At 67.9% G+C, this 56,015-nt stretch carries 55 protein-coding genes and 1 tRNA gene (2 of these 56 only partly in view); 37 read left to right on the top strand and 19 right to left on the bottom strand.

The features are described 5' to 3' along the window. Nucleotides 1–736, top strand: the 3' portion of a protein-coding gene (locus tag ASC46_RS19005) for a M23 family metallopeptidase (RefSeq protein WP_096335397.1). Its footprint begins 1,355 nt before the window's first position; only the last 736 of its 2,091 coding nucleotides appear in the window; the start codon falls outside the window, past its left edge; the stop codon is at nucleotides 734–736. A 97-nt stretch (nucleotides 737–833) separates the two neighbouring features. Continuing rightward, complete coding sequence (locus tag ASC46_RS19010; protein WP_055460871.1) at nucleotides 834–1,751, top strand: AEC family transporter; 918 nt, start codon at nucleotides 834–836, stop codon at nucleotides 1,749–1,751. Nucleotides 1,752–1,767: 16 nt separating this feature from the next. On the opposite strand, the gene gluQRS is transcribed toward ASC46_RS19010, so the two are convergent. Beyond that, nucleotides 1,768–2,679 (bottom strand): tRNA glutamyl-Q(34) synthetase GluQRS, encoded by a 912-nt coding sequence (gene gluQRS / locus ASC46_RS19015; RefSeq protein ID WP_055460872.1) that lies wholly within the window; start codon nucleotides 2,677–2,679, stop codon nucleotides 1,768–1,770. Between the two features lie 40 nt (nucleotides 2,680–2,719). On the opposite strand from gluQRS, the gene ASC46_RS19020 reads away from it, so the two are divergent. Beyond that, nucleotides 2,720–3,388, top strand: coding sequence for a DNA-3-methyladenine glycosylase family protein (locus tag ASC46_RS19020; RefSeq protein ID WP_210166022.1), 669 nt, complete (start codon nucleotides 2,720–2,722; stop codon nucleotides 3,386–3,388). A gap of 81 nt (nucleotides 3,389–3,469) precedes the next feature. Next, nucleotides 3,470–4,153 carry an alpha/beta hydrolase gene (locus ASC46_RS19025; protein ID WP_055460874.1) on the top strand — a complete coding sequence of 228 codons (684 nt, stop codon included), beginning with the start codon at nucleotides 3,470–3,472 and terminating at the stop codon, nucleotides 4,151–4,153. Here ASC46_RS19025 and ASC46_RS19030 read toward each other — a convergent pair whose 3' ends face one another. Together ASC46_RS19030 and ASC46_RS19035 are read right to left on the bottom strand one after the other, a co-directional pair. Then, complete coding sequence (locus ASC46_RS19030; RefSeq protein ID WP_055460875.1) at nucleotides 4,154–4,924, bottom strand: HpcH/HpaI aldolase family protein; 771 nt, start codon at nucleotides 4,922–4,924, stop codon at nucleotides 4,154–4,156. A 31-nt stretch (nucleotides 4,925–4,955) separates the two neighbouring features. Next, nucleotides 4,956–5,276 (bottom strand): DUF1476 domain-containing protein, encoded by a 321-nt coding sequence (locus tag ASC46_RS19035; RefSeq protein ID WP_019402192.1) that lies wholly within the window; start codon nucleotides 5,274–5,276, stop codon nucleotides 4,956–4,958. 335 nt (nucleotides 5,277–5,611) lie between these two features. On the opposite strand from ASC46_RS19035, the gene purC reads away from it, so the two are divergent. The 3 genes from purC to purQ all read left to right on the top strand — a co-directional run bounded on the left by purC (nucleotide 5,612) and on the right by purQ (nucleotide 7,427). After that, a complete protein-coding gene (purC, locus tag ASC46_RS19040; RefSeq protein WP_019402193.1) occupies nucleotides 5,612–6,406 on the top strand; it encodes a phosphoribosylaminoimidazolesuccinocarboxamide synthase in 795 nt (264 codons plus the stop codon). A gap of 88 nt (nucleotides 6,407–6,494) precedes the next feature. After that, a complete protein-coding gene (gene purS, locus ASC46_RS19045; RefSeq protein WP_055460876.1) occupies nucleotides 6,495–6,737 on the top strand; it encodes a phosphoribosylformylglycinamidine synthase subunit PurS in 243 nt (80 codons plus the stop codon). Between the two features lie 6 nt (nucleotides 6,738–6,743). Continuing rightward, a complete protein-coding gene (gene purQ, locus ASC46_RS19050) occupies nucleotides 6,744–7,427 on the top strand; it encodes a phosphoribosylformylglycinamidine synthase subunit PurQ (RefSeq protein WP_055460877.1) in 684 nt (227 codons plus the stop codon). 33 nt (nucleotides 7,428–7,460) lie between these two features. On the opposite strand, the gene ASC46_RS19055 is transcribed toward purQ, so the two are convergent. Then, on the bottom strand, nucleotides 7,461–7,883 hold the full coding sequence (locus ASC46_RS19055; protein ID WP_055460878.1) for a hypothetical protein: 423 nt from the start codon (nucleotides 7,881–7,883) through the stop codon (nucleotides 7,461–7,463). A gap of 190 nt (nucleotides 7,884–8,073) precedes the next feature. On the opposite strand from ASC46_RS19055, the gene purL reads away from it, so the two are divergent. The 4 genes from purL to ASC46_RS19075 all read left to right on the top strand — a co-directional run bounded on the left by purL (nucleotide 8,074) and on the right by ASC46_RS19075 (nucleotide 11,459). Then, nucleotides 8,074–10,287: a phosphoribosylformylglycinamidine synthase subunit PurL gene (gene purL / locus ASC46_RS19060; RefSeq protein ID WP_055460923.1), complete on the top strand. Its 2,214-nt coding sequence runs from the start codon at nucleotides 8,074–8,076 to the stop codon at nucleotides 10,285–10,287. A gap of 35 nt (nucleotides 10,288–10,322) precedes the next feature. Continuing rightward, nucleotides 10,323–10,559, top strand: coding sequence for a BolA family protein (locus ASC46_RS19065; protein WP_055460879.1), 237 nt, complete (start codon nucleotides 10,323–10,325; stop codon nucleotides 10,557–10,559). 47 nt (nucleotides 10,560–10,606) lie between these two features. Further along, entirely contained in the window at nucleotides 10,607–10,948 is a 342-nt protein-coding gene (gene grxD, locus ASC46_RS19070; protein ID WP_055460924.1) for a Grx4 family monothiol glutaredoxin, read from the top strand. 97 nt (nucleotides 10,949–11,045) lie between these two features. Then, nucleotides 11,046–11,459: a hypothetical protein gene (locus ASC46_RS19075; protein ID WP_055460880.1), complete on the top strand. Its 414-nt coding sequence runs from the start codon at nucleotides 11,046–11,048 to the stop codon at nucleotides 11,457–11,459. On the opposite strand, the gene tlpA is transcribed toward ASC46_RS19075, so the two are convergent. Continuing rightward, nucleotides 11,456–12,106: a thiol:disulfide interchange protein TlpA gene (gene tlpA, locus ASC46_RS19080; protein ID WP_055460881.1), complete on the bottom strand. Its 651-nt coding sequence runs from the start codon at nucleotides 12,104–12,106 to the stop codon at nucleotides 11,456–11,458. The two genes, ASC46_RS19075 and tlpA, sit on opposite strands and share 4 nt — an antisense overlap. On the opposite strand from tlpA, the gene lptM reads away from it, so the two are divergent. From lptM to ASC46_RS19135, 11 genes are all read left to right on the top strand, one after another. Next, complete coding sequence (gene lptM, locus ASC46_RS21395) at nucleotides 12,105–12,560, top strand: LPS translocon maturation chaperone LptM (RefSeq protein WP_245280631.1); 456 nt, start codon at nucleotides 12,105–12,107, stop codon at nucleotides 12,558–12,560. The two genes, tlpA and lptM, sit on opposite strands and share 2 nt — an antisense overlap. Nucleotides 12,561–12,591: 31 nt before the next feature. After that, nucleotides 12,592–13,869 (top strand): diaminopimelate decarboxylase, encoded by a 1,278-nt coding sequence (gene lysA / locus ASC46_RS19090; protein WP_055460883.1) that lies wholly within the window; start codon nucleotides 12,592–12,594, stop codon nucleotides 13,867–13,869. Between the two features lie 83 nt (nucleotides 13,870–13,952). Continuing rightward, complete coding sequence (locus ASC46_RS19095) at nucleotides 13,953–16,478, top strand: TIGR02302 family protein (RefSeq protein WP_055460884.1); 2,526 nt, start codon at nucleotides 13,953–13,955, stop codon at nucleotides 16,476–16,478. Between the two features lie 102 nt (nucleotides 16,479–16,580). Continuing rightward, nucleotides 16,581–16,766, top strand: coding sequence for a twin transmembrane helix small protein (locus tag ASC46_RS19100; protein WP_055460885.1), 186 nt, complete (start codon nucleotides 16,581–16,583; stop codon nucleotides 16,764–16,766). Nucleotides 16,767–16,971: 205 nt separating this feature from the next. Beyond that, nucleotides 16,972–17,580: an acyloxyacyl hydrolase gene (locus ASC46_RS19105; RefSeq protein WP_055460886.1), complete on the top strand. Its 609-nt coding sequence runs from the start codon at nucleotides 16,972–16,974 to the stop codon at nucleotides 17,578–17,580. A 6-nt stretch (nucleotides 17,581–17,586) separates the two neighbouring features. Then, nucleotides 17,587–18,165: a cob(I)yrinic acid a,c-diamide adenosyltransferase gene (locus tag ASC46_RS19110; protein WP_019402208.1), complete on the top strand. Its 579-nt coding sequence runs from the start codon at nucleotides 17,587–17,589 to the stop codon at nucleotides 18,163–18,165. 52 nt (nucleotides 18,166–18,217) lie between these two features. After that, the gene (locus ASC46_RS19115; protein ID WP_055460887.1) at nucleotides 18,218–18,931 is read left to right on the top strand and encodes a rhomboid family intramembrane serine protease; all 714 of its coding nucleotides are present in this window, start codon (nucleotides 18,218–18,220) and stop codon (nucleotides 18,929–18,931) included. A 156-nt stretch (nucleotides 18,932–19,087) separates the two neighbouring features. After that, entirely contained in the window at nucleotides 19,088–19,837 is a 750-nt protein-coding gene (locus ASC46_RS19120) for an electron transfer flavoprotein subunit beta/FixA family protein (RefSeq protein WP_055460888.1), read from the top strand. A gap of 1 nt (nucleotide 19,838) precedes the next feature. Beyond that, on the top strand, nucleotides 19,839–20,783 hold the full coding sequence (locus ASC46_RS19125; protein ID WP_055460889.1) for an electron transfer flavoprotein subunit alpha/FixB family protein: 945 nt from the start codon (nucleotides 19,839–19,841) through the stop codon (nucleotides 20,781–20,783). A gap of 171 nt (nucleotides 20,784–20,954) precedes the next feature. Continuing rightward, on the top strand, nucleotides 20,955–21,836 hold the full coding sequence (locus tag ASC46_RS19130) for a 3-hydroxybutyryl-CoA dehydrogenase (protein WP_055460925.1): 882 nt from the start codon (nucleotides 20,955–20,957) through the stop codon (nucleotides 21,834–21,836). Nucleotides 21,837–21,981: 145 nt separating this feature from the next. Next, nucleotides 21,982–22,554, top strand: a complete 573-nt coding sequence (locus ASC46_RS19135) for an HNH endonuclease (RefSeq protein ID WP_082464910.1) — start codon at nucleotides 21,982–21,984, stop codon at nucleotides 22,552–22,554. Here the strand turns inward: ASC46_RS19135 and ASC46_RS19140 are convergent, their stop codons facing one another. Both ASC46_RS19140 and ASC46_RS19145 read right to left on the bottom strand, forming a co-directional pair. Beyond that, entirely contained in the window at nucleotides 22,555–23,076 is a 522-nt protein-coding gene (locus ASC46_RS19140) for a disulfide bond formation protein B (RefSeq protein ID WP_055460890.1), read from the bottom strand. Between the two features lie 110 nt (nucleotides 23,077–23,186). Next, entirely contained in the window at nucleotides 23,187–23,768 is a 582-nt protein-coding gene (locus ASC46_RS19145) for a YqaA family protein (protein ID WP_055460891.1), read from the bottom strand. Between the two features lie 160 nt (nucleotides 23,769–23,928). Between ASC46_RS19145 and ASC46_RS19150 the strand changes: the two genes are divergently transcribed. The 7 genes from ASC46_RS19150 (at nucleotide 23,929) to ASC46_RS19180 (ending at nucleotide 29,740) form a co-directional block, all read left to right on the top strand. Beyond that, nucleotides 23,929–24,015, top strand: a tRNA-Leu gene (locus ASC46_RS19150). Nucleotides 24,016–24,123: 108 nt separating this feature from the next. Beyond that, entirely contained in the window at nucleotides 24,124–25,284 is a 1,161-nt protein-coding gene (gene modA, locus ASC46_RS19155) for a molybdate ABC transporter substrate-binding protein (RefSeq protein ID WP_245280632.1), read from the top strand. A gap of 3 nt (nucleotides 25,285–25,287) precedes the next feature. Further along, on the top strand, nucleotides 25,288–25,956 hold the full coding sequence (gene modB / locus ASC46_RS19160; protein ID WP_055460893.1) for a molybdate ABC transporter permease subunit: 669 nt from the start codon (nucleotides 25,288–25,290) through the stop codon (nucleotides 25,954–25,956). Next, nucleotides 25,956–27,065 carry a molybdenum ABC transporter ATP-binding protein gene (modC, locus tag ASC46_RS19165; protein ID WP_055460894.1) on the top strand — a complete coding sequence of 370 codons (1,110 nt, stop codon included), beginning with the start codon at nucleotides 25,956–25,958 and terminating at the stop codon, nucleotides 27,063–27,065. The genes modB and modC overlap by 1 nt, the downstream gene beginning before the upstream one ends. Next, a complete protein-coding gene (locus ASC46_RS19170) occupies nucleotides 27,062–27,853 on the top strand; it encodes a sulfite exporter TauE/SafE family protein (RefSeq protein ID WP_055460895.1) in 792 nt (263 codons plus the stop codon). The genes modC and ASC46_RS19170 overlap by 4 nt, the downstream gene beginning before the upstream one ends. A gap of 82 nt (nucleotides 27,854–27,935) precedes the next feature. Next, nucleotides 27,936–28,478 (top strand): Chromate resistance protein ChrB, encoded by a 543-nt coding sequence (locus ASC46_RS19175; RefSeq protein WP_055460927.1) that lies wholly within the window; start codon nucleotides 27,936–27,938, stop codon nucleotides 28,476–28,478. Nucleotides 28,479–28,558: 80 nt separating this feature from the next. Next, nucleotides 28,559–29,740, top strand: coding sequence for an MFS transporter (locus ASC46_RS19180; RefSeq protein WP_210166023.1), 1,182 nt, complete (start codon nucleotides 28,559–28,561; stop codon nucleotides 29,738–29,740). A gap of 111 nt (nucleotides 29,741–29,851) precedes the next feature. Here ASC46_RS19180 and ASC46_RS19185 read toward each other — a convergent pair whose 3' ends face one another. Further along, entirely contained in the window at nucleotides 29,852–30,328 is a 477-nt protein-coding gene (locus tag ASC46_RS19185) for an Lrp/AsnC family transcriptional regulator (protein WP_019402220.1), read from the bottom strand. Between the two features lie 137 nt (nucleotides 30,329–30,465). Between ASC46_RS19185 and ASC46_RS19190 the strand changes: the two genes are divergently transcribed. Next, on the top strand, nucleotides 30,466–32,874 hold the full coding sequence (locus ASC46_RS19190; RefSeq protein ID WP_055460897.1) for a transketolase: 2,409 nt from the start codon (nucleotides 30,466–30,468) through the stop codon (nucleotides 32,872–32,874). Between the two features lie 80 nt (nucleotides 32,875–32,954). On the opposite strand, the gene ASC46_RS19195 is transcribed toward ASC46_RS19190, so the two are convergent. The 6 genes from ASC46_RS19195 to ASC46_RS19220 form a co-directional block, all read right to left on the bottom strand. Continuing rightward, complete coding sequence (locus ASC46_RS19195; protein WP_055460898.1) at nucleotides 32,955–33,152, bottom strand: hypothetical protein; 198 nt, start codon at nucleotides 33,150–33,152, stop codon at nucleotides 32,955–32,957. A 114-nt stretch (nucleotides 33,153–33,266) separates the two neighbouring features. Beyond that, on the bottom strand, nucleotides 33,267–34,190 hold the full coding sequence (kce, locus tag ASC46_RS19200; protein ID WP_055460899.1) for a 3,5-dioxohexanoate:acetyl-CoA acetone transferase: 924 nt from the start codon (nucleotides 34,188–34,190) through the stop codon (nucleotides 33,267–33,269). Nucleotides 34,191–34,222: 32 nt separating this feature from the next. Further along, complete coding sequence (locus tag ASC46_RS19205) at nucleotides 34,223–35,158, bottom strand: 3-hydroxyacyl-CoA dehydrogenase (RefSeq protein ID WP_055460900.1); 936 nt, start codon at nucleotides 35,156–35,158, stop codon at nucleotides 34,223–34,225. Between the two features lie 22 nt (nucleotides 35,159–35,180). Continuing rightward, nucleotides 35,181–37,694, bottom strand: coding sequence for a branched-chain amino acid ABC transporter ATP-binding protein/permease (locus tag ASC46_RS19210; protein ID WP_055460901.1), 2,514 nt, complete (start codon nucleotides 37,692–37,694; stop codon nucleotides 35,181–35,183). A gap of 11 nt (nucleotides 37,695–37,705) precedes the next feature. Then, entirely contained in the window at nucleotides 37,706–38,584 is an 879-nt protein-coding gene (locus ASC46_RS19215; RefSeq protein WP_055460902.1) for a branched-chain amino acid ABC transporter permease, read from the bottom strand. Nucleotides 38,585–38,864: 280 nt separating this feature from the next. Next, entirely contained in the window at nucleotides 38,865–40,118 is a 1,254-nt protein-coding gene (locus ASC46_RS19220) for an ABC transporter substrate-binding protein (protein WP_055460903.1), read from the bottom strand. 210 nt (nucleotides 40,119–40,328) lie between these two features. On the opposite strand from ASC46_RS19220, the gene ASC46_RS19225 reads away from it, so the two are divergent. The 3 genes from ASC46_RS19225 (at nucleotide 40,329) to ASC46_RS19235 (ending at nucleotide 43,356) form a co-directional block, all read left to right on the top strand. Continuing rightward, nucleotides 40,329–41,027 carry a GntR family transcriptional regulator gene (locus tag ASC46_RS19225; protein WP_210166024.1) on the top strand — a complete coding sequence of 233 codons (699 nt, stop codon included), beginning with the start codon at nucleotides 40,329–40,331 and terminating at the stop codon, nucleotides 41,025–41,027. A gap of 29 nt (nucleotides 41,028–41,056) precedes the next feature. Next, nucleotides 41,057–41,833, top strand: a complete 777-nt coding sequence (locus ASC46_RS19230; RefSeq protein WP_055460905.1) for an SDR family oxidoreductase — start codon at nucleotides 41,057–41,059, stop codon at nucleotides 41,831–41,833. Nucleotides 41,834–42,228: 395 nt separating this feature from the next. Then, entirely contained in the window at nucleotides 42,229–43,356 is a 1,128-nt protein-coding gene (locus ASC46_RS19235; RefSeq protein ID WP_055460906.1) for a PLP-dependent cysteine synthase family protein, read from the top strand. A gap of 111 nt (nucleotides 43,357–43,467) precedes the next feature. Here the strand turns inward: ASC46_RS19235 and ASC46_RS19240 are convergent, their stop codons facing one another. From ASC46_RS19240 to pabB, 5 genes are all read right to left on the bottom strand, one after another. Beyond that, nucleotides 43,468–45,705: a heavy metal translocating P-type ATPase gene (locus ASC46_RS19240; RefSeq protein ID WP_082464912.1), complete on the bottom strand. Its 2,238-nt coding sequence runs from the start codon at nucleotides 45,703–45,705 to the stop codon at nucleotides 43,468–43,470. Nucleotides 45,706–45,822: 117 nt separating this feature from the next. Further along, nucleotides 45,823–46,611 (bottom strand): DUF2189 domain-containing protein, encoded by a 789-nt coding sequence (locus ASC46_RS19245; RefSeq protein ID WP_055460908.1) that lies wholly within the window; start codon nucleotides 46,609–46,611, stop codon nucleotides 45,823–45,825. A 118-nt stretch (nucleotides 46,612–46,729) separates the two neighbouring features. Next, complete coding sequence (locus tag ASC46_RS19250) at nucleotides 46,730–47,596, bottom strand: aminotransferase class IV (protein ID WP_072249611.1); 867 nt, start codon at nucleotides 47,594–47,596, stop codon at nucleotides 46,730–46,732. Beyond that, complete coding sequence (locus ASC46_RS19255; protein ID WP_055460909.1) at nucleotides 47,584–48,189, bottom strand: anthranilate synthase component II; 606 nt, start codon at nucleotides 48,187–48,189, stop codon at nucleotides 47,584–47,586. The genes ASC46_RS19250 and ASC46_RS19255 overlap by 13 nt, the downstream gene beginning before the upstream one ends. 3 nt (nucleotides 48,190–48,192) lie before the next feature. Continuing rightward, on the bottom strand, nucleotides 48,193–49,590 hold the full coding sequence (pabB, locus tag ASC46_RS19260) for an aminodeoxychorismate synthase component I (RefSeq protein WP_055460910.1): 1,398 nt from the start codon (nucleotides 49,588–49,590) through the stop codon (nucleotides 48,193–48,195). A 552-nt stretch (nucleotides 49,591–50,142) separates the two neighbouring features. Between pabB and ASC46_RS19265 the strand changes: the two genes are divergently transcribed. The 4 genes from ASC46_RS19265 to ASC46_RS19280 form a co-directional block, all read left to right on the top strand. Continuing rightward, a complete protein-coding gene (locus tag ASC46_RS19265; RefSeq protein ID WP_082464913.1) occupies nucleotides 50,143–51,852 on the top strand; it encodes an NADH-ubiquinone oxidoreductase-F iron-sulfur binding region domain-containing protein in 1,710 nt (569 codons plus the stop codon). Further along, a complete protein-coding gene (gene fdhF / locus ASC46_RS19270) occupies nucleotides 51,849–54,659 on the top strand; it encodes a formate dehydrogenase subunit alpha (protein ID WP_055460911.1) in 2,811 nt (936 codons plus the stop codon). Before ASC46_RS19265 ends, fdhF begins: the two co-directional genes overlap by 4 nt. A 309-nt stretch (nucleotides 54,660–54,968) precedes the next feature. Further along, nucleotides 54,969–55,445: an iron response transcriptional regulator IrrA gene (irrA, locus tag ASC46_RS19275; protein ID WP_276200535.1), complete on the top strand. Its 477-nt coding sequence runs from the start codon at nucleotides 54,969–54,971 to the stop codon at nucleotides 55,443–55,445. A gap of 74 nt (nucleotides 55,446–55,519) precedes the next feature. Continuing rightward, nucleotides 55,520–56,015, top strand: the 5' portion of a protein-coding gene (locus ASC46_RS19280) for a LysR family transcriptional regulator (RefSeq protein ID WP_055460912.1). It continues 419 nt past the right edge of the window; the window shows 496 of its 915 coding nt (coding positions 1–496); its start codon is at nucleotides 55,520–55,522; the stop codon falls past the right edge of the window.

Below are 56,015 nucleotides of genomic sequence, written 5' to 3' on the forward strand. Positions count from 1 at the left end.
CGTCCAGGATCTCATCCGCATCTTTGCCTATGACGTCGATTTCCAGCGCCGCGTCGGGCCGAGCGACTCGATCGAGCTGTTCATGGCCGATGACGATGGCACGGCCGGCGGAGATGTCTTGTTTGCCGCGCTCACCGTCGGCGGCGAGCGACGGGCGGTCTACCGCTACCAGTCACCGCAGGACAACGCCGTGGACTATTTCGACGAGGACGGACGTTCGCTGAAGAAGTTCCTGCTGCGCAAGCCGATCACCGACGGCATCATGCGGTCGGGCTTCGGCACCCGCCGGCATCCGATCCTCGGCTATTCCAAGATGCACACGGGCGTCGACTGGTCGAACCGGTCAGGCACGCCCATTCTCGCCGCCGGCGACGGCGTCGTGATCAAGGCCGGCTGGAGCTCCGGCTACGGCCGGCGCATCGAGATCCAGCACGCCAATGGCTACGTCACGACCTATTCCCACCAGTCGGGGTTCGCCCGCGGCATCCAGGAGGGCAGCCGGGTACGCCAGGGCCAGGTCATCGGCTATGTCGGCAACACGGGCCTGTCGACCGGGGCGCACCTGCACTACGAGGTGCTGGTCAACGGCCACTTCGTCAATCCGATGAAAATCAAGGTGCCGCGCGGCCGCGAGCTGGAGGGCACGGCGCTCGCCGAGTTCCGCCGCCAGCGCGACCAGATCCGCGAGCTGCGCGGCCGGGCCGAGACGGGCGTGCAGATGGCCGAGGGCGGCTGAGCCGCTCCGGCGGCCGCATGGCAGCCCTGCGCCTCAACGCCTAGCCCGTCCGGCGCCCCCGCTCCAAGGTCGCGCAGCTTCTCCGACCGGTCAGGCCATGCTCTCCGTCTTCCTGCTCGTCTTGCCGATCTTCGGGCTCATCGCCGTCGGCTTCCTCGCCCGCTTCGTCGGCCTGCTCAACGACCGCACCGGCGAAGGCCTGTCGGATTTCGTCTATGCCCTCGCCATTCCCTGTCTCATCTTCCGCACCCTGGCGAAGGCCACGCTGCCGGAGGTGCAGCCCTGGGGCTACTGGCTAGCCTATTTCGGCGGCGTCGCCGTCGTGTGGGTGCTTGCCACGGTCATCGCGCGGCGCCTGTTCGGCGTCACGGAGACGGAGGGGGCCGTTGCCGGCTTCTCGGCGGCGCAGTCCAACACCGTACTCGTCGGCATCCCGCTCATCCTCAAGGCCTATGGCGACGAGGGCGCCGTTCCGCTCTTCCTGCTGATCGCTATCCACCTGCCGATCATGATGACGGTGGCCACCATCCTCGTCGAAGGGCGCGGGACCTCGCCGCTGACCATCGCACGGCGGCTGATCACCCATCCCATCGTCATCGCGGTCATCCTCGGCTCGCTGGCGAGGCTCCTGCCGGGCGGGCTGCCCGACGTCGCCTGGGCCCTCATCAATCCCATCGCCGAGGCGGCCGTGCCCTGCGCGCTCATCGCCATGGGCGTCGCGCTGCGACGCTACGGCTTCGGCGAAGGCCTCGGTCTCGCAAGCACGATCACGGTGCTCAAGCTGCTGGTGCACCCTTTCATTGTCTATGTGCTGGCGCTGCACGTGTTCCAGATTCCGCCGACCTGGGCGGGCGTCGCCGTGCTGTTCGCGGCCTCGCCCTCCGGCATCAATGCCTACCTCCTCGCCGAACGGTACCGCTGCGGCATCGCCATCGCCTCCGGCTCCATCGCCATGTCGACGGGCTTCGCGCTGGCGAGCACGATCCTCTGGCTTACGGTGCTCGGGGCCGGCTAAGGCCGGTTTCCCGAGCTCAGAGACGGAAGCCGAGGCGTCGCCTGATCTCCTCCGCGCCAATCCCTGCCGCCCTCAGATCACGCAGGGCCGGCGAGCCGCGACTCTTGGCGAGCTTGAGACCGGCTTCGTCGGCGACGAGGTCGTGGTGGTGATAGCGCGGCACCGGCAGCTCGAGCAGCGCCTGCAGGAGGCGGTGCACGTCGGTCGCCGCCGCGAGGTCGCGTCCGCGCACCACATGCGTGACGCCCTGCAGCGCGTCGTCGACGACCACCGACAGGTGATAGCTCGTCGGCACCTCCTTGCGCGCGAGCACCACGTCGCCCCAGCGCGCCGGATCGGCGGAGACGACTCGCTCGCCATCGTCGGGATCAAAGGCGATGAAGACCAGTTCGCGACCGGATTCCGCAAGGCGGCCGAGAGCGCCCGCCATGTCGAGCCGCAAGGCATGCGGTTCGCCGGCGGCCAGGCGGCGGGCGACCTCATCGACCTGCAGCCGCCGGGCGAGCCCGGGATAGAGCGGCGCGCCGTCGGGATCGCACGGCCACGGTCTACCTTCGGCACGCTCCCATTCGGCAATGGCTGTCCGGATCTCCTGGCGGCTGGCGAAACAGGGATAAACGAGGCCCATCGCACGCAGCTTCCCCAGCGCCGCCCCGTAGTCGGCCATGTGATCCGACTGGCGGCGCACCGGCTCCTCCCATGCGAAACCCAGCCAGGCGAGATCCTCATAGATGGCCCGTTCGAACTCCGGGCGGCAGCGCGTCGGGTCGATGTCCTCGATGCGCAGCAGCAGCCGCCCGCCGAGCCGGCGGGCGAGCGCCGCATTAAGCAGTGCCGAATAGGCGTGCCCGAGGTGGAGGAAACCATTGGGGCTCGGCGCGAAGCGCAAAACGGGTGTCGTCTTCGCCCCCACTGCCGCATGCGTCATGATGAAACGACCACGATTCGAATCATGCCGAGGATATCCGATGCCGCGCATCATCGACGGCGAGACGGCGCTCGACCATGCCCTCTCCGGCCTCATCGCCGCCGACCCGCTGATCGGCGAGCTTGTCGAGGCCGGCGCGCGGCCGCCGCTGCGCCTGCGAGATCCGGGCTTTTCCGGGCTCGCCGGCATCATCGTCGCCCAGCAGGTGTCCGTTGCCAGCGCCAATGCGATCTGGGCGCGGGTGACGGCGCGTTTCGACCCGCTCGAGCCCCTCGCCTTCCTCGCCGCGAGCGATGCGGACCTGCGCGCCTGCGGGCTCTCGCTGCCGAAAATGCGCGGGCTGCGCGCCGTCGCCCTCGCGATCGCCGAAGGGCATCTGCCGATCGAGGCGCTCGGCGCGATGGCGCCGGACGAGGCCATCGCCGCGCTCACCGCCGTGAAGGGCATCGGCCCGTGGACCGCGGAAATCTACCTTCTCTTCTGCCTCGGCCATCCCGACATCTTTCCGGCCGGGGATCTCGCCCTGCAGGAGGCCGCGCGCCTTGCGCTCGCACTCGACGAACGCCCGCGCGAGAAGGAGCTGCGCGCCATCGCCGAGGAACGCTGGCAGCCTTTCCGCGGCGTCGCGGCACGCGTGCTGTGGGCCTATTACCGCATCGCCCGCCACGGTCGCGAAGGTGCACCGGTACTCGGCGCCGACGCTACATGAGCCGACGCGAATCGCTCGACCGTGCCAGCACGATTCGCTAATCAGCGGGAATAGCCATCACGAGCCGCACGGGACGACGACATGGACCAGCGAACGATAGACGGGCCGCGCCTTGCCGCGCGATCGGGCACCGCTCGCCAGCTCGTCGTCTTCCTGCACGGCTACGGCGCGGACGGAAACGACCTCATCGACATTGGCCGCCAGTGGCAGCGCTGGTTGCCGGATGCGGCCTTCGTCTCGCCGCACGCGCCGGAGCCCTGCGGCATGTCGCCCATGGGTCGGCAGTGGTTCGCCCTCACCTTCCGCGATCCGGACGAGCGCTGGCGCGGCGTCAACCATGCCGGGCCCGGGCTCGATGCCTTCCTCGACGCCGAGTTGGCCCGCCATGGGCTGAGCGGGGACCGGCTCGCCCTCGTCGGCTTCAGCCAGGGCACCATGATGGCGCTGCACGTTGGCCTCAGGCGGCGCAGCGCACCAGCGGCGATCGTCGGTTATTCCGGCATGCTGGTGGGGCCGAGCGGTGCTGCACCTGATGCGATGCGGGAAGAGATCCGCGCCCGGCCACCGGTGCTGCTGGTCCATGGCGATGCCGACGAGGTCATCCCGGTCGAGGCGCTGTTCTTTTCGTCGCAGGCCCTGTCGAGCCTCGACGTGCCGACCGAATGGCACCTGTCGCCCGGCATCGGGCATGGCATCGACAGCGAGGGCCTGCGCCAGGGCGGATTGTTCCTCGCACGCGCCTTCGGCCTGCCCTACCCGGCCTGATCAGCGCCCGACAGCCGCGAGCGCCGCCTGCGCGCCCTGGCGCAGGAAGACCGTGTCGCTGCCAATGGCGGAGACGACGATGCCCTTGCGCGCGAAGGCCGCCGCGCGCTCCGGCGGGCCCGCATAGGCCCAGACCGCCTTGCCGGCCGCCTTGGCGCGGGCAAGCACGTGGTCGATCGCTTCGTCGACGGCCGCCGATTCCGGCTCGAGCTCACGTCCGCCGGACAAGGCGATGGACAGGTCGGAGGGGCCGATGAAGACCGCATCAATGCCTTCGACCGCGAGGATGTCGTCGAGCGCGTCAAGCGCCGCTCGCGTCTCGATCATCGCCACAGCGCCAGTGAGGCCGTTGGCGCGGGCGAGATAGTCCTTCGGTGCCAGACCCGACAGGGCGAGCGCCGCATGCGGCCCCCAGCTGCGCTCGCCGAGCGGCGGGAACTTGGCGAAGGCTGCGAAGGCCCGTGCATCGGCTGCTGAATTGACCATCGGCGCAATGACGGCGGCGGCCCCGGCGTCGAGCATGCGCGAGGTCGCCTGGAAATCGCCGACGGGAATGCGGACGACGGCTGGCTTGCCGGCGCCGGCCACCAACTGGATGCCGCGGATGGCGGCGTCGATGTCGACGGCCCCATGCTGCATGTCGAGCGTGACGACGTCGAAGGCCTCACGGGCGAGCACAGCGGCGACGGCCGGCTCGCGGCTGCCAACCCAGGCGGAAAACAGCGGCCCGCCTGATGCGAGCCGGCTGGCGAAATCCCCATGGATCGACATGGCGTCCCCCGACCAATCTGCGGCAGCGACCCTACTGGCCTTTGACTTCCTCGATGGCCTGGGCCATCAGCTCGGTCATGGTGCGGCGGATCTGGTGGTCGGACTGGCCGACACCAGCGGCATCGAAATCGGCCCGCACCTTGCGGAAGACGTCGTCGTCGCCCGCCTCCTCGAAATCGGCCAGAACGACACTCTTGGCATAGGCCTCGGCATCGGGCCCGGACTTGCCGAGTTGCTGCGCCGCCCAGAGCCCGAGCAGCTTGTTGCGCCGGGCCGTCGCCTTGAAGCGCAACTCCTCGTCGTGCGCAAACTTCTTCTCGAAGGCCTCTTCGCGCTTGTCGAAGGTCGTCATCGGGCTCAACTCTCCCTCATGCGGTCGCTCAGGCGGCGATATAGATGGCGGGAGGCTTAAGCGCCAGCCCAAATCGGGCTCGAATCACGCCTCCTCCCCTTTCCCTCATCAGACACCGGACGGTGCGCGCTTGCAACGCATGCCGCGACACCCCACATCCGGGTCGATGATGGCCAGCGAACGTCCGCCGCCCGGCGCGGTCGTTGTGCTTCAGCGCGCAATCGGCTAGGTTGCGCCTCGCGGGCGAGGGCTTTGTCCGCAAGCACAAAGAGCCTCGAACCGGTCCCCGCCCGCTTCGAGCCGCGGACCTTTTGTATGGAGCCACGGCACCCCCGATGGACTTTCTCAAAACACGGTATACGCCGATGAACCGTCGCCGTCGTATCTACGAGGGCAAGGCAAAGGTGCTCTACGAGGGCCCCGAGCCGGGCACGCTCATTCAACACTTCAAGGATGATGCGACCGCATTCAACGCCAAGAAGCACGAGATTATCGACGGCAAGGGCGTTCTGAACAACCGCATCTCGGAATACATCTTCCAGAATCTCAACGACATCGGCGTGCCGACGCACTTCATCCGTCGGCTGAACATGCGCGAGCAGCTGATCCGCGAGGTCGAGATCATCCCGCTCGAGGTCGTGGTGCGCAACGTCGCTGCCGGCTCCCTGTCGCAGCGCCTCGGCATCGAGGAAGGCACGCAGCTGCCGCGCTCGATCATCGAGTTCTACTACAAGAACGACGCGCTCAACGACCCGATGGTCTCGGAGGAGCACATCACCGCTTTCGGCTGGGCGACACCTCAGGAGATCGATGACATCATGGCGCTCGCCATCCGTGTCAACGACTTCCTCTCTGGTCTCTTCCTGGGCGTCGGCATCCGCCTCGTCGACTTCAAGATGGAAACGGGCCGCATGTGGGAAGGCGACATGATGCGCATCGTCGTCGCCGACGAGATCTCGCCCGACTCGTGCCGCCTGTGGGACATCAAGTCGAACGACAAGATGGACAAGGACCGCTTCCGCAAGGACATGGGCGGCCTGATCGAGGCCTATTCGGAGGTCGCCCGCCGCCTTGGCATCCTCACCGAGAACGAGCGGCCCGGCCACGGTGGCCCGCGCCTGGTGCAGTGACGCGCTGGACGTTGCCGCAAGGCGCAATTTTGATTAAGCGGGGGCCGTTGGCCCCCGTTTCCATTTTCTCGTGCCGGAGAGCTGAACCATGAAAGCCCGCGTGACCGTGACCCTCAAGCAAGGCGTGCTCGACCCGCAGGGCAAGGCCATCGAAGGGGGGCTCAAGTCCCTCGGCATCGAGGGCATCGGGGCTGTTCGCCAGGGCAAGGTCTTCGACATCGAGGTGGAGAGCGCGGACAAGGCAAAGGCCGAGAGCGTGCTGCGCGACGCCTGCGAGCGCCTGCTCGCCAACACCGTCATCGAGAACTACCGCATCGAGCTCGCGGAGTAAGCGGCAATGAAAGCGGCGGTCATCACCTTCCCCGGCTCCAACCGTGACGGCGACGTCGCACGCGCCTTGAGACAGGCCGGCGCCACGGTCGTTTCCGCATGGCATGCCGACCACGACTTGCCGGCGGGCACCGATCTTGCCGTGCTGCCGGGCGGCTTCTCCTACGGCGACTATCTGCGCTGCGGCGCCATCGCCAGCCGGGCGCCGATCATGGACGCGGTGCGAGCGCACGCGGCGCGCGGCGGGCTCGTGCTCGGCATCTGCAACGGCTTTCAGATCCTGTGCGAATCCGGCCTCCTGCCGGGCGTTCTGATGCGCAACGCGGACCTGCATTTCATCTGCCGACGCCAGCACCTCAAGGTGGCGCGGGCGGATACCGCCTTCACCAACCGCTACCACGTCGGCCAGGTCATCGACGTCTGCATCGCCCATGGAGAGGGCAACTACGTCTGCGACGAGGCGACGCTCCACGAACTGGAATCGGAGGGGCGCGTCGCCTTCCGCTATTGTGATGCGGCGGGCAACGTTTCGCGCGCGGCCAACCCCAACGGCTCGCTCAACGACATCGCGGGCGTATTTTCCGAAGATCTCAATGTCCTCGGCATGATGCCGCATCCCGAAAACCTCATCGACGAGCTTGTGGGTGGCACGGACGGACGCGGCCTCTTCGAAAGCCTCGCAGCGGCATGACCGGCGGCTTGGGGGCCACTCCGTTGTCCAGACCTACATGGCCCATGAGACGCGCGTCGCGGCCGCGACCGGCATGGTCTCGTAGCGGAATAGGCCGAGCACGCCCGTCTCGACCCGCCCCGAGGCCGCCACGGTGAGGGTACGTGTCGCCGGATCCTTCTCGACCGTGACCTGTTCCACCCAGGTCACGCCAAGACCGTAGAAATTCGCCCGGAACATCTGGCTGGCCCGACGCTCCAGCGTCAGCTGGTCCAGCTCCTCCGCCTCCCGGGCCAATTGCTGCGCCGTGGCATCGAGAACACTCTGCATGTCGAAGCGCACGTTGGCGGCGCGGGCGTATTCGGCGACGATCCCGCACGGCACGAGCAACAATACGGGCCACAGGATGCGCGCCGCGGCGACCACCGTATCGGCGCGCTTGCGCAGGCCGTCCGAAAAGCTCCGACTCCGTCCCATGGCCGTCCAATCCGCTCCCGACGCGATACTGTTGGTGAACGGATCGCGAATTCCGTGCCGCTGCCGCTGTGCCAAAATGGTGCGCCGGAGGCGACCGCGGACCTTTTCGCCGTCGCCGCGATTGCCTCGGCGAGGCTGAAAGGCTATGGCCGGGCGAGCGCTTTTCGACCGAGCCCAAGCGGAAACCGAGATGATCCCGAACGAGCCAAAGATCACGCCCGAACTCGTCGCCGAGCACGGCCTCAAGCCCGACGAATACGAGCGTTTCGTGGCCCTCATCGGCCGCGAGCCGACGATCACCGAGCTCGGCATCGTCTCGGCGATGTGGAACGAGCACTGCTCCTACAAGTCCTCGCGCCTGCACCTGAAGACGCTGCCGACGCAGGCGCCGTGGGTCATCCAGGGCCCGGGCGAGAACGCCGGCGTCATCGACATCGGCGACGGGCTCGCCTGCGTCTTCAAGATGGAGAGCCACAACCACCCGTCCTATATCGAACCCTATCAGGGCGCGACAACCGGCGTGGGTGGCATCCTGCGCGACGTCTTCACCATGGGCGCGCGGCCGGTCGCGGCGCTCAACGCCCTGCGCTTCGGCTCTCCCGACCACCCGAAGACCCGCCATCTCGTCGCCGGCGTCGTGGCCGGCATCGGCGGCTACGGCAATTCCTTCGGCGTGCCGACCGTCGGCGGCTCGGTGGGCTTCCACTCGCGCTACGACGGCAACATCCTCGTCAATGCCATGGCGGTCGGCATCGCCAAGGCGGACGAGATCTTCTACGCCAAGGCGACCGGCGTCGGTAACCCGATCGTCTATCTCGGCTCGAAGACGGGCCGCGACGGCATCCACGGCGCCACCATGGCCTCGGCCGAGTTCGACGAGAACTCCGAGGAGAAGCGCCCGACCGTGCAGGTCGGCGATCCCTTCGCCGAGAAGCTGCTGCTCGAGGCCTGTCTCGAGCTGATGGCCTCAGGCTCCGTCATCGCCATCCAGGACATGGGCGCGGCCGGCCTCACCTGCTCGGCCGTCGAGATGGGCGCCAAGGGCGACCTCGGCATTGAGCTCGACCTCGACGCCGTGCCCTGCCGCGAGGAAGGCATGAGCGCCTACGAGATGATGCTGTCGGAGAGCCAGGAGCGCATGCTCATGGTGCTCGACCCCGACAAGCACGACATCGCCGAGGCCATCTTCCGCAAATGGGGACTCGATTTCGCCGTCATCGGCAAGACGACCGACACCTTGCGCTTCGTCGTCAGGCACAAGGGCGAGGTGATGGCCGACCTGCCGATCAAGGAGCTCGGCGACGAGGCTCCCGTTTACGACCGACCGCATATCCAGAATGCCATCGAGCCCGTATTGCCGCCGGAGACGGTGGCGGCGCCGATGGCAAACGGCGAGGCGCTGGTCAGGCTCGTCGGCACGCCGGACCTCTCATCCAAGCGCTGGGTGTGGGAGCAGTACGACCATCTCATCCTCGGCAATACGGTGCAGACGCCGGGCGGCGACGCCGCCATCGTGCGCGTCGGCGACGGGCCGAAGGGCCTTGCCATGACGACGGACGTCACGCCGCGCTATTGCGAGGCGGACCCGGTCGAGGGCGGCAAGCAGGCGGTCGCGGAAGCCTGGCGCAACATCACGGCCGTCGGCGGCCTGCCGCTCGCCGTCACCGACAACCTCAACTTCGGCAACCCGGAAAAGCCGGACGTGATGGGCCAGTTCGTCGGCTGCATCCGCGGCATCGGCGAGGCCTGCCGGGCGCTCGACTTCCCGGTCGTCTCCGGCAACGTCTCGCTCTACAACGAGACGCAAGGCCGTTCCATCCTGCCCACCCCGACCATCGGCGGCGTCGGCCTCCTCGACGACGTCAGGGTGCACGCCACCATCGCCTTCAAGGGCGAGGGCGAGAGCCTCATCCTTATCGGCGAGACCAGAGGCTGGCTCGGCCAGTCGCTGTACCTGCGCGATATCTGCGGGCGTGAGGAAGGGGCGCCGCCCCCCGTCGACCTCGCCGTCGAGAAGCGGAATGGTGATTTCGTGCGTCACCTGATCCGCGCCGGGCGCGTCAGGACCGTGCACGACTGCTCGGATGGCGGCCTCGCCGTGGCGCTTGCCGAGATGGCGATGGCAAGCGGCATCGGCTGCGCGGTGGACACGGTGCCGGAGGGACTGTCCGCCCACGCCTTCCTCTTTGGAGAGGACCAGGCGCGCTATGTCCTCGCCGTGCCGGCGCACGAGGCAGGGGCGGTCCTCGTCAGCGCGGCGGAGGCCGGCGTGCCGGCCCTGCGCCTCGGCCTCACCGGCGGCGAGGCGTTGACCCTGCCGGGCGAGGCGCCCATATCACTGGAACGCCTCAAAACGGCGCATGAATCATGGCTGCCGGACTACATGGCGGGTCAAATCGCCTGAACTGGCACGGCGGGACAAGGGAAGGGGCTGCGGCAATGGCAATGGACGCACGCGAGATCGAAGAGCTCATCAAGGCGCATCTGCCCGATGCGACAGTCGAGATTCGCGATCTCGCCGGCGATGGCGACCACTATGCTGCGACGGTGATCTCGCCGTCGTTCAAGGGCAAGACCCGCGTTCAGCAGCATCAGATGGTCTATGCCGCGCTGCAAGGCCGCATGGGCGGGGCGCTCCACGCCCTTGCATTGACGACGGCCGCGCCCGAGAATTGATGCCGAACCGCGGGTCGATGGACGAGCCCCGCGAACAGGGAAAGATCATGAGCAACGCCCACGCTTTCATCGACAACGAGGTCAAGACGAACGACGTCGTGCTCTTCATGAAGGGCACCCCCCAGTTCCCCATGTGCGGGTTCTCCGGCCAAGTCGTGCAGATTCTCGACTACCTCGGCGTGCCCTACAAGGGCGTCAACGTGCTGGAGGACGACGGCATCCGCCAGGGTATCAAGGACTATTCCAACTGGCCGACCATCCCGCAGCTCTATGTGAAGGGCGAATTCGTCGGCGGCTGCGACATCGTGCGCGAAATGTTCCAGTCGGGTGAGTTGCAGAGCCACCTCAGTGACAAGGGCATCGCGGTGCGCGTGCCCGAGAAGGGCTGACGCGCGGCAATTGCGAAACGCATCGGGGCACGCCGCGCGGGGCGGCGTGCCCTTTTTTCATGGGCCTTTTCCTGGCCGCGACGCAACGGAGGTACACGTGCCGGCAAGTGCAGTGCTTCCCGCGGCCCTTGTGCTGGCCTTGGCCGCCGCACCGGGAAGCCTTGCCCGGGACAAGGGCGAGAGCCCCTTCGCCGCGGCCGATGCGCCGCCGGCGAAGCCGGCCGCGTGCCACGAGATCCGCGGGCTCATCCGCGACGCGCCCGACCCGGACGGAGCGGCCCGCATCGACTTCGGGGCCGCCGGGCCGCTGTCGCTCGTCGAGCACGACGGGGCGCTGGCCTATCTCGGCATCTGCGCCGAGCCGGACGTGCGGGTGCTCTGCGTCACCTATTCCACCAACGGCATGCAGCCGGGTGACGTCGTGGCCGTGACGGGCGGCTACCAGCGAGTGGACGAGAACCTCGTGATCCTCGATCCCTGCCTAGCGGCACGTCCCGGCGAAGGCGGCTAGCGGCCGAGCGCGGCCCTGATGAAGGTCACCGCGTCCTCCGAATGCCACTCGGCCGGGCCGGCAAGTTCGGCGACGGCGCAGCCGTTCGGCCCGACGACGAGCGTCGTCGGCATGCCGAAGGCCTTGCCGGCGGACTTGAGCTCCTGGAAGATCTTCGCCTCCGGGTCCCGGTAGTGGGCGAGGCGCGTGATGCCGGCGTCCTTCAGCCAGACCTGTGGCTTTTCAGGATCGCGCGTATCGATGTTGACGGCGACGACCTCGAAATCGGCGCCGCCGAGGTCAGCCTGAAGGGCGTCGAGCGCCGGCATCTCTTGGCGGCACGGCGCGCACCAGGTGGCCCAGAGATTGAGCAGGACGGTGCGGCCCTCGAAATCGGCGAGCGTCAGGCGCTTTCCGTCCGGCCCGTCAAAAGCGAGCGGCGGCAGGGGCTGTGGCGTCGACGGCACCTTTACGGCCGCCAACTCGCCCTTGGCGAACGGGCGCAGCCGGTCGAGCGTCGCCTGCGCCATCTCGCACTGGGCGGCCGCAGCATCGTTGCCGCCGACGAGCCGGCCCGCCGTGAGGGCAAGCCCCACCCCGAGGATCGCGGCCCCGAGGACGGCTACGACGAACAGCGGCCGGCGGATGAGCGGCGTGGTCTCGGCCATGGGTCTGTCACCTCTCCTCAATCACCTCATGGGCGCATTAGTGCGCGCCGGCGGCGAAATCCAGACCGTCGCCACTCACGAAGACGTGGCCGATGAGCGCAGGTGGCGGATCGCGGCTTCGGCCACGCGCCTGCACCATCGCCGGCGTTTGGGGCTCGCGCTTCGCGATCCTTCCGCTATAGTGCGCGCCGTTTTCCCGGAGAATGCCTTCGTGCCGTCACCGCTGCCCACCGCCCGTTCCCTTGCCGTCGTCCTCGCCGTCGCGCTCGCGCTCGCCGCCTGCGGCCGACGCGGCGCGCTCGAACTGCCGCCGGACCCGAACGCCCCGGCGCAGGAGGAGAAGACCTCGACCGGCGGCGCGAGCCTGACGCCGTCCCCGGTCGGCACGCCGAAGAAACAGCCGGTCGCGCAGCCGCGCCCCAACGAGCCCTTCTTCCTCGACGCCATCCTCTGAAAGGGCGGCCGCTGCGGCGGTCCATCCGGCCATGCACCACTTCTCCTATCGCGGTGACGTTCTCCATGCCGAGGACGTTGACCTCACCCGTCTCGCCGACGAAGTCGGGACACCGTTCTACTGCTATTCCACCGAGACGCTGAGCCGGCACTACCGCGTCTTCGCGGAAGCCTTCGCCGGCGAGAAGGCGCTCGTCTGCTACGCCGTCAAGGCCAATTCGAATCAGGCCGTGCTCAAGACGCTCGCCGACCTCGGCGCCGGCATGGACATCGTCTCGGCCGGCGAACTCGCCCGCGCGCTCGCGGCCGGCGTGCCCGCGCACAAGATCGTCTTCTCCGGTGTCGCGAAGACGAAGGAGGAGATGGCGACGGCGCTCGACGCCGGCATCCTGTGTTTCAACCTCGAATCGGAGCCGGAGCTCGAGGCCCTGTCCGAGGTGGCGCAGTCGCTCGGGCAGATCGCGCCCGTCTCCGTGCGCGTCAATCCGGACGTCGACGCCAAGACCCACGCCAAGATCTCGACCGGCAAGTCCGAGAACAAGTTCGGCATCCCGATCTCCCGCGCACGGGAAGTCTATGCCCATGCCGCCACCCTGCCCGGCATCGCCGTGCGCGGGGTGGACATGCATATCGGCAGCCAAATTACCGATCTTGCCCCGTTCGACAATGCGGCCGCCCTGCTCGCCGAGCTGGCGCGCGACCTGATGGCGGCCGGCCACAAGCTGCACCACATCGACTTCGGCGGCGGTCTCGGCATCCCATATCGCCACGACGATCCCCCGCCGCCGAACCCGAAGGCCTATGCCGAGGTCATTACCCGCCACACCAAGGGCCTTGGCCTCGAGCTCGTCTTCGAGATCGGCCGCATGATCGCCGGCAACGCCGGCATCCTCGTGACACGCGTGGTCTACGTGAAGCATGGCGAGGGCAAGACCTTCGTCATCGTCGATGCCGGCATGAACGATCTGATCCGGCCGACGCTCTACGAGGCGCACCACGACATCGTCCCGATCGTGCGCGCGGCGCATGCGGGACAGATCAAGGCCGATGTCGTCGGCCCCGTGTGCGAGAGCGGCGACTATCTCGCCCTTGGGCGCCGGATGCCGGAGGTGAAGGCGGGCGACCTCATCGCCGTCATGACGGCCGGGGCATATGGCGCGGTTCAGGCCAACACCTACAATACCCGCCCGCTGGTGCCCGAGGTGCTGGTGCGGGGCAGCGATGCCGCCATCGTGCGGCCGCGCCCGAGCGTCGCGGAGATGATTGCCCTCGACCGCATCCCCGATTGGCTCAACCACAAATCGGCGTGAGACGGGGTTCTCGTCGCGCCCGGGCATGTTAACCTTCGTGTCGGTGGGGGCATTGTGCCGGAGACGGCGCGTGGAGAACCCGCATGAGCGAAAGCCCGGCACGCGTGCCCGCGCGCGTACGGCCCATGATCGACGAGCGGCTCAGCGCGCTCACGGCGCGTGCCCGTCTGGTGCTGTGGTGGGAAGCGCTGTGGCCGGCCCTCTGGTGGCCGCTCGGCACCATCATCGCCTTCCTCATCCTGTCGCTTCTGGGCATCTGGGACATGGTGCCCACAGGCGCGCGGCCCTACGGCGTCGGCCTTGCCGCGCTTGTGCTGCTGGCCTCTCTCGTCCCGCTCGTGCGCGTTCCCCCGCCGACACGACAACGGGTGCTCGCCCGCATCGACCGCGATTCGCCGGCGCCGCATCGGCCCGCGACAGCGCTCGCCGACAGCTTGGCCGGCACGCCGAGTGATCCCGGCACCCTCGCTCTGTGGGAGGCGCACCGGCAGCGCGCCGCCGCGGCGATCGATTCGATGCGCGTCGCGCCGCCGCGGCCGGGCATGGCGGCACGCGACCCCTTTGCCGTGCGTGGCGGCCTCATCATCGTGCTTGCGGCGGCACTCATCGCCGCGGGCGCCGATGCCGTCCCGCGCCTGAAATCCGCCTTCGACTGGCAGGCGCCGCAGAGCGCGGGGCTACCCTTCCGCATCGACGGTTGGATCGATCCGCCACACTACACGCGCCTGCCGCCGCTGTTGCTCGACCTGCGCGGCGGCGAGGTGCGCCAGGCCAAGGCGCCCGTCGGCAGCACGGTCGTGGTGCGGGCGGCCGGCAGTGCCGACCTTTCCGTCTCCGCCGGCCGCGGCCTGCCGAGCATCGAGGAACCGACCGGGAATTCCTCGGCCGGGCTCATCGAGCGCCGGTTCACCGTCCGGGCGGACGACGAACTCGTGGTCTCGTCGCAGGCAGGTGCCAGCCGCGTGGTCATCGAAGCCACGCCGGACATGGCGCCGACGATCACCTTCTCCGGCGAGCCGCAGAACAATGCGCGCGGCAGCATTACCCTCACCTATCGCATGGGCGACGACTACGGCATCGACACCGCCGAGGCGCTCGTTGCGCCGCTCGGACAGGAGGGCCGGCGCCCCTTGGTGCCGCCGCCGCGCATCACGCTCGCCCTGCCAATCGATCCGGCGGCGGACGAGGACACACGCACGACGAGCGACCTGTCTGCGAGCCCCTGGGCGGGTGCGACCGTGGCCATGACCCTGGTCGCCCGTGACCACGCGAGCCAGGAGGGACGCAGCGAGACGAAGACCGTCGTGCTGCCGCAGCGGCCCTTCACAAAGCCGCTCGCCAAGGCGCTCGTCGAGCAGCGCCGTAACCTCGTGCTCGCGCCGGACGAGCGCAACCGGGTGCAGACGGCACTCGATGCACTGCTCATCGCTCCGGAAGATTTTACGCCGGAGCTCGGGGTCTATATCGGCCTCGGCCTCGCCTCCGCGCGCCTTGCCGCAGCCAAGAGCGACGAAGAGCTCCTCGACGTCGCCGAACTACTGTGGGCGATGGCGCTGCAAATTGAGGACGGCGGCATGTCTCAGGCCGAGCGCGACCTTCGGGCGGCCCAGGAGGCGCTGCGCCAGGCTCTGGAGCGCGGGGCGGACGAGGAGGAGATCCGGCGCCTGACCGACGAACTGCGACAGGCTATGAACAACTTCCTGCGCGAATTCGCCCAGCGCATGCAGCAGAATCCTGGCCAGCCAAACCAGGCGCGGCCGGACGCCCAGGGGCGCACCATCACGCCGCAGGATCTCGACAACCTCCTGAACCGGCTCGAGGAAATGGCCCGGCAGGGCGCCACGGCAGACGCGCAGCGCCTGCTCGACGAGTTGCGCAACATTCTGGAGAACCTGCAGACCGCCCGCCCCAACCAGGGCGGCGACCAGTTCTCGCAGGAGATGAACCGCTCCCTCAACGAGCTCGACGAGATGATGCGTGACCAGCGCAACCTGCGCGACGACACCTACCGCCAGAGCGCGCCCTGGTCGCAGCAGAACCGGGGCGGACAGCGCCAGCGCGGCCAGCAGGCCCAGCCGGGGCAGGACGGCCAGCAGGATCAGGATGCTCAGGGGCTCGCCGACCGGCAGCAGGCGCTGCGCGAGCGCCTGGAGGAACTGCGCCGCCGGATGCGCGACTTCGGCCTCGAGGACGAGCCTGGCTTCGGCGAGGCCGAGGAGGCGATGCGCGAAGCCGAAGGCCAGCTCGGCCAGGGGCAGAGCGGGGATGCCGTCGACGCTCAGGGACGGGCGCTCGATGCCCTGCAGCGCGGGGCGCAGGGTCTCGCCCAGCAGATGCAGGGCAACGGCCAGCCGCAGCAGGCCGACGGCTCCGACGGGCCGCCCCAGCAGGGCGCCACGGGCCCCGGCGGGCCGCGCAACGAGGACCCTCTCGGACGGCCGACGCGCAACCGCGACTGGTCGGACGGCCGCGTGCGCATTCCAGGCGCGGACGAATCAGCGGCGGTGCGGGCACGGCGCATCCTCGACGAACTGCGCCGGCGGCTCGGCGATCCAACCCGGCCGAGCGAGGAAATCGACTATCTCGAGCGCCTCCTGCGTCGCAATTGACCGACGAAGGCCGATCCCGGACACAGCGGCGAGACGATCGGTCGCTGGACCCAGGTACGCGGCAGGGTTGGAGACGACGCAAGGGAGCTCTAAAGCACGATCATGACCGCCAATACACTTGTCTCCATGGCCGTCGGCGTCGTCGCCGTGGTCCTCGTCCTCGGGCTCTTCAACATGCTGCGCGGCGGCAGCCCCGAGCGCTCGCAACGCCTGATGCGTCTGCGGGTTCTGCTGCAGTTCCTCGCCATCATCCTCATCATGCTCGTCGTGTGGATGCGCGGCTTCTGACAGCAACCGCAGCAGAACTGCAACACTGGCGCAACACTTTGCTAACCATGTGCGGTTCAGGGTTGCCCGGCGATCAGCTCCGCTTTAAGCCTTTTCATCACGATCAGGCATGCCTCTGAGCGGGAGGAGTGCTGGTCCGTTCCTCGCTGGCAGGCCCTCTCTCCCGGATCGCCTGTCATCTCTGGCATTAGCGACGTTGGTGCCGATGAACCTGTTCCGCTCCTTCCGGGCTGCGATCTGCGTGCCGGCCGTTCTTACCTGGGGCCTTCCGGCGCAGGCCGCCGATTTTGCACCGCCTGCTCCGGCCATCTATCAGGCTCCGGCCCCATCCGGCAGCCTTTCCGACTTCGTCTCGCAGTTGCGCCTGGGCGTCCTCGCGCACGATCCCGGCGGCAAGGAGGATGGCTCCGTCGACGTCATTGGTGAGGTCGTCTTTGCCAAGCCGTGGTCGCACGGGAATCCGCTCGTCGACATGCTGCTGCCCACCTTCAATGCCGGCATCAGCGCAAATACCGACGGCAAGACGAGCTATGTCTTCGCCGGTCTCAACTGGCATGCCGACATCACGGACGCGCTGTTCATCGAGCTCGACTTCGGCGGTGCCGTGCACAACGGCAAGGTGGGCGACGTGGTGCCCGACGGGCGCGATGCCCTCGGCTGCCGTGTTCTCTTCCGCGAGGCGGCGTCCATCGGCTATCGGTTCGACGCCAACTGGAGTGTGCTGGCCACTGTGGAGCATCTTTCCAACGGCGGGCTTTGCGACGACAATCGCGGCCTCACCAATGTCGGTGCGAAGCTGAGCTACCATTTCTGAGGGGCCATGGTCCGCCTCAACCGCATCTATACCCGCACCGGCGACGACGGCACGACGGGCCTCGCCACGGGCGCGCGGCGGCCGAAGTACGACCTCAGGGTCGAGGCCTACGGCACGGTGGACGAGGCGAACGCCTGCATCGGGCTCGCCCGTCTGCATACGGGCGCGGATGCCGAGCTCGATGCCATGCTCGCGCGCATCCAGAACGACCTGTTCGATCTCGGGGCCGATCTCTCGACGCCGGACGACGGCAAGCCGCTGCCCTACGAGCCGCTGCGCATCCTCGACGCGCAGGTGGCGCGGCTCGAAGGTGAGATCGACCAGCTGAACGCGCATCTGTCGCCGCTGCGCTCCTTCGTCCTGCCCGGTGGCAGCCCGGCGGCGGCGGCGCTGCACCTGGCCCGCACCGTCTGCCGGCGGGCCGAGCGCCAGGCGACCGCGCTCGCCGCGCGCGCGGACGAGCCGGTGACGCCGGCGGTCGTCAAATATCTCAACCGCCTGTCGGATTTCCTCTTCGTCGCCGCACGCTACGCCAACGACAAGGGCGCGGCGGACGTGCTATGGATACCCGGGCAGAACCGCTGAGCGTACCGGGAGCGGCGCTGCCGCCGATCGTCCCCGGGCCGGAGCGCTCCACATGTTTGTGCCGCTGCACGATGGCGTGCCGATGCGCAATCTCAGGGCGCCTTACGCCACCTATGCGCTCCTCGTCATCTGCATCCTCGGCTACCTGCTGATTCTCGCCGATCCGGACATCCTGCCGGCGGACTGGGCGATCGCCGGGCTCGGCGTCATTCCGGGCGTGCTCTTCGGCGCCCTTTCCCTGCCGGAGGGGCTGCCGCTGGTGCCGGAGCCGGCGACGCTGCTGACGAGCCTCTTCCTGCACGTCTCCTTCCTGCATCTGGCCGGCAACATGCTGTTCCTCTGGGTCTTCGGCGACAATGTCGAGGACGCGATGGGGCACGCCCGCTTCATTCTGTTTTTCCTCCTGTGCGGCACTGCGGCCGGCCTCGCACATGCTTTCGCCGTTCCCGGTTCGGAGCGGCCGCTTGTCGGCGCTTCGGGCGCGGTGTCGGGCGTTGTCGCCGCCTATCTCATCCTCCATCCGCGCGTCCGGCTGTGGGGCCTCTTCTTCGCGCGCATCCCGCTCCGGCTGCGGGCCTACTGGGCCATCGGCCTGTGGCTCGCCTTCCAGATCTTCCAGGCCTTCACCGCCTCGGACGATTCGGTGGGCTGGTACGCGCATATCGGCGGCTTTGCCGCAGGAGCCGTGCTAGTCCTCATGTTGCGCCGCCGCGACCAGCCGCTGCTCGGCATCGCCGATGGGCCACGCGAGACCGGGGATGCCTAGCCGCTCGTCGGCGTTGACAAGCCCGAACGGCGCTCGTTACGGTCCCCCGCCACGCAAGTTGCCTGTTGATGCGGCAGGCGGTCGCTCAGCTTTGCTGCACCGCCACATGACGGCAGGGCGTCCCATGTCGGTCCTCGGTCGAAAGGACTCAAGTCGATGAAGATCCTGGTGCCCGTGAAGCGGGTCGTAGACTACAATGTCAAGATCCGCGTCAAGGCGGACGGCTCGGGTGTCGAGCTCGCCAATGTGAAGATGTCCATGAACCCCTTCGACGAGATCGCCGTCGAGGAGGCCATCCGCCTCAAGGAGGCGGGCAAGGCGAGCGAGATCGTCGTCGTGTCGATCGGCCCGCAGCAGGCGGCCGAGACCATCCGCACCGGCCTTGCCATGGGCGCCGACCGCGGCATCCTCGTGAAGACCGACGTTGCCACCGAGCCGCTCGGCGTCGCCAAGGTGCTCAAGAAGATCATCGAGCAGGAGGCGCCCGGCCTCGTCATCATGGGCAAGCAGGCCATCGACGACGACGCCAACCAGACCGGCCAGATGCTCGCCGCCCTGCTCGGCTGGTCGCAGGGCACTTTCGCCTCCAAGGTCGTGGTCGGCGATGGCTCCGTCGACGTGACGCGCGAGATCGACGGTGGCCTGCAGACGCTGACACTGAAGCTGCCGGCCATCGTGACGACGGATCTGCGCCTCAACGAGCCGCGCTATGCGTCACTGCCCAACATCATGAAGGCGAAGAAGAAGCCGATCGACGAGACAAGCCCCGAGACGCTCGGCGTCGACGTGTCGCCGCGCCTCAAGGTGCTGAAGACGGCGGAGCCGCCCGTGCGCCAGGCCGGCGTCAAGGTGAGCTCGGTTGCCGAGTTGGTGCAGAAACTCAAGAACGAGGCAGGAGTTCTCTAAGATGACGACGCTGCTTCTCGCCAAGCACGACAACAAGACCCTCAACGAGGCTACTGCCAAGGCGCTCACGGCGGCCAAGGCGCTCGGCGCGCCGGTGCATGTCCTCGTTGCCGGTGCCGGCTGTGGCGCGGTCGCAGAAGCCGCCGCCAAGCTCGACGGCGTCCAGAAGGTGCTTCTCGCCGACGCCCCGCTTTACGAGCACCGCCTCGCCGAGCCGCTGGCCGCTCTTATCGTGTCACTGGCGGATGGCTATGACGCCCTCCTCGCGCCCGGCACGACGACGGGCAAGAACGTCATGCCCCGCGTCGCGGCTCTGCTCGATGTCATGCAGGTGTCGGAAATCACCAAGGTCATCTCGCCGAACACCTTCGAGCGGCCGATCTACGCCGGCAACGCCATCCAAACGGTCGAGACGAACGAGGCCAAGAAGGTCATCACCGTGCGCACCGCCGCCTTCCAGGCTGCCGGTCAGGGCGGTTCGGCGCCGATCGAGCAGGTCGCCGCCGGGCAGGATCCGGGCCTTTCGTCCTTCAAGGGCGAGGAGCTGTCGAAGTCCGACCGTCCCGAACTCGCCTCCGCCAAGATCATCATCTCCGGCGGCCGTGCGCTCGGCTCTGCCGAGAACTTTACCAAGGTGATCGAGCCCGTTGCCGACAGGCTGGGTGCCGCCATGGGCGCTTCGCGCGCGGCGGTCGATGCCGGCTACGCGCCGAACGACTGGCAGGTGGGCCAGACGGGCAAGGTGGTGGCGCCGGAGCTCTACATCGCCGTCGGCATCTCGGGGGCCATCCAGCACCTCGCCGGCATGAAGGATTCCAAGGTCATCGTCGCCATCAACAAGGACGAGGAGGCTCCCATCTTCCAGGTGGCGGACTATGGCCTCGTTGCCGATCTCTTCACCGCCTTGCCCGAACTTGGCGAGGAACTGGAGAAAATCGGTCGCTGACATGCACGCCACGGCAACCGCCGCGAGCGGTTTCCGTGGCGTTCGCCCGGGAGAGTGATAAAAACAGAGCGCGGAACAGCCTCAGGCTGCCGCGCTTGCCGGTTTTGGTGGGCCGCCACGCGCGCCGGCCGGCGAAAGTCGGCGGGTATCGACAGGGATGGATTGGACTTCATGTCTCAGCAGATCCGGACAGTAGGCATCATCGGCGCAGGGCAGATGGGCAACGGCATCGCCCATGTCTGCGCACTCGCCGGTTACGACGTCGCGCTCAATGACCTCAGCGAGGAGCGCATCAACGCCGGGCTTGCGACCATCAACGGCAATCTCTCCCGCCAGGAATCCAAGGGCCAGATCAGCGAAGCCGAGAAGCAGAAGGCGCTCCAGCGCATCACGCCCGCTCTCACCTACGAGGCCCTCGCCCGCTGCGACATCGTCATCGAGGCGGCGACGGAGAACGAGGAGACGAAGCGCAGGATCTTCGAGGCGCTCTGTCCTGCCCTGCCGCCGGAAACCATCATCGGTACCAACACCTCGTCCATCTCCATCACCCGGCTCGCCTCCACGACTGACCGGCCAGAGCGCTTCATCGGCATTCACTTCATGAATCCCGTGCCGGTGATGCAACTCGTCGAGATTATCCGCGGCATCGCCACCGAAGATCCCACCTTCGAGGCCACAAAGGCGTTCGTCGCCAGCCTCGGCAAGACGGCGACGCTTGCCGAGGACTTCCCGGCCTTCATTGTCAACCGCATCCTGCTGCCGATGATCAACGAGGCGATCTACACCCTCTATGAGGGCGTGGGTTCGGTGGAATCGATCGATACGGCCATGCGCCTCGGTGCCAACCATCCGATGGGGCCGCTGCAACTTGCCGACTTCATCGGCCTCGATACCTGCCTGTCGATCATGCAGGTGCTGTACGACGGCCTCGCCGACTCGAAGTATCGCCCCTGCCCGCTGCTCGTGAAATATGTCGAGGCCGGCTGGCTCGGCCGGAAAACGAAGCGTGGCTTCTACGACTATCGGGGCGAACACCCGGTTCCCACTCGCTGAGGGAACCCGCCATGGCGCGGCTGCGGCAAAGACGCAGCCCTCCGCCTCCATCTTGGCGCTTCACAAGCCCGTCACACGGTTTATAGACTATCTCTGCTGACGGATTCGCACGTCACGTGCGAGCCCCCAACCAGCGGAGGCCCCCGTGACGGTGCACGTGCCTCACACGACGGTGTCGCCGGACGCCTGTCCGGCCCTGGTGCTCAATGCCGATTACCGGCCCTTGAGCTACTACCCTCTTTCGCTCTGGGGCTGGCAGGACACGATCAAGGCGGTCTTCCTCGAGCGGGTCAACATCCTCTCGCACTATGACCGAACAGTTCGAAGTCCCAGCTTCGAGATGCGCCTGCCTTCGGTTGTTTGCCTCAAGACCTACGTCAAACCGTCACGACACCCCGCCTTCACCCGGTTCAACGTTTTCCTGCGCGATCGTTTCACCTGCCAGTATTGCGGCTCCCGCGAAGACCTCACGTTCGACCATCTGATTCCCCGGTCGAAGGGCGGGCAAACCACCTGGGACAACGTCGTCACCGCCTGCTCCCCCTGCAACCTGCGCAAGAGCGATCGCCTGCCCGAGGATGTCGGGATGTGGCCCGACCAGTTGCCTTATGCCCCGAGCGTGCAGGACCTGCACCACAACGGCCGACAGTTCCCGCCCAACTACCTGCACGACAGCTGGCTCGACTACCTCTACTGGGATACCGAACTCGAGCCCTGATCAGCCGCGCGTCAGCGCCGCTTTCGCACCGAGAGCCGCCACCGCCGCAATGGCCAGCGAGATCAGCACGTTCCAGCCTGCCAGCGACAACCCCAGGAAACGCCAGGCCGCCTCCGTGCAACTGACGACGCGTGTGCCTTGGAGGCTCTGCAGAAAGTCACCGACCGCCGCGGGGTTCGCTCCACCCGTGCCGGCGCAGTCGCTCGGCCCCAGCCACCACCCCCATTCGACGCCCGCATGATAGGCCCCGAGGCCAGCACTGACCAGGAAGACGCCAGCGAGCAGCAGCAGGCCAACGCCACTTGCCCGCTCGAGCGCCGGCCGTGGCGGCAGGACGGCGAGACCGAAGGCGACGGGCATGGCCACGTAGTAGGGGTTGCGTTGCATGAGGCAGAGCGGGCACGGCCGAAGGCCGAAGCCATGTTCGAAAACGAGGGCGCCCCCGATCGTCGCAACCGCGGCGAGAAGGATGGCCAGCGCGACGCGACGCGGGCTCGCCAAAAACTCGGCCAGAGCGTTCATTCGCCTCGTCCTCCATCGGCGCCGTCCAGGACGCCTTCATTCTTGCACGCGGCGCAGATGGCCACAGGTTCAATCGGGTTGCATCTCACGATCGGCTGAAGCAACCATCGTCAGAAGAGAAGAACCGCTGCGGCAAAGCCACCGACGATGCCCACGATGACGATGGACGCCACCAGTGTCAGGTGCTCGTCGAGCAGGCGCCGGATGGGGCCGCCGAAGCGGTGCATCACCCCGGCGACGAGATAGAAGCGGGCGCCGCGCGTCACGATGGACAGGAGCACGAACCAGAAGAGATCGTAGCCGGCGAAGCCCGAAGTGATAGTGACAAGCTTGTACGGGATTGGCGTCAGGCCCTTCAGCAGGATGACCCAGTGCCCATATTCCGCATAGGCGCTGCGGAAGCTCTCCACCTTGTCGCCATACCCGTAGAGCTGGATGAGCCACAGCCCCAGCGAATCGTAAAGCAAGGCCCCGATCGCATAACCGAGGAGCCCGCCGACCACCGAGGTGACCGTGCAGACCATGGCGTAGAACCAGGCCCGGTCCGGCCGCGCAAGCGCCATCGGTACCAGGACGACGTCCGGCGGCACAGGAAAGAACGAGCTCTCCGAAAAGGAAACCGCACCAAGGGCCCAGGTGGCACGGGGCCTGCCGGCGAGTGAGAGCGTCCAGTCATAGAGGCGTCGGAACATCGGCTTCGCTTACCGGGCGGGCGGGCGCTTGTCCATCGGCCAACGAGCCGCACCGGCACAAGCCCATGTCGAATTCTCGTGGCAATTCTCTCTGCTGCATTGACCGGCGTTGCGCCGCCGTTATGATCCGCCGCGCTCCGGCTCAAGCTGGTGGGCATGTGCGGGCGTGGCGGAATTGGTAGACGCAGCGGACTCAAAATCCGCCGTCCTTACGGATATGTCGGTTCGAGTCCGACCGCCCGCACCATCGCCTCGACGGCCATTTCTACTGGTGGGCTAGCGAAGGGCGTGCCGTTGCACGCCTGAGCTGGCGCACCTCGCCTATCGCCCGGCCCTAGCCTATCAGGCCCTCGGCTTGCGCGGCCTGCGGGCAGCCATGCCATCCGCCGGATGCTTCCGTGGTTCGCGCTTCTTCAGGATGTCGCCCTCCGCCGGCAGCTTCGCCGCACCCTTGCTCAGCCTATCGATATCCAGCACCGCCGGCTTGACCCATGAGCGGGAAAGGCCTGTGGTGGACCAGAATCCGCCTCCCCGGTCCTCTTGCAAAGCAGTCGATCCGGATTACGCGCGCAATCTCGGCGGCTTTGCCGACCTTTGCCGACGAACTCTCCGAAGATGGATTTTCCCGGCCGTCCCGCCTTGGCAGGTCGCGCTGCCACTCGATATAGTCCATCGGATATATCGAAGCGACGTATTCATGACTGCTCATGCTTGGACACGGCGGCCCCTTCTCGCGCTTGGCCTTGTGGCCGGGGCGATGATCGCAGGCCTTGCGATTCCGACGACCGGGGCCGCGGCCCAGCAGGCGCCGGCGCCCGTCATTGCCGCCGCTGCCGATCTCAAATTCGCCGTCACCGAGATTGCCGCAGCCTTCAAGGCCGACACCGGCAAGGAGGTGAAACTCTCCTTCGGCTCGACCGGCAATTTCGCCACCCAGATTCGCGAGGGCGCTCCATTCCAGCTGTTCATGGCCGCCGACGAGAAATTCATCCGCGATCTTCACAAAGATGGCTTCACCAGGGACGAGGGTGACCTCTATGCCGAAGGCCGCATCGTGCTGATGGTGCCGCACGGCTCGTTGTTGAAGCCAGACGCGGCCATGGACGATCTCGCGGCACAACTGGAGGCAGGCCGAATCACTCGCTTCGCCATTGCAAATCCGGAACATGCCCCCTATGGCCTGCGCGCCGAAGAAGCGCTTAAGCATCGCGGCCTGTGGGAGAAGGTGAGACCGCATCTCGTTCTCGGCGAAAACGTGAGCCAGGCGGCGCAATTCGCCCTCTCGGGCAATGCAGAAGGCGGCATCATCGCCTATTCGCTCGCGCTAGCCCCGGAGGTGCGTTCGCAGGGCACATTCGCGCTGATCCCGCATGACTGGCACGAGCCGCTGCTGCAGCGCATGGCGCTCCTGAAGAGCGCCGGTCCCGTCGCCGAGCAATTCTATGCCTACCTCAAGACATCCAAGGCGCGTGACATCATGAAATCCTTCGGCTTCGTGCTGCCGGACGAGGGCTGATCCTTGGACTGGACTGCCCTGTTCCTGTCGCTGCGGCTCGCCGGGTGGACCGTCGCGATCCTGTTGCCCGTGTCCATCGTGACCGGGCGCTGGCTCGCCTACCGGCAGTTCCGCGCCAAGGGACTGGTCGAGGCGGTGGTCATGCTGCCGCTTGTGCTGCCACCGACGGTCTTCGGCTTCTACCTGCTCATGGCCTTCGGACGAAACTCACCCATCGGCGCCTTCTGGCAGGCGAGCTTCGGCCATCAACTGGTGTTCACCTTCGAGGGGCTTCTGGTGGCCTCGGTGATCTTCAACCTGTCATTTGCCATCCAGCCAGCGCAACGTGGCTTCGAGGCGGTTCCCGTCGATGTGCGTGAGGCGGCCGCCTGCTGCGGCATGTCGCCGATGCGCAGCCTGTTGCGTGTCGAGCTGCCGCTGGCCTGGCCCGGTGTGCTGACGGCCATGGTCCTGACCTTCGCACATACCTTGGGCGAATTCGGCATCATCCTGATGATGGGCGGCTCAATCCCGGGCGAGACGAAGACGATCGCGATCGCGATCTACGATCGTGTGCAGGGCTTCGACATGGCCGGCGCCGGCATCATGTCGGCCACGCTGGTGGCGATCTCGCTTTTCACCATCGCAGCAACCTACATGCTCTCGGCACGGGTAGGACGGAGGCTGTCCTGATGACGCTGGAGGTGATGGCCAAGGCGCAAGCCCCCATTCCGCTCGACGCATCCTTCCGCGCGGAACCCGGCGAGTTGCTCGCGCTGGTCGGTCACTCCGGTTCGGGCAAGACCACGTTGCTGCGGACCATCGCCGGGCTCTGGCGGCCGGAGATGGCGCGGGTCACGGTGGACGGCGAGGTATGGCTCGACACGGCCGCTGGTGTGAACCTGCCGCCGCACCGGCGGCATGTCGGCGTCGTGTTCCAGAACTATGCGCTGTTTCCGCATATGACGGCGGCGCAGAACGTGATCGCGGCGATGGACCGGAGCGCGCCGGACCCGCGGGCCGAGGCCGAGCGCCTTCTGGCCCTCGTCAACCTGCCGGGTTTCGCCGACCGCAAGCCCGCCCAGCTTTCGGGAGGGCAGCAGCAGCGCGTCGCGGTGGCGCGCGCGCTTGCCCGCCGCCCCCAGGCCCTTCTGCTCGACGAGCCGTTCTCAGCGGTGGACCGCGCCACGCGCGAGCGGCTCTACGACGAGATTGTCGCCCTGCGCGCGCACCTCAGAATGCCGGTGGTGCTTGTCACCCATGACGTTAACGAGGCCCAGTTGCTGGCCGACCGCGTGGCGGTGATCGAAAAAGGGCGTGCCGTGCGCGAAGGCACCACGGCCGAGGTGATGGCCGATCCCGAAGCCTTGCGCGCCATGGGCATTCGCGAGATCGCGGCAATGTTGCCGGCGATCATTGTCGAACACGCAGACGACGGGCTGACCCGGCTCGACGCCGCCGCGGGTCCCCTGTTCCTGCCCACCATCGATGGGCCGGTTGGCACGCGGGTGCGCGTGCGGATCATGGCGCATGACGTCATTCTTGCTCGCAAGCGGCCCGACGGGCTTTCCGCGCAGAACATCCTTGCCGGAAAAGTCGCCGGCATCGTAACCGGCACCGGGCCGGGCGTGATCGTTCATGTCCAGGTGGGCGAGGATGAGATTCTCGCTCGCATCACCCGCCGGGCGGCCGACCAGCTACGCCTCCAGCCGGGTGATGCGGTCCATGCCATCGTCAAGTCAATGTCGGTCGCCCGCGATCACGTCGCCCGCGCACCCATGCGCAGCGAACCAGCGCAATGATGCGGAACGTCCGCTCTGCGAAGGCTTTCGGCTGGGGCGCGGTCATCGGAACCCTCGGCGGGCTGATCGGCCTTGGCGGGGCGGAGTTTCGCCTGCCGGTGCTTATCGGGCTTTTTCGCTTTCCTGCGCTCGAGGCGGTCATCCTCAACAAGGCGATGAGCCTCGTGGTCGTGGCGTCGGCCCTGCCATTCCGCGCTGGCACGGTGCCCTTCGGCGCCATCGCCGATCACTGGTCTGTCGTCGTCAATCTCCTGTCCGGCAGTCTGCTGGGCGCCTGGTTCGGAGCAGGTTGGGCCACGCGGATGCAAGCCCGTGCGCTCAATCGCGTGATCGCGCTGCTGCTGCTCGGCATCGCGGCCGTGCTGCTCTTCGGGCACGACGCGGACGGGGCCGGCGTCCCGCTGACGAGCGGGATCGCGCAGACTATGGCCGGCGTCGCCGCGGGATTCGTTATCGGCGTGGTCGCTTCCCTCCTCGGCGTCGCCGGCGGCGAGTTGCTTATCCCTACACTGGTTCTGCTGTTCGGCTTCGACATCAAGCTTTCCGGCAGCCTGTCGCTCGCGGTCAGTCTGCCGACCATGATCGTGGGGTTTGCTCGCTACAGTCGCGACGACAGCTTCGCGGTGCTCGGCCGCAATCGCCGCTTTGTCCTCCTCATGGCGGCGGGCTCGATCGCCGGCTCCTTCATCGGCGGCCAATTGCTCGGCATCGTGCCGGGCGCGGTGCTGCTCCCGGCGCTCGCCGCGATCCTGCTGGTCTCGGCGGTCAAAGTCTGGCGGCATCGCTAGCCCAGCGCGGTCTGGCCGCACAGCCAGCGTCACTCACATTGTGACGATTGATTTGTGACGGCCGTTACATTAAATGTGGGCGATGGTATCATTCACTTGGCTCCTCCTCACGTACAAGGTCCCGCCCGAACCCGCCTCCAGGCGCGTGGCGCTCTGGCGCCGATTGAAGGGTATGGGCGCCGTCTATCTGCAGAACGGCGTCTGTCTGCTGCCGAAGACCGACGATCATGTTCGACGGCTGAAGATGCTCGAAAACGACATCGCGGAGGCCAAGGGCGAAAGCGTGATCCTGGAGACCATCGCGCTCGACAAGGCACAGGAAGGCAAGGTCATCGCACGGTTCAAGGCGGACCGGGACGAAGCCTATGCGGAATTCATCGACAAGTGCGACGACTTCGAGCGCGAGGTCGCCAAAGAGGTCGACGCGAGCCACTTCACCTATGCCGAACTGGAAGAGAACGACGTCGACCTGAAGAAGCTCAGGGGCTGGCTCGCCAGGATCAGGAAACTCGACTTCTACGGCGCCGCGCGCGCGGCCGAGGCGGAGCAGCGCCTGAAGGGCTGCGAGGCGGTGCTCGACGACTATGCCCGGCGCGTCTTCGACGCCCATGATGAGAATCGATGAGGGGTGCGGCGATGACACAGAAGGCGGAGACGATCGCCGCGACACCCGAGAACGGCCCGCACAACTGGCTCAACCGGACCGTGGCCGGTGCGGGCCTCACCAGCGCGCTCGGCGACTTCTGCTACGAGACGACGACGGTCATCCTGCCGGGCTTTCTTGCCGTTCTCGGCGTACCGGCGGCGGCACTTGGCCTCATCGAAGGCATTGCCGATGCCGTAGCGAGCTTCACCAAAATGGTCGCGGGTTACATTGCCGACAAGTTCGGCCGTCGCAAGCTGCTTGTGCTCGTCGGCTATGGCCTGACGCCGCTCGGCCAGGCGCTGATCGCGCTTGCTGTGGGCTGGCCGCTGATTCTGCTCGGGCGCATCGTGTCCTGGTTCGGCAAGGGCCTGCGCGGCCCCTTGCGCGACGCCATCGTCGCCCAGTCGATCACGCCGGATACGCGCGGACGGGCCTTCGGCTTCCATCGTGCGATGGATACGATCGGCGCGGTCGCCGGGCCGCTGCTCGGGGTCGCCTTGCTCGGCTGGGCGCAGCATCTTCCGTGGGAGACGGCCTCCGGCCCCTTCCGCCTGGTGTTCTGGCTGACGCTCATCCCCGGCGCCCTCGCGGTGCTGGCGTTTCTGATTTTCGTGCGTGACCCCGAGCAGTCGCCGAACCCGGCGCTGAAGTTCTTCTCGACGTTGCGAGGTCTGCCGGCCCGCTTCAAGCGGTACCTCGTCGCCGTTGGCATTTTCGGGATGGGTGATTTCTCACACAGTCTGCTCATTCTGGCAGCGACCCAGTTGCTGACCCCTGCGATGGGCGTTATCGACGCTGCCCAGGCCGCAGGCCTGCTCTATGTCTGGCGCAATGTGGTCCAGGTCGCCACGTCCTACCCGATCGGGATGTTGGCGGATCGCTTTGGCCAGCGCGGCGTGCTGATCGCGGGCTATGGCCTTGGTGTCCTGACCGCGGCGCTCACCGCGTTGGTCTTCGCGACGGGCGCGGGGACCGTCGTTCTGCTTGCCGGGATTTTTTTCGTCGCGGGCCTCTATGTCGCCGTCCAGGAGGCGCTCGAACCGACCGTGACGGCCGAGATGGTCAGCCAGGATACGCTCGCGACGAGCTACGGGGCGCTCGGCACGGTCAACGGTGCCGCGAAATTCGTCTCCAGCGCAGCCGTCGGCGTGTTGTGGACCGCCGTATCCCCCAGCGTCAGCTTCGCTGTTGCGGCTATCCTGATGGCCGCGGGCGCCCTCGCCCTGGTGCGTGTTCGATAGGGGGCGCGCCGCTCGCGCTCGGTGCGTGCCGAGACAATCAACGGCGCGCGAACGTCGCCGCGACGTTGCATGTACTGATCGATCACGTGCAGCGCTTGCGGTAACAGGTCATCAGCGCAGGGGCAGCACGTGGGTGTGCTTGACCTGTTCCAGCGCGAAGCTCGACTCGATGGAGGCAACCCCGTCGAGGCGCGTCAGCTTCTCCTTGAGGAAGCGCTCGTAGGCCGGCAGATCGGCGCAGACCACGCGCATCAGGTAATCGCGCTGGCCGGTCATGAGGTAGCATTCCATCACCTCGGGCCAGCGGGACACGGTGGCGGCGAAACGGTCGAGCTCCTCCTCGCGCTGGCGCTCGAGCTTGATGGAGATGAAGACGCTCACCGGCAGGTCGACCGCCGCCTGGTCGACCACCGCCACATAGCCCCGGATGACGCCGGCCTCCTCGAGCAGGCGCACGCGGCGCAGGCAGGGCGAGGTGGTGAGGCCGACCCGCTCCGCCAGCGCCTGGATGGTTGTGCGCCCGTCCGCCTGCAGGGCGGCGAGGATGCGCCGGTCGATGTCATCGAGGACGACGTGGCGTTTTTTCATCGCAGGAACTGGGGCTTCTCTCTATAATTGCCATGATTTGAACGTGCGCTGGCAAATTTGGCAAGTTATGCCACGTTGCGCGCCCTAGCCTAACCCTGTCGCGGCCGCGGCCGCCCAGAACGACAGAGGGACTGCCCATGACGGACGAGCGCCTCGCCCATCTCTCCGAGCTGGAGAGGAAGGTGCTGTGGCTGGCCACCTGGACCATCCACAATGCCAACCACCTGCGGAACAACGAGGACGGGCTCAAGATCGGCGGGCATCAGGCCTCCTCGGCCTCGCTCGCCACCATCATGACGGCGCTCTACTTCTCTGCGCTGCGGCCGCAGGACCGGGTCGCGGTGAAGCCGCACGCAAGCCCCATCTTCCATGCGATCCAGTATCTCCTCGGCCATCAGAGCAAGGAGAAGCTCGCGGATTTTCGCGCCTACAGGGGTGCCCAGTCCTATCCTTCGCGCACGAAGGACGTCGACGATGTCGATTTCTCCACGGGCTCGGTCGGGCTCGGCGTGGCGCAGACGTTGTTCGCCTCGCTGGTGCAGGATTACGTCAAGGCGCACGGCTGGGCGAAGGACTGGCCGGAGGGGCGCATGGTCGCCCTCATCGGCGATGCCGAGATGGACGAGGGCAACATTTTCGAGGCCTTGCTCGAGGGCTGGAAGCAGGGCCTCCGTAACTGCTGGTGGATCATCGACTACAACCGCCAGAGCCTCGATGCCGTCATCCGCGAGGGGCTGTTCTCCCGTTTCGAGGCCCTGTTCTCGGCCTTCGGCTGGGAGGTGGTGACGCTGAAATACGGCTCGCTGCTGGAGGAGGCCTTTCGCGAGCAGGGCGGCGAGGCGCTGCGGCGCTGGATCGACACCTGCCCCAACCAGCTCTATTCGGCGCTGACCTTCCAGGGCGGCGCGGCCTGGCGCAAGCGCCTCCTCGACGACATCGGCGACCAGGGGCCGGTCACCGCCCTCATTGAGCGGCGCAGCGACGAAGCGCTGGCACGGCTGATGACGAACCTCGCCGGCCATGACCTGCCCTCGCTCATCACCGCCTTCGAGGCGGCAAAGGCGCACGACAAGCCGGTCGTCTTCATCGCCTATACGATCAAGGGCTTCGGCCTGCCGCTCGCCGGCCACAAGGACAACCATTCAGGACTGATGACGCCGGCCCAGATGGAAGACTTCCGCAAGGCGATGAACATCCGCCCGGGGCACGAGTGGGACAAGTTCGAGGGCCTCGGCGTCGATGCGCGCAAGCTGCAGGCGTTCCTCGACGCCGTGCCGTTCAATGCCCGCGGGGCGCGGCGGCTCACCGCTCCGCGCGTGCCCGTGCCAGCCGAGCTGCCGGCGCCGAAGCAGGCGGAGATGTCGACGCAGCAGGGCTTCGGCCTCGTGCTCAACGAGCTCGCCCGCTCGGACACGGCGCTCGCCGAGCGCATCGTCACCACGTCCCCGGACGTGACGGTGTCGACCAATCTCGGGCCATGGGTCAACCGGCGCGGGCTCTTCGCGCGCGAGGCGATGGCCGACACCTTCCGGCAGGAGCGCATTCCCTCGACCTTCAACTGGGAGTTCTCGCCCAAGGGCCAGCACATGGAGCTTGGCATCGCCGAGATGAACCTGTTCATCATGCTCTCGGCGTTGGGTCTCTCGCACAGCCTCTTCGGCGAGCGGCTGCTGCCCATCGGCACGCTCTACGACCCCTTCATCGCCCGCGGGCTCGATGCGCTGAACTATGCCTGCTACCAGGATGCACGCTTCCTCCTCACGGCGACGCCTTCGGGAATCACGCTGGCGCCGGAGGGCGGTGCGCACCAGTCGATCGCGACACCGCTCATCGGCATGGCGCAGGACGGGCTCGCGGCCTTCGAGCCCGCCTTCGTCGACGAGCTCTCCGTCATCATGCGCTTTGCCTTCGACTACATGCAGCGCAGCGGCGAAGCCGCGGACGAGGACGGCTCTGCCGCCCGCTCATGGCTGCGCGACGAGACCGGCGGCTCGGTGTATCTGCGCCTGTCGACGCGGCCTCTCGCCCAGCCGCAGCGCACGATGAGCGCGGACCTCGCCCGCGACATCATCGACGGCGCCTACTGGCTGCGCGAGCCAGGGCCGAATTCGGAGATCGTCGTCGCCTATGCCGGCGCCATCGCGCCCGAAGCCATTGCCGCGGTGGGCCTGATGGCGGAGGACCGGCGCGACGTTGGCCTGCTCGCCGTCACCTCGGCCGACCGGCTCAATGCCGGCTGGACGGCGGCGAGCCGGGCCCGGGAGCGCGGCCTCGTGCACGCGCGGAGCCACGTCGAGCGGCTGTTCGCAAAACTGCCGCCCCACTGCGGCATCGTCACCGTGCTCGACGGCCATCCAGCGACGCTCGCTTGGCTCGGCGCCGTCGGCGGCCATCGCACCCGCTCGCTCGGGGTGGAGCACTTCGGCCAGACGGGCAGCCTCGCCGATCTCTACCGGCACTACGGCATCGACACGCAGTCCATCGTCGCCGCGGCCGAGACACTGGCACCCGGCCGGCCGATCCGGCACCTTAGGGCACTTGGCTGAAAGGAAGGAACCCGCAGGTCGATGCGACCTCCGGGTTCTCGAACGACACAGATGGTATACCGGCCTTTCGGCCACGCGCATCAGTAGCCGCGGCCGCCACCCAGCACGTCGCCGCCGAAGCGATCATCACGCGGCAGCGGCGTTTGCATCAGCTGATCCTCGACATATTTCGGCGTGCCGGACGGGATGTCTCCATCCACGCCCGAGCGTGACGTATTGCAAGCGGCGAGCGTGAGGGCAAAGCCCGCAGCAGCGAGCGCCACAACGAAGCGCGGCATGGAACCTCCTTGAGTCTCAGGTGGCGCCATTCGACATGAGCGACCTGCCGGGCGCAAGCAAGAAGAGGCAGGCCGCACAACTTCGCCACAGCCATAAGGCTTTGCTGCAACACTTCAGAAGCCGACCTGATCGCCGCCCTTGAGATCGAGGATCTGACGCGCCTCGTCCGGTGTCGCGATCTCAAGGCCGAGGCCCTCGACGATCTGGCGGGCAAGGCGCACCTGTTCGGCGTTCGATCGAGCGAGCCTGCCGGGCCCGGCCCAGAGGGAATCCTCGAGCCCCACGCGCACGTTGCCACCCATGGCAGCGGCCATGGCGGCGATCGGCAGCTGGTTGCGACCAGCGCCGAGCACTGACCACTGGTATTTGTCGCCGAACAGCCTGTCGGCCGTACGCTTCATGTGCTGCACGTCCTCCGGAAGGGCGCCGATGCCACCGAGAAGACCAAAGACGGTCTGCACGAAGAGCGGCGGCTTGACGAGGCCGGCGTCGAGGAAATGCGCCAGATTATAGAGATGGGCCGTGTCGTAGCACTCGAACTCGAAGCGCGTGCCGGCGTCCGACAGCGTGCGCAGGACATATTCGATGTCCTGGAATGTGTTGCGGAAGACGATGTCCTTGTTGCCGAGGTGCTTCTCCTCCCACTCGTGCCTGAAGTCCTTGAAGCGGTTCAGCATGCCGAAGAGGCCGAAGTTCATGGAGCCCATGTTGAGCGAGGCGACCTCGGGCTTCCACGTCGCGGCCGGCTTCACGCGCTCCTCGACGGTCATGTAGGGCGCGCCGCCGGTCGTGAGGTTCACGACGCAGTCGGAGCGCTGCTTGATGATCTTGAGAAAGGGCTCGAAGGCCTCGGCCGACTGGTCGGGCTGGCCTGTTTCAGGGTTGCGGGCGTGCAGGTGAACGATAGCAGCCCCCGCCTCGGCGGCGCTGATGGCGGCGTCCGCGATCTCCTCCGGCGTCACCGGCAGGGCGGGCGACATGGAGGGCGTGTGGATGGCGCCGGTGACGGCGCAGGTGATGATGACTTTGCGGGCCATAGTGGACACTCCGACTGGTCGGGAGGAAGGGATCAGGGATCGCCGGGCTGGCTCTTCTTGTGGGCGGCAAGCGCGGCGAGGCGCCGGTTGCGCCATTCGCTGCGCGCGGCAATGCAGGACGGATCACCCGAGCCTTGCCAGGCGGCGAGGATCTTCTCGACGTTTTCCGGGTTGTAGACCTCCGGGCGGGCGGGGTCGGCTGCAAGACGCTTGTAGAAACCGGTGTAACGCGCGCAGTAATCGGCCATGCCACCGGGAGCATTCAATTCGATGGTCTCGAACGGGCCGATGAAGGACCAGCGCAGGCCGAGCCCGTCCTTGACCGTATGGTCGAGGTCCTGCGGCGAGACATAGCCCTCCTCGACGAGGCGAAACGCCTCCGCCAGCAACGCCCCCTGCAGGCGGTTGAGGATGAAGCCGTCGATCTCCTTGCGGACGGTGATCGGCACCTGGCCGACGGCCTCGTAGATGGCGCTGGCACGTGCCATCGTCTCGGGCGCCGTCCAGGGCGCGCCGCACAATTCCACCACCGGCACGAGATGCGGCGGATTGACGGGATGGGCGACGAGACAGCGCGCCCGACCTGGCAGATCCTCGGTAAAGAGCGAGGCGACGATGGCCGAGGTCGAGGAGGCGAGCATGGCATCCGGCCGTGCCAAGCGGTCGAGATCGGCATAGATGGCGCGCTTGGCTTCCACCTTCTCCGGCCCGTTCTCCTGCACGATGTCCGCTTCGCTCACCGCCTCGGCAAGAGAAGCGGCGACGCGTGCCCGGGCGGCGACGGCTGCTGCGTCATCGACGAGCCCGTGGCGGGCAAGCTCCTCACATTCACAGGCGATGAGCGCCGGCGCCTCGGCGAGGGTCGGCCGGTGCGGATCCCACAGGCGCACGTCCCAGCCGGCCCGGGCGAAAACGATGGCCCAGGCCCGGCCGATGAGACCTGCTCCGACGATGGCGGCGGTCGGCATGTCTTCCCAGTCTCCTCAATCGTTACAGCCACAGCACCTTGCGGCGCAGGTCGAGGTCCTCGCGCAGCGCCTTGGACGGGCCGGCGTGGATGACCTCACCGCGCTCCAGCGCCACCGTCTGGTCGGACAGGGCAAGCGCGAGATCGAGGTGATGGTCGACGATGATGATCGCGACTTCCCTGCGCAGGCGATCGAAGCTCTCGAAGAGCTGCTCGACAACCGCCGGAGCGAGGCCCTCGAAGGGCTCGTCGAGCAGAAGCACGCGCACGTCGCCCGACAGCGCCCGCGCCACCGCCACCATCTGCTGCTCGCCGCCGGAGAGGTAGTCCGCCGGCGTGTCGAGCCGCTCGCGGATGCGCGGGAAATAGTCGTAGATGCGCTCGAGATCCCAGTGGATGCCGTTGCCGGTGCGGCGCTTGAGGCGGCCGAGCTCGAGGTTCTCAGCCACCGTCATGCCGGCGAAGAGCCCCCGCCCCTGTGGCACGTAGCCCATGCCGAGGCGCGCCACCTCCGCCGAAGGGCGGCCGACGAGTTCCTCACCCGCAAGTCTGATGGAGCCGCGCGCCGCCGGAGCGATGCCGACGAGGGACTTCAGCAGCGTCGACTTGCCGGCGCCGTTGCGGCCGAGCAGCGCCACGATCTCGTTCTGGTGCACCGTGAAACCGACGCCGTTCAGGATATGGCTCTTGCCATAATAGGTGTGGACGTCGTCGAGCGTCAGGATCGGCTCAGGGCGCGCCGCCGTCTCGCGCGGCCTCGCCGCCACATGGGCGGCGCCGGAGCCGATGTAGACCTCCTGCACCTTCGGGCTCGAACGCGCGTCCTCCACCGTGCCGTCGAGCAGCACGCGCCCGTCGTTCATCACCGTCACATGGTCGGCGAGCTTGAAGACGCGGTCGATGTCGTGCTCGACGAGCAGCACTGGCACGTCCGCCGATAGACGCTTGATGATGTTGCCGATGCGCTCGCGCTCGGCCGCGGCGAGGCCGGCGAGCGGCTCGTCGAGGAGCAGCATGCGCGGGCGCGTCGCGAGCGCCAGCCCCATGTCGAGCAGGCGCTGGCCACCGTAGGAGAGCGAGCCGGCCTCGGCACGCTCGATGCCGGCGACGCCGAGATAGCGCACGACCTCGGTCGTCTCGCCGTTGATCTCGGCGATGGCGCGCGCCTCCCGGAAGACGTTGAAGCGTTCGGGATGGCGCGCCTGAACCGCGAGGCGGATGTTCTCCTCGACGCTGAGCGCCGGGAAGAGATTGGTGATCTGGAACGAGCGGCCGATGCCGGCCCGGCAGATGGCCTCCGGCGCCATGCCGGCGATGGAGCGGCCGGCGAGCGTGATCGTGCCCTCGTCCGGCACGTACATGCCGGACAGGAGGTTGAAGGCCGTCGTCTTGCCGGCGCCGTTGGGGCCAATGAGGGCGTGCAGGGTGCGGTCCTCGACGGCGATGTCGAAGCCCTGAACGGCCTTGATGCCGCCGAAATGCTTGACGACGCCGCGTGCCTCGAGGAGCGCGCTGTTGAAATGCTCGGCCGGTTTGAGGAAATCCGGCAGCGGCAGGTTCTCCACCTTGCGTGCCGCCATGGCGGCAGCCTCCTCCGTCTTCTTGCGGAAGGGCGCAAGAAGGCGCTTGCCGATGCCGACGAGGCCGGTGGGGGAGAAGACGATGAAGGCGACGAAGAGAAGGCCGAACCAGAACAGCCAGTTCTCGGTATAGATCGACAGGAACTCGCGGAAGAGGATGAAGAACAACGCCCCGAGCGCCGGCCCGAGGAAACTGCGCATGCCGCCGATGACGACCATGGCGAGCAGTTCGCCCGAGAAGGCGACCGAAATCGGCTCGGCCGAGGTCATCCGGTTCTTGTAGAGCAGCAGCATGCCGGCAAGGCCGGTGATGACGGCCGAGGCGACGAAGGCGACGAGCTTGTAGCGGTTCGTCGCATAGCCGAGGAAGCGTGCGCGCTGCTCGTTCTCGCGGATGGCGACGAGGACGGTGCCGACGGGCGAGTTGTGGAAACGCCACAGCAGCACGACGACGAGGAAGCCGACGGCGGCGACGAACCAGTACCAGGCGGTGGAGCTCTCGAAATCGATGCCGAACCATTGCGGCCGCGTGATGCCGCCGAGACCGTTCTCGCCGCCGGTCACCTCCGTCCAGCGGAAGGCGACGACATGGAGCATGGCGGCGAGCGCCAGGGTCATCAGCGAGAAATAGACGCCGCGCCGGCGCAGGATGAGATAGCCGAACACCGTCGAGCCGATGAGGACGGAGCCGAGGCCGAGGAGAACAGGCGCCACGAACGAGCCCGGAAAGAGCTCGCGCTGGGCGATGCCGGCGACATAGGCCGCCATGCCGAACCAGGCGCCATGGCCGAAGGAGATGAGCCCGGTGTGGCCGGCGAGGATGTTGAGCGCCATGCAGGCGATGGCAAAGATGACGACCTCCGCCGCCGAGGTCATGGTGAGGCCGAGCGCGAGCAGCACGGACGGCAGGACGACGAGACCGACGGCCGCGACGGCGAGCGAGGAATATTTCTGCATTGTGCTGCGCCTCACTCGAAGCGGGTGATGCGCTCGCCGAACAGGCCGCGCGGCCTGAACAGGAGGACGAGGAACATGAGGAGGTAGATGGCGGCCGTGGAGCCGGCCGAATAGCCGACCGCCACCATCAGCCCCTTGACGAGGCCGACGAGCACCGCCGCGACGACGACACCCCAGAAGGAGCCGAGCCCGCCGATGACGACGACGACGAAGGCCGGCGTGATGATCTCCGCGCCCATGGCGGGATGGACGGAATAGATCGGCGCGAGCAGCACGCCGGCAAGGCCCGCAAGGCCGATGCCGAACGCGGCGACGGCCGACATGTAGGGCTGCAGCGAGATACCGAGCGCGCCGACCATGTCCGGGTTCTGGACGCCTGCCCGTACCACGCGGCCGAAGGCGGTCTTCTGCAGGAGGAACCAGAGCCCGGCGATACAGGCCACCGCGACGACGAGCAGCATCGAGCGGTAATAGGAATAGATGAAGTCGCCGATGAACACCTGCCCGCGCAGGGCCGGCGGGATGGAATAGGATAAAGGCGGAGCGCCGAAGATCATGCGCAGCGCCTGCTCCGCGACCATGGCGAGGCCGAAGGTGAGCAACAGCGAATAGATGGGATCCGTCCGGTAGAAGCGCGTGAACAGGACGCGCTCGATGAGGACGCCGAGCAGCGCCACCGCAACCGGCGAGACGACGAAGGAACCGCCGAAGCCGATGTAAGGCGACAGGACGATCGTGAGGTAGGCGCCGATGGCATAGAAGGCGCCGTGCGCCAGGTTGACGATGCCGCCGAGCGAGAAGATCAGCGACAGGCCGAGCGCGATGAGAAGGTAGTATACACCGTCGAGCAGGCCGTTCAGCACCTGCTGCAGGAAGAGCGTGAAGGTCACGAGGTCAGGCTCCGGCAGTCGTTAACGGCTGGGCGGCGGGACGTGTCATACCCTGAACTCTCTATCGGCATTGGCGTCCCGGCGGCCCTGATCCTCCCCCTCAGGGGGAGGTGGCGCTGCGAAGCAGCGACGGAGGGGGCCACCCGCGGACACCGCAAGCGATATCCCGGCCATGACCCCTCCCGTCTCGGTCCTTCGGACCGATCCACCCTCCCCTAAAGGGAGGGATCATCGCGTCACCACGTTTAACCAGCCCACGGCGAGGCGGTTGCGCCCCTCCTCACGCCGGGAAGGTGCAGGCGTTCTCTTCACGCGTCGCGGCGATCGCATCGAGCGGCTCGTCGGCGCCGGGGACAGGGCCGGACGAAGTGAAGATGTCCCACTCATTCTCGATCTTGTCCGCCGGCAGGGCCGTCACGGCGTACATCTCGTGCATGAGCTGGTGGTCGAAATCGCGGAAATAGCCCTCGCGCGTCTTCAGCACGTCGAACTTGGCGCCCTTCTCCCAATGCTCGACGAGCTGCAGCGATTCCGTCGATTTCAGCTCGTTCATCGACTGGGCGATGATCTTGAGCGCGATGTAGTCGCCCCAGGCCTGGTTCTCCGGCGGCTTGCCGTATTTCTTGACGAAGCCCTCGGTGAAGGCCTTCGAGCCGGGCGTCTCGAGGAGATGGTGCCAGACCACCGGCCAAGTGCCGACGAAATTGCCCTTGCCGGCCGCCCAGGCAAGCGCCGTGTCGAAGCCGAAGCCCCCGATCGGGAAGGTGAGGCCGAACTCAGCATATTGCTTGAGGAAGTTGGTGATCTGCGCGCCGGCGAGATTCAGCACCACGAGGTCGGGGTTCGCCGAGCGGATCTTGATGAGATAGGCGGAGAAGTCGGTGGCGTCCGTCGGCACGAGGTCGTCGCCCGCGAATTCGCCGCCGTTCGCCTGCATAAAGCGCTTGGCGACCGAGAGCAGGTCGTGGCCGAAGGCATAGTCGGCGGTGAGCGAATACCACTTCTTGCCCTTGACGAGCCCCTCCTGCATGAACGAGCGGCCGACCGATTTCACATACATGGAATTCTGCGATTCCACATGGAACATGAAACGCTTGCAGTCCTTGCCGCGCAACGCGTCCGAATTGCCGCCGGTGTTGACGAAGAGCGTCTTCGTGCGCTGGGCGACCTGGGCGATGGTAAGGCAGGAGGCCGAGGAGATCTCGCCCACGATGCACGTCACCTTGTCGCGCTCCACCATACGCTCGGCCTTGGTCGAAGCCGTCTGGGGATTGACCGAATCCTCCTTCAGGATTTCGACCTTGCGGCCGAGGATGCCGCCTGCGGCGTTGATCTCCTCCACCGCCAGGTCGGCCGCCATGACGGCATATTCACCGAGCGGCCCGAGGAAGCCCGTGCGCGGGGTGAGATGGCCGAAGCGGATGACGTCGGATTGGGCACGCACAATAGCCGGCATGCCGAGCCCGGCGACGAGCGCAGTGCCGGCCGCTCCCTTCAGCAGACCGCGACGGGACAGATGATCCTTAACTGTCATGACCTCCCCCTTGGGCTTTGGCCGCTTCTGGCGGCGTGGTTTTCCATCCCCTCGACCGACGGCAGACGTCGATCGTCCTCAGTCACTTGGGCCGGAGCCCCGCAGGCGTCGCATCTCTGAGCGGACGCGTTCTGCGCTTGCCGTGATCTGTGATCACAGTTAGATTTTCCTATATCTCGGCTGATGTCGAGTCCTTTTTTGAGGTTGCCCTTGCCGCTCGCCCCCGCCCTCAACGAGATCGCACCGCTCGCTCGCCAGACACTGGGCGACCGGACCTATGCGCAGCTGAGTGAGCTTCTCGTGTCCGGCCGCCTCGCGCCGGGCGACAAGCTCTCGCTGCGCGGTGCGGCCGAGGCGCTCGGCGTTTCGATGATGCCGGTGCGCGAGGCTGTGAGCCGCCTCGTGGCGGACGGAGCGCTGGAAGTCGCACCCAACCGAGCCGTGCGCGTGCCGATCATGACGACGGAGCAGTTCCGCGACCTGGCGCGTGTGCGCATCGAGATCGAGGGTTATGCCACTGAACAGGCGGCGCTGCTGCGCGACGCGGATGATCTCGCCGCCATCGCCCGCTGCGAGGAGGCCTTCCGGCTGGAAAGCCATGCTGAGAAGCCGGACGCGCCGCTGTCGGTCGAGCTCAACAAGAACCTGCATTTCGCGATCTACAGCGCGGCGCGCTCGCCGATCCTCGTCGAGATCATTCGCGGGCTGTGGCTCAAGGTGGGGCCCATCCTCAACCTCGACCTCAGGGCCAATCCGGACCGGCTGACGAGCGGCGGGGCTCGGGAGCGGCACGCCGCAGCGCTCGCCGCCATCATCGCGAAGGATGGCGCGGCGGCCCGCGCCGCCATCGCCGAGGACATCCGCAACGCGGCGGACTTCATCATCTCCCGCGGGCAGCTCGCGGACTGACGAACCAAAGGGACGGAACGGAGAGGGCAATGGATCTCGACATCAAGGGCCTGCGTGTACTCGTGACAGCGGGCGCGAACGGCATCGGCCTCGAAATCGCCCGCGCCTTCGTGCGCGAGGGAGCGCGTGTGCATGTGTGCGACGTCGACACGGCGGCGCTCGACGCGCTCGCCGGGAGCGATCCCGCCCTGACGCGCTCCACCTGCGACGTGGCGGACCGGGCCTCGGTCGCACGGCTGTTCGAGGAGGCCCTCGCCGCTCTCGGCGGGCTCGACGTGCTCGTCAACAACGCCGGCATCGCCGGGCCGACGGGCAAGGTCGACGAGATCAACCCGGAGGACTGGGACCGCTGCGTCGCCGTGTGCCTCACCGGCCAGTTCAACTGCGCGCGCCTCGCCGTGCCATACCTCAGGAAGAGCGGCAACGCCTCCATCGTCAACCTTGCCTCGGTGGCGGGACGCCTCGGCTTCGCGCTGCGCTCGCCCTACGCCGCTGCGAAATGGGGCGTCGTCGGCTTCACCAAGTCGCTTTCCATCGAACTCGGGGCGGACCGCATCCGCGTCAACGCCATCCTGCCCGGCCTCGTCGCCGGCGACCGGCAGCGGCGCGTGCTCGAGGCCAAGGCCCAGCAGCGCGGCCTGAGCTTCAAGGAGATGGAGGAGCGCGCCTTTTCCTTCACTTCCATCAAGGATTATGTCACCCCGCAGCAGATTGCCGACCAGATCGTCTTCCTCGCGAGCCCCCGCGGACGCACCATCTCCGGCCAGGCCATCTCAATCTGCGGCGATACCCAGATGCTGAGCTGATCGCGGCCCACTCGACTTCCGCGCTTCGTCTGCCGCCGCATTGTGCAGCCGCGAAATGAGCTGGCGCCTTCTCGGGCGCCTCCGGCATTGTGAAGCTCGGGCCGGCGCATGGAAATCCGGCTCTTTCCGGCCGCGCCGTGGTTGGCACGGTTGATGCTTCCTGCTTTCACTAAGACCCGGAGGGGGTCTGACAAGCGCCACAACGGGCGCAGCCTTCAGCCGCCGCCGGCCGGATTGGCATCCGGCCGGCGGCTTTTTGACCAAGCCATGGTGCGCTGCAAAGACGCAAGGATGACCCGCCGCGGCGCTTCCGGTAGGAATGCCATTCCGCCAAACCGGGCGGACGGATGCCACAAAGCAATCCCTTTGCGCGGACCGGCAACTAGTCTTGCCGTATGAGAACTCATCCTGCCGACGAACTTGCGTCCGCCGCTGCGGCGGACATCTGCAGCCGTGCCTGGCTCAACGAGGCGATTGCCCGCATCGAGGCGGATTTCAACCGCTCGGCCGACACGCATCTGGTGCGGCTCGACCTGCCCAGGGCGCCGGGCATCACGCTCTACCTGAAGGATGAATCGAGCCATCCCACCGGCAGCCTCAAGCACCGGCTCGCCCGCTCGCTCATCCTCTACGGCCTGTGCAACGGCCGCATCGGCCCCGCGACGACGCTGGTCGAGGCCTCGAGCGGCTCGACCGCGGTGTCGGAAGCCTATTTCGCCCGGCTGCTCGGCCTGCGCTTCATCGCCGTGATGCCGCGCTCGACCTCGCCGGAGAAGGTGGCGGCCATCGCCTTCCATGGCGGCGAGAGCCATTTCGTCGACGATCCGAAGGCCGTCTACGAGACGGCCCGCCGCCTCGCAGAGGAAACCGGAGGCCACTATCTCGACCAGTTCACCTATGCGGAGCGGGCGACGGACTGGCGCGGCAACAACAACATCGCCGAATCCATCTTCACGCAGATGCGCCTCGAGCCGGCGCCCATCCCGGCCTGGCTCGTCTGCGGCGCCGGCACCGGCGGCACCTCGGCGACGCTCGGGCGCTATATCCGCTACCAGAAGCACGCGACGCGGCTGTGCGTGGCGGATCCCGAGGGCTCCATCTTCCACCGCCATTATGCCGACCGCAGCCTCAGGGAACTCGAGCGCTGCGACTGCATCATCGAGGGCATCGGCCGGCCCCGGGCCGAACCGTCCTTCGTGCCCGAGGTGGTGGACCGGATGATCGCCGTGCCGGATGCGGCGAGCATCGCGGCCATGCAGGTGACGAGCGAACTCCTCGGCCGACGGGTCGGCGGCTCCACCGGCACCAACATGTGGGCCGTCGCCACCATCGTCAGCGAGATGATGACCGCCGGCCGCCGCGGCTCCGTCGTCACGTTGCTGTGCGACGCGGGCGAGCGCTACAGCTCCACCTACTACGACCCGGCCTGGCTCGTCGAGCGCCGGATCGACACCGCGCCCTGGCGCGAGAAGATGCTGCGCTTCTTCGACGGCTGCGGCCTCGCCCTGACGCAACCCTGCTGACGGGGCCCCCGTACCCCTTGTGAGAGTCTTGACGCAGGCGCACCGCGGCCTGCCAGGCTGCCCCCCTTCCCCCGCAAGGGGGGAGGGAAAGGGCGGCGCACCTTCTCGGCGTCACGCCCTCCGGAAGAACGCAAGTAGCCTCAGGGCGTTGAGCGTGACGAGCACGGTCGCGCCGGTATCGGCGAGGATGGCCATCCACAGGCCCGTCGCGCCGACGACCGTGGTGACGAGGAAGAGCGCCTTGAGCCCGAGGGCGACGGCGATGTTCTGGCGCACGTTGATCATGGTCGCGCGCGAAAGGCGCAGCAGCACCGGCACGTCGCGCACCCGGTCGTGCAGCAGGGCCGCATCGGCGGCTTCGAGCGCCACATCGGTGCCGCCGCCCATGGCAATGCCGACATGGGCCCGCGCCAGCGCCGGCGCATCGTTGATGCCGTCGCCGACCATGGCGATGCGCCGCCGGGCGGCGAGCTCGCCGATGGCCGCGGCCTTGTCCGCCGGCAGCATGCCGCCCCTTGCCTCGACACCCAACGCGCCGGCGATGGCTGCCGCCGTGCGCGGATTGTCGCCGCTCAGCATCAGGCTGCCGACCCCGAGCGCACCGAGCTCCGCGACCGCATCGGCCGCATCGGCCCGCGGCTCATCGCGCAGGGCGAACAGCCCAGCCGCCTCGCTGCCGACAACGATGACGACGACCGTCTTGCCCTCGCCTTCCAGCCGCGTGATCGACGCGCGCAAGGCGTCGTCGAGCGGCGCCCTTTCGGCGGCGAAGGGCGGCGCGCCGATGAAGACGGGCGTGCCGCCGACCGTCCCTTCCATGCCCTTGCCGGGCAGTGCACGCACATCCAAGGCCGCTGGCGGCTGGACGCCGTCCCTTCCGGCGCGCGCCGCGACGGCTGCGGCGAGCGGGTGGCTGGAATGGCTCTCGACCGCCGCGGCGAGGGCGAGGAGGCCGGCGGCGTCGCGGCTGCCGAGGGGCACGATGTCGGTCACGACCGGACGACCGACGGTCAGCGTGCCCGTCTTGTCGAAGGCCACGGTCTCGATGCCCGCCAGCCGCTCGATGACGGCGCCGCCCTTGACGAGCAGGCCGTTGCGCGCCGCCGAGGACAAGGACGAGGCCATCGCCGCGGGTACGGAGATTACAAGCGCGCAGGGGCAGCCGATGAGGAGCAGCGTCAGGCCGCGATAGATCCACGTCATCCAGTCCCCGCCGGCGACGAGCGGCGGCGCCACAGCCACCGCGGCGGCGAGCGCCACGATGAGCGGCATGTACCAGCGGGCAAAATCGTCGATGAAGCGAGCAGTGGGCGCCTTGGCGTCCTGCGCCTCCTCGACGAGGCGCACGATGCGCGCGACGAGGTTGTCGGCAGCACCCGCCTCCACCACCACGCGCAGGGCCGCCTCGGCGTTGATGGCACCGGCGAAGACCTTGTCCCCCGGTCCCTTGGCGACGGGCACGGATTCGCCCGTGATCGGCGCCTCGTCGAGGCTCGAGCGCCCGTCGACGACGACGCCGTCGGCCGGCACCCTGTCACCGGGACGTACCACGACGATATCACCGATGGCGAGGGCCTCGGCCGGGACGTTCTCGAGCCGGTCACCGGTCTCGCGCAGGGCCGTCTGCGGGACAAGGGCGGCAAGGGCACGGATGCCGGAGCGGGCCTTCTCGGCCGCCACGCCCTCCAGCAGCTCGCCGACGGCGAAGAGGAAGACGACGATGGCCGCCTCCTCCACCGCGCCGATGACGAGTGCGCCGATGACGGCGACCGTCATCAGCATGTCGATGGTCATGGGCGCGCCGGCCGCGGCCTTGCGCAGCGCGGTCCGGGCGATGGGCGCGGCGGCGACGAGGCTCGCCACGATGAACGCGGCATCGGCGAGGCGCGCATCGGCCAGGCTGACGCCGTAGGCGACGACGAGGAGAAGCCCCGCCGCAATGGCGATGCGGCCCTTGCCGGTCGTCCACCAGGACGGCGACGCGGCCCGGCGGGGCTCGGCCAACATCGCCGGCGACGCCGGCGACGCGAGGCGCGCAGCGCGATAACCGAGGCGGCGGAGCAGCGCTTCGATCTCGCCAGCGCTCGTTCCGTTGCCCAGGTCCAGCGAGACGGTCTCTCGAGCGAGCGAAACGGAGACGCCCGAGACGCCCGGCAGCCGCGACAGGGCCTTGTCGATGGTCGCGAGGCAGCTCGCACAGTCCATCCCCTCGACACGCCAGGTGAAGGCCGCCGGCGAGGCCCCGCCAGAGGGGACGCCATGGTCGTGCGCGCCATGAGCGGGGTCATGGCCGCAGCAGCCGCCTGCTTCTTGCGGAAGATGCGCGGTGGAATGGGTGCCGGTGTGCATGAACCTGCCCGTCCGTTTCTGGTCAGGCAGGCACCATAATTCCTGTAGCGACTACAGGGTCAAACGGCCTCCGGCGCTTTTCGATCGCAGGGCGCGCATGGCCGCCCTGTGGTCCGCTCAGACCACCAGCTTGCGGTAGAGGTGCCACGTGGCGTGGCCCAGCACCGGCAGGACGACGGCGAGGCCGACGAAGAGCGGCAGCGCGCCGGCGAGGAGGCTGATCGCGACCACCAGACCCCAGACGAGGATGGGGATCGGGTTGACAAGAGCCGCCTTGATCGAGGTCGCCACCGCCACGGCCGCACCCACGTCCCGGTCGACCAGCATGGGGAAAGAGACGGCGCTGAGGAGCAGCACGACGAGGGCGAAGCCGAGCCCGACGATATTGCCGATCACGATGAGGCGCAGCCCCTCGGGCGTGCCGAGGATCGTGGCGAAGAACTCGCCCATGGGCTTCGGAGCGTCGATGCCGAAGATCGACTGATAGATGGCATGGGCGGTGGTGACCCAGGCAAAGAAGATCGCCATCAGGGCCACAGCCAGCGCGCCGATGGCCCAGATCGAGGGCGAGCGCAGGACGTCGAAGGCATGTTTCCAAGACGTATCGAGGCCCTGTTCGCGCCGCTTGCTCATCTCATAGAGGCCGATGGCGGCGAAAGGACCGATCAACGCGAAGCCGGTGATGAGCGGATAGACCAGCGGCATCAGGTTGTTGTCGTAGGTTGCCCGTCCGAGCAGCAGCCCCATCACGGGGTAGATGATGATGAGAAAGGGCAGGTGGCTCGGCATCTCCCGGAAGTCCTCGAGCCCCCGCGCGAGTGCCTGCCAGAGGTCGCCGACCGTGATCTTGCGAACAGCCGGAACGTGGACGTCGTCGTTGGGCCCGGAAATGACGTGGAACACCATGGCTCTGCCTCCGCAAACCGTGGCGGTCGCGAGGCCCGAGATGGCGCTGCCCCCTCCTGCGCTGGTCACGTCGAGCTGCGACCTGCTGACGCAGCATAATCCCTTGCGGGCCTCCGTGTCATCCCGCGGCGAAACCGACGGCGAAGGGATCGAGACCACAGGCGGCGGATATGGCGTTGCGGACCAGTCCACGCAGGGCTGCCACCGCCTTCTCGGCTCGCGGCAGGGTGCGCCCGTCGAGTGCCGCCACCGCCATCACCAGACGCAGGCTGTTGGTGGCGAGAACGGCATCGGCCTCAAGAAGGTCCTCTGGCGCGAGCGGCGCTTCGCGCGCTGCAAGCCCGGCCTTTGCCGCCTGCGCGAGGAGCAATGTGCGCAACGTGCCGGGCAGCACGCCGTCGCAGACCGGCGGGGTCAGGAGCGCGGTTCCACGGACAATGAAGAGGTTGGCCATGCTCGTCCCGGCCACGCGCCCCTCCGTGTTGAGGAGAAGGGCATCGTCGGCGCTCCGAGCCACGGCCTCCTCCAGCGCCATCACATTATCGAGATAGGACAAGGTCTTCATCCGAGAAAGCGGTGAAGTCTCGTTGCGGCGGATGGCGACGGTGGCGAGCGTGATGTCGGTAAAGGCCATCGATGGCTGCCACGGCGCCATGGTGACGAGGAGGTTCGGCGCCGCATCGGCGGGAATGCGCAGCCCGCGGGCACCGGGGCCGCGCGTCACGGCAAGGCGCAGCGCACAATCGCCGGCAGCGGTTTCGGCCAGCAGCATGGCAACCGCGCGGACAAACGCTTCGCGCTCTACCGGCAGGCGAAGCTCGGCCGCGGCGGAACAGAGCCGGTCGAGGTGCGCGTCGAGCATGAAGGGGCGGCCGGAGACGACGAGGATGGTCTCGAACAGGCCGTCGCCGAGCGTCAGGCCGCGGTCGCGCAGGTCGAGCGCGGCCGCGGTGCCTTCATGGATCTCGCCGTTCAGGACGAACATATTCCCTCCCCGTTGGCGGCGAACCGCTCGGCGGCGGCGAGAAAATTGGCGAGCAGCGCCTTGCCCTGCGGCGTCAGCACGGATTCGGGATGGAACTGGATGCCGTAGGTCGGATGCGCGCGGTGCGCGAGCGCCATGATCTCCCCCTCGGGCGAGCGGGCCGTCACGCGCAGCGGCCCGGCTTCATCGTCGAGCGTGACGATCAGGGAATGGTACCGCCCGACGGCGAGCGGCTGCGGCAGGCCGGCGAAGAGCCCCTCCCCCTCGTGCAGGGCCGGCGCCGCACGCCCGTGCATCGGTACCCGGGCGCGCACTACCTGCCCCCCGAACACTTCGCCGATGCACTGGTGGCCGAGGCAGATGCCAAGGAGCGGCACCCGCCCGGAAAAGGCGCGGACGACGTCGCACGAGATGCCGGCCTCTCGGGGCGTGCACGGCCCTGGCGAGAGCACGACGGCCGAAGGGTGCATGGCAGCGAGCCCTTCGACATCCACCGCATCGTTGCGCACGACCGTCACCTCGCGACCGAGCTCGCACAGGTAGCGCGCGATGTTGAAGACGAAGGAATCGTAATTGTCGATGACGACGATCATGACTCACGCCGCCTCGCCCGTTGCCGAACCGGCGAAGGCCTCGAAGATACGACGGGCCTTCACCATCGTCTCCTCATGTTCGGCCGGCGGGTCGGAGAGCATGGTGATGCCGCCGCCGGCCTGCACCACGGCCTTGCCGCCGGCAAGCGTCACCGTACGGATGGCGATGTTAAGGTCCATGTCGCCGGAAAAGCCGATGAAGCCGATGGCGCCGCAGAAGACGCCGCGAGCGTTGCGCTCGAGCTCGGCGATGATCTCCATGGCGCGGATCTTCGGCGCGCCGGAGATGGACCCGCCCGGGAAGGTCGCGGCGATGAGATCGACGGCATCGCGCCCGGCCTCGAGCTCGCCCGTCACGGTCGAGACGAGGTGATGCACGTTGGCGTAGCTCTCCAGCGCACACAGCGCCGGCTCCAGTACGCTGCCCGGCCGGCAGACGCGCGAGAGGTCGTTGCGCAGAAGATCGACGATCATCAGGTTCTCGGCCCGGTCCTTCTCGGAAACGGCGAGAGCGGCTGCGAGGGCGGCATCCTCCTGCGGGTCGGCGCTGCGCGGTGCGGTGCCCTTGATCGGCCGCGTCTCGACGTGGCCTCGGTCGAGCCGCAGAAACCGTTCCGGCGACGAGGAGGCGACCTTGACCTCACCGTGGTCGAGCCAGGCGCCGAACGGCGCCGCATTGACCGAGCGCAGCCGCCGGTAGAAGGCCCAGCCGTCGAAGCCCGGCGGCAAAGGGGCCTCGAAGCGCTGGGCGAGGCAAGCCTGGAAGATATCGCCCGCCAGGATGTAGTCGATGGTGCGGCGCACGAGCGCAAGATAGTCGTCACGCGGGAAGTCCGCGACCCAGGCATCGGAGGCGATCGCCGGATTGCCGCGCGTCGGCGGCGCCGGCTGCCGCAGCCGGTCGAGAAACGTCTCCGCCCGCTGCCCGGCGCGCCGCTCACGCAAGGCGGGGTCGGTCTCGGGCCAGCCGGTGGAGACGAGGAAGGCGCGGGGGGCGGCGAGGTCGAAGGCAAGGACGACGTCGTAGAAGGGCAGCACCGCCTCGGGCACCGCGCCGGCCCCGGCCGCCGGCGGGGGCAGCCTCTCGAAGGCGCGCGCGAGATCGTAGGCGAGAAAGCCGGCCGCCCCGCCCTGGAAGGGCGGCAGGTCCGCCAGCCTCTCCTGCCGGAAGGCGGCAAGGCGCGCCTTCAGCGCCGGGACGAACGGTTCGTCGAGCCGCTTCCCATCCCAGAGGCAGCGCCCGTCGCGCACCGAGAAGATGCCGAACGGATCGGCGGCCACATAGGCGTAACGGCCAAGGCCGCCGTCACGGGCGCTGTCAAGGAAAGTCAGGTGACCGAGCGGCGCAAGGCGCGCCGCCGAATCCACAGGGTCAAGGCCGTCGAGAACACGTATCTGCATGGGCCCTGCCCGACGTCCCCCAGCCCGGTTCCTGAGCCGGCATTTATGATCGCGCGCCGGCGGACCGCAAGCCCCGGCTGTCGGAAGAACGGGCGTGGGCGCGGATGCCTGCGACAAGCGCATGGCTGCTCGGTCGAGGTTCGACCGCTTGGCTTCAACGCGTCGATCTCGCGTGTGAAACGGATGCCGTCGCCATTCGGGGCGTGACAGGACACACGGCGCTGACATGGTCTTCCGGCCGTCTCCGCCGTCATGCCCGCGCTTGTCGCGGGCATCCATGCCACCCACGCCTGCGCGCTGCCGGAAGGCGTGGATGGCCGCGACAAGCGCGGCCATGACGGGCGGGGAGGCTGCGGCCCCTTTCCGTTTTCATCCGCGCCAGCCGGACGGCCGTGTAGGCGCGAGCATGGCGGTAAGACCTGCACTTCCCGGCAGCATCAGTCGCCGCTCCCGCAAGAAATCGTGATCTCGCCCCGGCGGCGTGCTACCAGTTTGGAATCGCATCAGAAAAGCGATCCGGCCTGCGACCCGGACGGCGGAGAGCGACAGGGAATGAGCGACGACGACGCGGTGATGGCGAGGCCCCGCGGCAAGGGACGGGCACGTGTCGGCAAGGGCCGTCCGCTTGACGAGGCCGCGCTCGACGAGGTGCGCGCCGTCATCATGGAGACGCCGCTCAGGCGCGACCGGCTGATCGAATATCTGCATCTCCTGCAGGACCGTTTCGGCGCGCTGCGCCCGCGCCACCTCCATGCGCTCGCCGCCGCCATGGGCCTCGCCCAGGCCGAGGTCTTCGAGGTCGCGAGCTTCTATCACCATTTCGACGTCATCGCCGACGACGCGCCGGACCTGCCGCCGGTCACCGTGCGCGTCTGCGACAGCATCTCTTGCATGCTGGCCGGTGCCGAGGCCCTCGTCGCGGCGCTCATCGGCACGGTCGATCCGCGTGAAGTGCGCGTCGTGCGCGGGCCCTGTATCGGCCGCTGCGCCGCGGCGCCCGCCGCGCAGGTGGGGCAGCGGGCGGTCGATCACGCCACGGTCGAGACGATTGCCGCTCTCGCCGCCGAAGGAGCGACGGTTGCGCAGTTGCCGGAGTACGAGACGCTGAGCGCCTGTCTGGAGGCCGGCGGCTACCGCGCCTTCGTCTCCTGCCAGAGCGGGGCGAAAAGCCGCGAGGAGACGATCGCCGCGCTGTCGGACGCCGGCCTGCGCGGGCTCGGTGGCGCGGGCTTCCCGGCCGGGCGCAAGTGGGCGGCCGTGGCGGCGCAACCGGCGCCGCGGCTGATGACGGTGAATGCCGACGAGGGCGAGCCCGGCACCTTCAAGGACCGCTGGTGGCTGGAGCGCACGCCGCACCGCATGCTGGAGGGCATGCTGATCGCCGCCTGGGCGGTGGCGGTGGAGCGCATCTACATCTACCTGCGCGACGAATATCCGGCCGTGCGCGAGATCCTGAGGCGCGAGATCGCGGCGCTCGAAGGCGCGGGGCTCGTCGCCCCCGGATTCATCGAACTGAGGCGCGGCGCCGGCGCCTACATCTGCGGCGAGGAATCGGCGATGATCGAGTCGATCGAAGGCAAGCGCGGCCTGCCGCGTCACCGGCCGCCCTATATCGCCGAGGTCGGCCTCTTCGGCCGCCCGACGCTCAACCACAATGTCGAGACGCTCGCCTGGATCCCCGACATCCTGTCGCGCGGCGCCGACTGGTTCACCGCCGAGGGTCGGCGCGGGCACAAGGGCCTGCGCTCCTTCTCCGTCTCCGGCCGCGTGCGCGAGCCGGGCGTCAAGGTCGCGCCGGCGGGCATCACGGCGCGCGAATTGATCGACGAGTTCTGCGGCGGCATGGCCGAGGGACACGCTTTCGGCGCCTATCTGCCCGGCGGCGCCTCCGGCGGCATCCTGCCGGCCTCTCTCGCCGACGTGCCGCTCGACTTCGGTTCGCTCGATCCGCACGGTGCCTTCATCGGCAGCCATGCCGTCATCGTTCTTTCCGACAAGGACGACCTCAGGGCCGTCGCGCTCAATCTCATGCGCTTCTTCCGTGCCGAGAGCTGCGGCCAGTGCACGCCCTGCCGCGCCGGGACCGACAAGATGGTGCGCCTGATGGAAGCCGACGCGTGGGACCGCGACCTGATGGAGGATCTCTCCACCGCGATGCGTGACGCCTCCATCTGCGGCCTCGGCCAGGCGGCGCCCAATCCTGTGCGTTCGATCCTCGCCTTCTTCAACGGCACGGCAGCGGGAGCAGGAGGGGCACGATGAGCGAGACGGAGGACCTCATCCGCTTCACGCTCGACGGGCGCGAGATCACGGCCCTGCCCGGTGAGACCCTGTGGCAGGCGGCAAGGCGCGCCGGCACCGACATTCCCCACCTCTGCCACCTGCCCGAGCCGGGCTACCGGCCGGACGGCAACTGCCGCGCCTGCATGGTGGAGATCGAGGGGGAACGCGTGCTCGCCGCCTCCTGCATCCGCAAGCCAACGCCGGGCATGGTGGTGCACTCGGCCTCGCACCGGACCGAGAAGGCCCGCGCCATGGTCTTCGAGCTGCTCCTTGCTGACCTGCCCGCGCGCGAGGCGGCGCCGGATCCGGATGCCCCGTTCTGGCAATGGGCGGAGCACGTCGGCGTCACGGCGAGCCGCTTCGCGAACGGGCGCACTTCCTCTCATGACGGCACGGCCCAAGCTGGCCACGCCCTTCTCGCTCAGCCCCCGCACGATACGAGCCATGTGGCCATCGCCGTCAATCTCGATGCCTGCATCGCTTGCGGGCTGTGCGCACGCGCCTGCCGCGAGGTGCAGGTCAACGACGTCATCGGCATGGCCTTCCGCGGGCTCGACACGCGCCCGGTCTTCGACATCGCCGCGCCGATGGGCGCCTCCACCTGCGTCGCCTGCGGGGAATGCGTGCAGGCCTGCCCGACGGGCGCGCTCTTCGAAAAATCGCTGATGGACGCGGCGGCGCGGCAACGCACGGTGGTGGCGGATCGGCATGTCGACAGCGTCTGCCCGTGGTGCGGCGTCGGCTGCCTGACGCGCGTTGCCGTGAAGGACGACACCATCGTGCAAGTGGACGGGCGCAACGGCCCGGCCAACGAGAACCGCCTGTGCGTCAAGGGCCGCTTCGGCCACGACTACATCCGCCATCCGCATCGGCTCACGGTGCCCCTGGTGCGGCGCGAGGATGCGCCGAAGCGCGGCGACATCACCGTCGATCCCGCGAACCCGTGGACGGTCTTCCGCGAGGCGACCTGGGAGGAGGCGCTCGACCGCGCGGCCGGCGGATTGAAGCGCATTCTCGATGCGCACGGGCCGGGCGCTCTCGCCGGCTTCGGCTCGGCCAAGGGCTCCAACGAGGAGGCCTATCTCTTCCAGAAGCTGGTGCGGCAGGGCTTCGGCACCAACAATGTCGACCATTGCACGCGGCTGTGCCACGCCTCCTCCGTCGCGGCGCTGATGGAGGGCGTCGGTTCCGCCGCCGTCTCGGCGCCGTTCAATGCAGCGCTGGAGGCCGACTGCATCCTCGTCATCGGCGCGCGGCCGGCCCAGAACCATCCCGTCGCCGCCACCTATTTCAAGCAGGCGGCGAAGGGCGGGGCGACGCTGATCGTCGCCGACCCGCGCGGGCAGGACCTGATGCGCCATGCGACGCACGCCCTGCGCTTCAAGCCGGGCACCGACGTCGCGCTGCTCAACGCGATGCTCAACGTGATCATCGACGAAAGGCTCTACGACGAGCAATACATCCAGGGCCACGTGGACGGTTTCACGGCGCTCCGGGAGAAGGTCGCCGCCTTCACGCCCGAGGCGATAGAGCCGGTCTGCGGCATCCCGGCCGAAACCATCCGCACCGTGGCGCGAACCTATGCGCGCGCCGAGCGCTCGATCATCTTCTGGGGCATGGGCGTGTCGCAGCACGTGCACGGCACGGACAATTCGCGCTGCCTCATCGCGCTCGCCCTCATCACCGGCCAGATCGGGCGGCCGGGCACGGGCCTTCACCCCCTGCGCGGGCAGAACAACGTGCAGGGCGCCTCCGATGCCGGGCTCATCCCGATGGTCTTCCCCGACTATCAGAGCGTGGCGGACGACGATATCCGGGCCCGCTTCGAGGACCTGTGGGGCCGGCCGCTCGACCCGGTGCGCGGGCTCACCGTTGTCGAGATCATCGACGCGATCCACGAGGGCAGCATCCGGGCCATGTACATCATGGGCGAGAACCCGGCGATGTCGGACCCGGACCAGATCCACGCGCGTGAAGCGCTGGCCAGGCTCGAGCACCTCGTGGTGCAGGACATCTTCCTCACGGAGACCGCCTGGCACGCCGACGTCGTGCTGCCGGCCTCGGCCCACGCCGAAAAGCTCGGCACCTACACCAATACCAACCGGCAGGTACAGCTCGGCCGGCCCGCCGTGCCGCTGCCGGGCAAGGCGCGGCAGGACGTCGCGCTCATCATCGAGATCGCCAACCGCCTCGGCCTCGGCTGGACCTATGCCGATGTCGGCGAGGTCTACGAAGAGATGCGCTCGGTGATGCCGTCGCTCGCCCACATCTCCTGGGAGCGCGTCGAGCGCGAAGGCTCGGTGACCTATCCGGCGCCGGCCGACGATGCGCCGGGGACGGAGATCCTCTTCGCACAGGGCTATCCGACGAAGGATGGGCGGGCGCGGCTCGTACCGGCGGACCTGTCCCCGCCCGACGAACTGCCGGATGCCGAGTTCCCCCTCGTACTGACGACGGGGCGGCTCCTCGAGCACTGGCACACCGGCTCCATGTCCCGCCGCTCGAGCGTGCTCGACGCCATCGAGCCGGAGGCGATGGTCGCCATGCATCCAGGCGAGATCGGCCGACGCGGCCTCGCGGCCGGCGAGATGGTGCGCGTCGAGACCCGGCGCGGCACGATCACCCTGCGCCTGATGGCCGACCGGCAGGTCGCGGAAGGCATGATTTTCATCCCCTTCTGCTACGGCGAAGCGCCGGCGAACGTCCTCACCAACCCGCAGCTCGACCCCTTCGGCAAGATTCCCGAGTTCAAGTTCTGCGCCGCGCGCATCACGCCTGCAGGCTGACGACATGCGTCACCGGCGGCTGCGGCACGGCACCAACCGCAGGCTCGAACCTGCCAGTGGCAATCTCATCGTTATTGCAAGGACAAGGCCGCTCTATTTAATTTAGAATGATTAAAAAATTAAATGACTATGCCAAAGCGCCCGATATTCGGTGTTTGACTTGGCGAAACATGTTCTAGTATGGAGCTTTCATCGGCCGGTATCGGCGAAATTGAGTGTTTCCGGAATTGCATGGGAGGTAGCGTCATGGCGGACCAGCAGCGGATGTTCGGTGATCGCGGCACGGCCGGCGACATCAACCTGCGCGCCATGCTCGACCGTGCCCCGCGTTCGCCCATGGCGGGCTGCGCGTTCCACGACATGCGCGAGCGCCTGCGCAAGGTCGGCCTCAGGCCCACGCGCCAGCGCCTGATGCTGGGCTGGCTGCTCTTTGCCAAAGGCCACCGCCACGTCTCCGCCGAGATGCTCTACGAGGAGGCGACCCGCGCCAAGGCGGCCGTGTCGCTCGCCACGGTCTACAACACGCTGCACCAGTTCACGGAAGCGGGGCTCCTCAAGCAGCTCGCCCTCGACGGCACCAAGAGCTATTTCGACACCAATGTCACCGATCATCACCATTACTTCATCGAGGACGAGCAGGTGCTGGTCGACATCCCGCCCGGCGAGCTCGACGTGCGGGTGGTGCCGAACGTGCCCGCGCATTTCGAGCTGCGCGACGTCGAGGTGATCGTGCGGGTGCGCCGGCGGGACCGCCTGGCCCTGGCACGCGCCAGCGGCGAAGCCTGAGCGCGATTGACGCCTGCCGTGTGATGGATTGAACTGCAAGGCATCTTGCGAGGAGATGCCTTGGGTCGGCCGTCATGAACAGCAGCGATCTCGCCTTCTTCCTCGCCGCAGCCCGGCATGGCAGCATCGGGCGCGCTGCGGCGGCGCTCAACACGGTCCAGTCCAACGTCACGGCCCGCATCCGCGCCCTTGAGGCGGAGATCGGCGAGGCGCTGTTTACGCGGCACAGCCGCGGCGTACGCCTGACAGCGGCGGGCGAGCGCCTCATGCCCTATGCCCTGCGCGTCGGCCAGCTGCTCGCGGAAGCGCGCGAGGCGGTGCGCGACGACGGCGCCGACCCTTCCGGCGCGCTGCGCATCGGCTCGCTGGAGACCACGGCGGCGCTGCGCCTCCCGTCCGTCCTTGCCGCCTTCGCCCGCGCCTGCCCGCGGGTCGACCTGCATGTGGAGACCGGGACCAGCGAGGCCCTGATCGGCAAGGTGCTCGACGGCGACCTCGCCGCCGCCTTCGTCGTCGGGCCCGTGACCCATGCGGCGCTCGTGGCGGAGCCGATGGTGGAGGAGGAACTCG

The organism is Chelatococcus sambhunathii (assembly GCF_001418005.1).
GTDB lineage: Bacteria > Pseudomonadota > Alphaproteobacteria > Rhizobiales > Beijerinckiaceae > Chelatococcus_A > Chelatococcus_A sambhunathii.

Coding starts and splice junctions, on each gene's coding strand:
- ASC46_RS19110 (WP_019402208.1), top strand. CDS start 17,587: ATGGTCCGCCTCAACCGCATCTATACCCGCACCGGCGACGACGGCACG.
- ASC46_RS19125 (WP_055460889.1), top strand. CDS start 19,839: ATGACGACGCTGCTTCTCGCCAAGCACGACAACAAGACCCTCAACGAG.
- fdhF (WP_055460911.1), top strand. CDS start 51,849: ATGAGCGAGACGGAGGACCTCATCCGCTTCACGCTCGACGGGCGCGAG.
- ASC46_RS19230 (WP_055460905.1), top strand. CDS start 41,057: ATGGATCTCGACATCAAGGGCCTGCGTGTACTCGTGACAGCGGGCGCG.
- ASC46_RS19105 (WP_055460886.1), top strand. CDS start 16,972: ATGAACCTGTTCCGCTCCTTCCGGGCTGCGATCTGCGTGCCGGCCGTT.
- ASC46_RS19240 (WP_082464912.1), bottom strand. CDS start 45,705: ATGCACACCGGCACCCATTCCACCGCGCATCTTCCGCAAGAAGCAGGC.
- ASC46_RS19095 (WP_055460884.1), top strand. CDS start 13,953: ATGAGCGAAAGCCCGGCACGCGTGCCCGCGCGCGTACGGCCCATGATC.
- ASC46_RS19175 (WP_055460927.1), top strand. CDS start 27,936: ATGGTATCATTCACTTGGCTCCTCCTCACGTACAAGGTCCCGCCCGAA.
- pabB (WP_055460910.1), bottom strand. CDS start 49,590: ATGCAGATACGTGTTCTCGACGGCCTTGACCCTGTGGATTCGGCGGCG.
- gluQRS (WP_055460872.1), bottom strand. CDS start 2,679: ATGACGCATGCGGCAGTGGGGGCGAAGACGACACCCGTTTTGCGCTTC.
- ASC46_RS19220 (WP_055460903.1), bottom strand. CDS start 40,118: ATGACAGTTAAGGATCATCTGTCCCGTCGCGGTCTGCTGAAGGGAGCG.
- ASC46_RS19130 (WP_055460925.1), top strand. CDS start 20,955: ATGTCTCAGCAGATCCGGACAGTAGGCATCATCGGCGCAGGGCAGATG.
- ASC46_RS19100 (WP_055460885.1), top strand. CDS start 16,581: ATGACCGCCAATACACTTGTCTCCATGGCCGTCGGCGTCGTCGCCGTG.
- ASC46_RS19035 (WP_019402192.1), bottom strand. CDS start 5,276: ATGACGACCTTCGACAAGCGCGAAGAGGCCTTCGAGAAGAAGTTTGCG.
- ASC46_RS19210 (WP_055460901.1), bottom strand. CDS start 37,694: ATGCAGAAATATTCCTCGCTCGCCGTCGCGGCCGTCGGTCTCGTCGTC.
- ASC46_RS19190 (WP_055460897.1), top strand. CDS start 30,466: ATGACGGACGAGCGCCTCGCCCATCTCTCCGAGCTGGAGAGGAAGGTG.
- kce (WP_055460899.1), bottom strand. CDS start 34,190: ATGGCCCGCAAAGTCATCATCACCTGCGCCGTCACCGGCGCCATCCAC.
- purS (WP_055460876.1), top strand. CDS start 6,495: ATGAAAGCCCGCGTGACCGTGACCCTCAAGCAAGGCGTGCTCGACCCG.
- ASC46_RS19120 (WP_055460888.1), top strand. CDS start 19,088: ATGAAGATCCTGGTGCCCGTGAAGCGGGTCGTAGACTACAATGTCAAG.
- purQ (WP_055460877.1), top strand. CDS start 6,744: ATGAAAGCGGCGGTCATCACCTTCCCCGGCTCCAACCGTGACGGCGAC.
- grxD (WP_055460924.1), top strand. CDS start 10,607: ATGAGCAACGCCCACGCTTTCATCGACAACGAGGTCAAGACGAACGAC.
- ASC46_RS19205 (WP_055460900.1), bottom strand. CDS start 35,158: ATGCCGACCGCCGCCATCGTCGGAGCAGGTCTCATCGGCCGGGCCTGG.
- ASC46_RS19185 (WP_019402220.1), bottom strand. CDS start 30,328: ATGAAAAAACGCCACGTCGTCCTCGATGACATCGACCGGCGCATCCTC.
- ASC46_RS19065 (WP_055460879.1), top strand. CDS start 10,323: ATGGCAATGGACGCACGCGAGATCGAAGAGCTCATCAAGGCGCATCTG.
- tlpA (WP_055460881.1), bottom strand. CDS start 12,106: ATGGCCGAGACCACGCCGCTCATCCGCCGGCCGCTGTTCGTCGTAGCC.
- ASC46_RS19020 (WP_210166022.1), top strand. CDS start 2,720: ATGCCGCGCATCATCGACGGCGAGACGGCGCTCGACCATGCCCTCTCC.
- ASC46_RS19140 (WP_055460890.1), bottom strand. CDS start 23,076: ATGAACGCTCTGGCCGAGTTTTTGGCGAGCCCGCGTCGCGTCGCGCTG.
- lysA (WP_055460883.1), top strand. CDS start 12,592: ATGCACCACTTCTCCTATCGCGGTGACGTTCTCCATGCCGAGGACGTT.
- ASC46_RS19235 (WP_055460906.1), top strand. CDS start 42,229: ATGAGAACTCATCCTGCCGACGAACTTGCGTCCGCCGCTGCGGCGGAC.
- ASC46_RS19245 (WP_055460908.1), bottom strand. CDS start 46,611: ATGGTGTTCCACGTCATTTCCGGGCCCAACGACGACGTCCACGTTCCG.
- lptM (WP_245280631.1), top strand. CDS start 12,105: ATGGGTCTGTCACCTCTCCTCAATCACCTCATGGGCGCATTAGTGCGC.
- ASC46_RS19055 (WP_055460878.1), bottom strand. CDS start 7,883: ATGGGACGGAGTCGGAGCTTTTCGGACGGCCTGCGCAAGCGCGCCGAT.
- modC (WP_055460894.1), top strand. CDS start 25,956: ATGACGCTGGAGGTGATGGCCAAGGCGCAAGCCCCCATTCCGCTCGAC.
- ASC46_RS19250 (WP_072249611.1), bottom strand. CDS start 47,596: ATGTTCGTCCTGAACGGCGAGATCCATGAAGGCACCGCGGCCGCGCTC.
- ASC46_RS19025 (WP_055460874.1), top strand. CDS start 3,470: ATGGACCAGCGAACGATAGACGGGCCGCGCCTTGCCGCGCGATCGGGC.
- ASC46_RS19265 (WP_082464913.1), top strand. CDS start 50,143: ATGAGCGACGACGACGCGGTGATGGCGAGGCCCCGCGGCAAGGGACGG.
- purL (WP_055460923.1), top strand. CDS start 8,074: ATGATCCCGAACGAGCCAAAGATCACGCCCGAACTCGTCGCCGAGCAC.
- ASC46_RS19195 (WP_055460898.1), bottom strand. CDS start 33,152: ATGCCGCGCTTCGTTGTGGCGCTCGCTGCTGCGGGCTTTGCCCTCACG.
- ASC46_RS19010 (WP_055460871.1), top strand. CDS start 834: ATGCTCTCCGTCTTCCTGCTCGTCTTGCCGATCTTCGGGCTCATCGCC.
- ASC46_RS19255 (WP_055460909.1), bottom strand. CDS start 48,189: ATGATCGTCGTCATCGACAATTACGATTCCTTCGTCTTCAACATCGCG.
- purC (WP_019402193.1), top strand. CDS start 5,612: ATGGACTTTCTCAAAACACGGTATACGCCGATGAACCGTCGCCGTCGT.
- irrA (WP_276200535.1), top strand. CDS start 54,969: ATGCTCGACCGTGCCCCGCGTTCGCCCATGGCGGGCTGCGCGTTCCAC.
- ASC46_RS19170 (WP_055460895.1), top strand. CDS start 27,062: ATGATGCGGAACGTCCGCTCTGCGAAGGCTTTCGGCTGGGGCGCGGTC.
- ASC46_RS19145 (WP_055460891.1), bottom strand. CDS start 23,768: ATGTTCCGACGCCTCTATGACTGGACGCTCTCACTCGCCGGCAGGCCC.
- ASC46_RS19115 (WP_055460887.1), top strand. CDS start 18,218: ATGTTTGTGCCGCTGCACGATGGCGTGCCGATGCGCAATCTCAGGGCG.
- ASC46_RS19030 (WP_055460875.1), bottom strand. CDS start 4,924: ATGTCGATCCATGGGGATTTCGCCAGCCGGCTCGCATCAGGCGGGCCG.